We start from the raw sequence: 50,851 nt of genomic DNA on the forward strand, positions 1-50,851 counted from the left end.
GGGGACGGCACCACCACCAACCGCCTGGCGCCCGTGAAGGTGGCGAGCCTCAGCGGCATCATCGACATCGCCACGGGCTCCTATCACACGCTGGCGCTCAAGAGCGATGGCACCGTCTGGACCTGGGGCCAGAATACCTCGGGCCAACTGGGGGACGGCACCACCACCACCCGTCTGACGCCGGTGAAGGTGACGAGCCTCACCGCGGTGACCGGCATCGCCGGGGGGCTGGCCCACTCGGTGGCGTTGAGGAGTGACGGGACCGTCCGGGCCTGGGGCTCCAACAGCGATGGTCAGCTGGGAGATGGCACCACCACCAACCGTCTGACGCCAGTGACGGTGTCCGGCCTCACCGGTGTCACCGCCGTCACCACGGGCTATGAACATTCGCTGGCGCTGCGGAGCGACGGGACCGTCCGGGCCTGGGGCAACAACGGCTATGGCGCCCTGGGAGATGGCACCATCACCAACCGGCTGACGCCGGTGACGGTCTCGGGCCTCAGCGGCATTACCCACATCGCCGCGTTCCATCACTCGGTGGCGCTGAAGAGCGATGGAACGGTCCGCACCTGGGGCTGGAATGTCCATGGCCAGATCTGTGATGGGACGACCAACAACCGGTTGACGCCCTACCTGGTGCCGGGTGTCACCAGCGTCACCAGCGTCGATGCGGCCGGCGCTCACACGCTGGCGCTGAGGGGAGATGGCACCGCCAGGTCCTGTGGCTGGAACGCCTATGGCCAGGTGGGGGATGGGACGACCACCAACCGGTTGTCGCCGGCGTCGGTGGTGGGCCTCTGAGCCATCGGAACAAAGTCCTTTCAGGGGTTGGGTGAGTCCGCCTTCCGGGCGCGCTCTTCACGAACTTGTCCAACTGTCGGACAAGTCTGGCGAGACCGTGCCCGGAGGGCTCCCTCCTGCTTTCGAGCTGAGGACAGACCCCTGAACGGACTGACTTCGAAATGACGAGCGCGGCCAACGCACGGGGGGTGAGGGAGGCGGGCAAGCACTACCTGAGTCTCAGCCTGCCAGGCGGCGCGCGAAGAATGAGAGGATCTCATCCCGGGCGGCGCGGGTCGGTTCGCCCTCCGCATCGATGAGGTGTGCCGTCACCACGCTGTGCGGGCCACCGACGACGCGCTTGAAGAACGGCGGGGGCTCGGGATTCGCGGCCTCATCGGGGAGGACCTTCGCGACGAAACGGTCTCCGAGCGCGGCGGTGTAGGCCGCGAACCGTTGCGCCGTGCAGAAGCGATCTCCCGCGAACCGGTAGCCAAGAACCGTCAGGTCCTCGCGCTCGAGACGCTCCTTCACCTGCGCGAGCTCCTCGGGGGCGAGCTGGATTCCCCCTGGATTGTTCAGCGGCAGCGAGGGCTGGCAGAGCACCGGGGCGAGCATCGAGGGCTCGAGCATCATGCTGAGCGCGAAGTTGCCGGTGAAGCACATGCCAATGGCACCCACGCCCCGGCCACCGCACTGCTCGTGGGCGAGGCTCGCCAGCGCGCGCAGCCACCGCGTGACGGGGCTCGACTCATTCGCCGCGAACGCGCGGAACTCGGCGCTGACGCATGCGCGCTGGAGCACGGCCGCTCCCTCCTCCGCATCCGGGAAGGCGCCGTCGCGCCCGAAGAGCGATGGCATGTAGATGGTGAAGCCGGCGTCCCGGACCCAGCGGCTGAAGCGCGCGACGTGCGGGCTGATGCCTGGCATCTCCGCCATGACGATCACCGCCGGGCCGGTGCCGGCGACGTAGACCCCCTTGGTGTTTCCGAGCAGTGTGATGGAGCGGCGCTCGAAGTCGTCGAGCGGCTCATCCGCCATGGGTTGCTTGAGCATGAGAAGAGCATGGCGCCTCGCGTCCTCGCGCCCAAGTGGCAGGACTGACAATCTTCGGTCTAATCTTGCCAGATGTTGATCACACACCTGGCCTTCGACGGAGTCGCGGATGGTCCGATGGGCGTGGCCCTCGACATCGTGGGGACCGCGACGCGGGTGGTGCGAGCGGGGCTCGTGGCGCTGCCCAAGGGCCGCCAGGCACCGCGCCAGCGTGTGGTGTCGGTGGATGGCGAGCCTGTCCGCACGGCGGCGGGACGCACGCTCGCGGTGGATGGCGCTCTGGGCCTGCGCGGACTGGGAGCGGGTGATGTCCTGGTGCTGCCGGGGCTCGGGATGGCGACGGCGCCCGAGATCGCCGCTGGGCTCGAGCGCCCGGACATCGTGCGCGGAGCGGAGCTGGTGGCGCGTGCGGCCGCGAAGGGAGTGCTCGTCGCCGCGTCCTGCTCGGCGACTTTTGTTCTCGCGGCCTCGCGAGTGCTCGATGGCCGGCGGGCGACGACGACCTGGTGGCTGGGCCCGGTGTTCACCCAGCGCTTTCCGCGCGTGACCCTGTGCTCGGACCGCATGGTGGTCGAGTCGGGCGGCGTCTTCACCGCGGGCGCCGCGCTCGCGCATGCCGACCTCATGCTGGCGATCCTGGCCCACACCTCGAGCCCCTCGGTCGCGCACACGGTCGCCAGGTATCTCGTCCTCGACGAACGCCCGTCACAGGCGCGCTACATGGTGCTGGACCATCTCGGCAGCTCGGACCCGGTGATTCGTCAGCTCGAGTCCTTCGTCACTTCGAACCTCGAACGGCAGAGCAGCATCGACGAGATGGCTCGGGCCACGGCCACGTCGCCCCGTACGCTCGCGCGAAGGGTGGCGAAGGGGCTGGGGATGACGCCCCAACAGTTCGCACAGCGACTGCGGGTCGCCCAGGCGGTCCACCTGCTCGAGACGACGCAGCACCCCGTCGAGGAGGTGGCGGCGCGTGTCGGTTACGCCGACCCGGCCGCGTTCCGGCGCGTTTTCCGCCGAGAGACCGGGGAGACGCCGCGCGCGCGACGCACGCGCTCGATGCTCCGGGACTTCCGTGATGGTTGAGCACGCAGGGGGGCACTGTGTGATGCTGTACGTGTGTCCAGGCCTTGTGTAGGGGCCGTGTGATGTAGCCTGCGTCGGGTACCTGGCTGTTCCCCCTTGAGCCAAGGTGGTGCCGTGGGCATTTCAACGCGACTCACGTGGCTGTCCGCACTCCCGCGCCTGCTCGTGGTGGCTCTGCCCGTCCTCTGGGGCTGCAGCATCAATCATTACCAGCCGAGCCATTTTCAGTTCACCACCATTGTCAAGAAAACCAGAGCGGGACCGGGTGGCTGGCGGGCCGCGTGTATCCATGCGACCGTTATCAATAAATCGACCATGGAGCCCTATTTCTGTAACTTCGGCGTGGGAATGCCAATTGAGCACGGAGACGTCGGATTGATATCCGAGCGGCTTGCTCAGCGAATCTCCGCCGATTGTGCCAACCAAGCGTTGCAGGAAGTGCTCGCCGCTCCTGCCTCTCCGCTTCCTGGACTTGTCTGCACGCAGTTCAGGAACACGTTTCAAGAGATCCTGAATCGCGCCATACTTGGCGCCAAGGTGACGGTTTTGTGCGAAGAGGAAACAAATCCCATCCAAGTTGGCTTCTAGGCCCATGCCCATTTCGGCGGAAGAATTGCTGTCTATCGTCCAGCAGCACTGGCGTTCGGACCATGAATTTGACGATAAGCTGGAAAGGAGTCCTGAGCTGAAGAGGTTTCATGCCGTGTGGAAACAGGCACTCAAGAGGCACGAACAGTGGTGCGAGCTTATGGACGAGCTCAGAGCGGCGCTTCCGTACCTCAATATCGGGGATGCCACGGCCACCTGTGACTCCAGCTTCAAATGTATAGTGTATACGAACCGGGAGCCCGTGTCCTCGGACCCACAGGAAGGGGGGGCGCGATCGCGCCGCTGGACGGTTGTCGGCTGCCTGAGCGTCCTGGCGCCTGTCTATACTGTTTATGGCGTGCAGTACGACTACAAAGGTCGAGAGGTGCGTGGTGCTGCGAGGGTCTTCTTTGAGCCGCTTCCGGCTCAGATGCAGGCGCTCGCGCAAGTCGTTGCCAGAAAGATCGAATCCAGGTACGGGGCCGAGGCTCTTCCTCGCAAGATCGCCGAGACCCAAGTCCCACTGATCGTGCATCGGAAGGAGCCGCCCGAGACCACGCTCTTTCACGCGCTCTTCACACCCGAGCCTGAAAACCTGCCGCTCTAGCGCCGCTTCGAGGAGCCCCCGCCCGGGCTCTCCATGGCTCCCACTTTCCGACGGCCGCCCACCCCACGGGCGGGCGTGCGCATTGACGCCCCTCCTAAACCGGTGTTCAGTCTGAGGGAGAGAGCGCCATGGCCCCCCAGATTGCCCTCGATTTCGTCACGTCGTCCCAGAAGCCCGTGCATCCGGCCCTCGAGCCGTTCCACCCGGTGGTACAGCGGTGGTTCACCGAGCGGCTCGGCGAGCCCTCGCGCCCCCAGGTGGAGGGCTGGCCCCTCATCCAGGCGCAGCAGGATGTGCTGATCGCCGCCCCCACGGGCAGCGGCAAGACACTCACGGCCTTCCTGGCGGCCCTGGACCGGCTCTTCCGCCTCGCCCTGGAGGGGCGCCTGGAGGACCGGACGCAGGTGCTGTACGTGTCGCCGCTCAAGGCGCTGGGCAACGATGTGCAGAAGAACCTGCTGCAGCCGTTGGAGGAACTGGTGCAGCGGGCGCGGGCGGCGGGCTTCTCGCCGCAGGAGCTGCGGGTACAGGTGCGCACGGGGGACACCTCGGCGTCCGAGCGCGCGCAGATGGTGCGCCGGCCGCCGCACATCCTCATCACCACGCCGGAGTCCATCTACCTGTACCTGACGGCGGACCGGGCGAGGGCCACGCTGCGCTCGGTGCGGACGGTCATCGTGGATGAGATCCACGCGCTGGCGCGGGACAAGCGGGGCAGCCACTTCGCGCTGTCGCTGGAGCGGTTGAAGGCGCTCACGGAGGTGCGTCCGCAGCTCATCGGCCTGTCGGCGACGCAGAAGCCACTGGAGGCCATCGCCGGCTTCCTGACGGGGGAGCGGGCGGAGGAGTGCCGGTTGGTGCAGGTGGGGCACCAGCGGCCGTGGGACCTGCGGGTGGAGATACCGGACGCGGAGCTGGGCTCGCTGGCCACGAACGAGATGTGGGGCCAGGTGTATGACCGGCTGGTGCAGTTGTCGGGGGAGCACCGCACGACGCTCGTCTTCGTGAACACGCGGAAGATGGCGGAGCGGGTGGCGCACGACCTGGGCGAGCGGCTGGGGGAGGACAAGGTCGCGGCGCACCACGGCAGCATGTCGAGGGAGATGCGGCTGTCGGCGGAGGAGCGGCTGAAGGCAGGGCAGCTCTCGGTGATGGTGGCCACGGCGTCGCTCGAGCTGGGCATCGACGTGGGCAACGTGGACCTGGTGGTGCAACTGGGGACCACGCGCTCCATCTCGGTGCTGTTGCAGCGGGTGGGCCGAGCGGGCCACTACAAGGGAGGAATCTCGAAGGGCATCCTCATCGCGATGACGCGCGACGAGCTGATGGAGTGCGTCGGGCTGCTGAACGCGGTGCGCGAGGGGGACCTGGACGCGGTCCGGATTCCGGAGAAGCCGCTGGACGTGCTGGCGCAGCAGGTGGTGGCGGCGTGCGCGTGCGAGGAGTGGGACGAGCGGGCGTTGTACAGCCTGCTCCGCCGGGCGTACCCGTACCGGCACCTGACGTACGAGGAGTACGAGAAGGTGCTGGAGACGCTCTCGGAGGGCGTGTCGCTGAGGCGGGGGAGGGCGGGGGTGCACCTGCACCGGGACCGGGTGAACCAGCGGCTGAAGGCGCGGCGGGGCGTGCGGATCACGGCGCTCACGAATGGAGGAGCGATTCCGGACACGTTCACCTTCAACGTGGTGGCGGAGCCGGAGGGGAAGGTGGTGGGGACGCTGGACGAGGACTTCGCGGTGGAGTCGACGCCGGGGGACATCTTCCTGCTGGGGACGACGGCGTGGAGGATCCAGCGGGTGATGGGGGCGTCGGTGATGGTGGAGAACGCGCACGGGCAGCCGCCGACGGTGCCGTTCTGGCGAGGTGAGGCGCCGGGCCGCACGGACGAGCTGAGCGTGCACGTGGGGCGGCTGCGCGAGGAGCTGACGGCGCGGAAGGACGCGGCCCTGTTCCTGGAGAAGGAGCTGAGGGTACCGCCGCCGGCGGTGGACGCGCTCCTGGCGTACTTGAGGGCGGGTCAGCAGGTGTTGGGGGCGGTGCCGAGCCACACGACGATTGTCGCCGAGCGCTTCTTCGACGAGGCGGGAGGGATGCAGCTCATCCTCCACGCGCCGTTCGGGAGCCGGGTGAACCGGGCGTGGGGACTGGCGTTGCGCAAGCGCTTCTGCCGCACGTTCGACTTCGAGCTTCAGGCGGCGGCGACGGAGGATGGCCTGCTGTTGTCGCTGGGTGAGCAGCACTCGTTCCCATTGGAGGACATCTTCCAGTTCCTGAATCCGGAGAACGTGGAGGAGGTGCTGGTGCAGGCGGTGTTGCAGGTGCCGCTGTTCGGGACGCGCTTCCGGTGGAACGCGACGCGGGCGCTGTCACTGTCACGGTTCTCTGGGGGCAAGCGGGTGGCGCCGAACCTCCAGCGGGCGAGGAGCGAGGACCTGCTGGCGGCGGTGTTCCCGGCGCAGGTGGGGTGCCAGGACAACCATGGAGGAGCGGACGTCGAGCTGCCGGACCATCCGCTGGTGAAGCAGACGATGGAGGACTGCCTTCGCGAGGCGATGGATATCGAGGGCCTGCGCGAGGTGTTGAGGAGGATGAAGGACGGGCGCATCAAGCTGGTGGCGAAGGACGTGCCGGAGCCGAGCCTGTTCGCGCACCAGATGGTGAACAGCCAGCCGTACACGTTCCTGGACGACGCACCGGCGGAGGAGCGGCGGGTGCGCAACGTGGTGCTGAGGCGGACGCTGCCGGCGGAGGACGCGGCATCGTTCGGGGCGCTGGATGCGGACGCCATCGACCAGGTGGTGAGGGACGCGGCGCCGCCGATGCGGGACGAGGATGAACTGCACGACGCGCTGCTGCAACTGGTGTTGCTGCCGGAGAATGAGGTGCCGGGACGTTTCGTCTCGAGCCTGCTGGCGCAGCGGCGGGTGGCGTGGCTGGAGGTGGGAGGGAGGCGGTTCCTGGTGCCGGCGGAGCGGCAGAGCGCGATTCGAGCGCTCTTCCCCGAGGTGCCATTGCAACCGGAGCTACAGCCGTTGCCGGGAGACAAGCCGGTGGAGCGGGAAGCGGCGGTGCAGCAGGTGGTGCGAGGGTGGATGGAGTTGCTGGGACCGACGACTGCGGGAGAACTGGCGGAGCAGACAGCATTGGACGAGTCCGAGGTCTTCCTGTCGTTGCACCAGTTGGAGGCGACGGGAGGAATCCTGAGAGGCCGTTTCCGCCCCTTCATCCCCCATCACCAGGAACAACAGTCACAGTCCCAATCAGGGCCACACCTGCGGACACAACCCCTCTCCCCCCGGGAGAGGGACGGGGTGAGGGTATCGGAGACCCCGGGTTCCACCCCGGCCGTGGTGGAGTGGTGCGATCGGCGTCTCCTGCAGCGAATCCACCGGCTCACCGTGGGACGCCTGCGCAAGGAGATCGAACCGCTCAGCGCCCAGGACTTCATGCGCTTCCTCTTCCGGTGGCACCACTTGGAGGAGCTGGACGCGCTGCGAGGCTCAACGGGCCTCTCGAAAGCCATCACCCTGCTGCAGGGCTACGAAGCGCCCGCGTCGGCCTGGGAGCGCTACCTGCTGCCCGCGCGGATGAAGGGCTATCTGGGAGATCTGCTGGAGCGGGCCTGCTACTCGGGCGAAGTGGCCTGGGGTCGACTCACCCAGAAGGACGCGAAGCCCGTGCCCGGCCCGCGCCGGGGAGCCCCCGCCACGCCTCCCGAACCCGAGCCCACCCGCTCCCGAGCGGCGACACCGAACCGCAACGCGAGCCTGACCTTCGTGCGGCGAGAGGACCTGGACTGGATGCTCTCGGCGGCGAGGCCGAACGCGGTGCTGTCGGACGGGGGCGTGTGGGTGCCACCGGACCTGTCGGGGCCGGCGAAGGACGTGGTGGCGGTGCTGGAGCAGCGAGGCGCGTGCTTCTTCAACGACCTCTGCTCTCGCTCCCGGCGTCTGCCCGCGGAGGTGGAGGACGCGCTGTGGGAACTGGTGGCGCGAGGCCTCGTGACAGCGGACGCGGTGCAGAACCTGCGAGTGCTGCAGAGCCCGGCACAGCGCAAGCGGCAGAAGCTGTTGCAGCGAGGAGGCCCGGGCCGCTGGAGCCTGCTGGTGCCCTCGGAGCCGAAGGCCGAGGACGAAGTCCGGGAGTCACTGGCCCGGCTGTTCCTCCAGCGCTACGGCATCGTCTGGAGGGACCTGGTGATGCGTGAGTCACTGACGCCCTCGTGGCGCGAGCTGCTGTACGTGTACCGGCGGATGGAGGCGCGGGGAGAAATCCGCGGAGGGCGCTTCGTGGCGGGCTTCGTGGGAGAGCAGTTCGCGCTCCCGGAGGCGGTGGACGTGGCACGAGCGGTGCGTCGGCAGGCGCCCTCGGGAGTGAGGGTGCAGCTCTCGGCGGTGGACCCACTCAACCTCACGGGAGTGGTGACACCGGGTCCGCGAGTGCCGGCGACGGTGAGCAACGTCGTCACCTACGTGGACGGAGTGCCGCAGGGCTTCGACGCGCAGGGGGACGACGAGGACACCGAGGAGGAGTCCGGACCCGGCGAGACGGCCCAGGCCAACTGACTTCATTCGGAGGAACTGTTCGGGTCAGGGAGCAATCCCTCCCGTGCGGCCAGGCGTTTCGTGGTCTGTATTTCATCCTCGAGGTAGGTGTTTGGCTCGGGGAAGATTTGCTCCACCAGGACGCAGAGCCGAAGGGCCTTTTCCAGGGATTCTTTCGTCCGCTCGAGATTCCAATATCTGAGTTTGAAGAACCACGTATCCTCAAGCGTGGCCAATGCCTTCTGTTCTCCTTCTTCGTAGAGCTTCATCGCGCTCAGCGGGTCGTTCTGGAAGGTATCCAGGAAATTGCCCAGCTCCAGAACGACGGGAGCACTGCGGCCCGAACCCAGGATGGCCAGTTCGAGGAGGCGCTGGATTTCAGAGAATACCTCCTCCGGGCTTCTGCCGGGTTGGTCGATGACCTGTTGCAATCGGGCCAGATAGAGAAGGTTGGGGGTGAAGGCAGGACAGTCTTCCGCGAGCTCTCGGAGAAGTCTCAATTGCTCCGGGTTTCCTCGCTCGTGCTCACCGGCTTTTCTGGCCGTCTCGAATTTCTTGACCAGTTCCTCCACGCTGAGATGTGTCATGCGATTGCACCCCTACAGCTTCTCCATCAGCCGTTTTGGATTCTGAAGAATCTTGACCACACTGTTGAGCTGCGCCTTGGTCGCCAGGCTGAAGTCTTCCCGCTCCAGCATTTGTTTGACTTCGAAGAGCGTGTAGTCCTTGAGCTGTGAGGGGAAATCGCGTGCGCGCTGGAGCGTGGCGGGAAGCTGTCCCACCCGCGTATTCAGCAAGGAGATCCTGTCCAACATTCGCGCGGCCATGGGGGCCGCGATGAGCCCCGATGCCTTTGCCTCGGCAATCAAGGCTTGCGCCTCCGCGAACTGGCCGTTGTTGATGAGAGCCCAGATCCGAGCGGGAACCGTGTTGCAGCTCTCGTCTGCAGTGCCTGTGGCCAAGTGTGTATCTGGCTCCTGGCGAACCGCGCTGCTTTCATGACTGCATCCGCTCGCAAGAAGAATGGCTCCCATGAGGAGCATCAGGCAGGTTTTCATGCTTGGGCCTCCTTAGTGGGGTTTCTTGCCTTGCAGATGGGGGCGCACACATTCATGAGGTATGCGCTCCTCTCGGACGACAGTGTGCTACTTCGCACGCAGGCTTGGAGCAAGTTGTTCATAGGGCACGGTCTCGCCCTTGGGTTTCTCGTTGGCGAGCTTCGCGTGCGGGGCTCCCGGCGAGTCCAGCCAGAAGCTCGCCTCCTTATTTCACCGGGTTGAGTTTGGGCGGGCAGTTCTGCATGCTGGCGCGCTCCAGCCGGCCCAGCACGTCGTCCGTCTGCTCTGCCAGCGTGTCCATGGCCTGCTGCGGTGTCTTCTCGCCCTCGACAGTCAGGCTGATGTTCGCCACATTCAGGGATGTTCATTGGGGTAATGCTCCACATCTGGATCCAGGACGAACGCCAGGTGGTGAGTTCTATGAACTCAAGTTCAAGTACAATTCAGTCATGGTTGGTAGGCGGTTTCGAGCTTCGACATCCAGAACTCCGTCTATCGTCTCCAAGAACTCTACCAAGTCTTGTTCATCTGATTCGTGCAATGACTGCAAAACTCTAAGCCAGATCAGTCCAACCTTTCCTTGAAACGTAGTGTCCGGGAAGTCTAGGTTTGCAGCAGTGCTGAGCGCCTTGATTTCATTTGGATCTGCTATCTCTTTGGCGAGTTCGCGAGCGGCATGCTTTATGAGTGTCTGCCTTCGCTCCTGTTCCGGAGTGACGCTGCGAGGTAGTGAGAATCCCTGCAAACAAGCTTGGCATTGGAACTCACCTCCAGCATCAAAATCCCGAAGTAGGACGACGTGGCATTCTGGGCAGCGACGTACCTTCTTTTCTATGAAATCATTCAGAGGCAGATTCGCGGCCAGAAATGCTACGCAAGAATTTGAAAACGCATGAACCTCTGTCGGAAATCCTCGCCGCCCTGAGATGAGATTCCCAATTACGACACTGACGCCATACTTCTTCCAGTTGCCTACCTTTGTGATTACGGACTGTGCTTGCTGGGATCGAAACACATCGCTGTGGAGCGACTTGGAGGAGAAGGTGACCCTTTTGATGCTGGTCATTTCACGCAACGCGGTTTCACTGTCGACAAGTCGCTCGGAAACCTCTCGCGCGTAAATGCGTATGCCTCGAATAAGTGCCTCTCCTGATAGCTTGGAGAGAGGCAGATTACCCTGGCTGCTGAGTAGGACTTGTTGCTCCAAGATGTGTTTGCACAGGGTCAACATGGAGCGGGGCGTAGCCCCGGCAAAAACTGCAACAATCTCCTCTACGCTCATTCCATCCGGGAGCGGAAGTTCCTCAGAAAAGAGGTCGCCCAGGCGTGTCAGCTTCCCTTGTGAGAACGCCTGGATGCGCTTCTGCACCATTTCAATAAGTTGCTGGTGGCTCCATTCGAGTGTGTTTGTGAAGATCCTGTCGGGCCTTGCCTTTTCGCTGTAGTATTGATTGATCCTGTCCCAGAGAAAGAACTTGAACCCGAATGTTCGATCAGGGTAATCGAGAAGCGCTAGGTTTGAAACCAGGGGATGAATCAAATCATAGGTCGCCTTGGGATCTCGTTGTGTCCATGTGGTCTCATCAACGCGATCTACGAGAATGTAAACAGCTTCGTAGAAGCTGCTGGCCAATTGCATCAGGCGGTGAAAGTCCACTTCTGGATTGGCCGCCAAGTCCTGTGTGTGTGTTTTTATCTCAATAATGGTTTTGGCGATTGCTGAAGCAGTCTCAAGCTTTTCATTGGCTAGTTCAAGGACTCCTGCGATCAGTTTGATGAGCGGAAGTGCTTCAACAACCCTTTTGCCCACGTCTCTAGTCTGTTCCCATGGAGTCCTGATCTTTTGAATAGCTTCGAATACCTCACTCGGTGCTCGCCCTCCTACATAATGTGCGTAACAGTGCTGAAGAATTCTCCGCTCTGAGCTTGAGAGCCGCAGGTGGGGCATCGACTCTGATGAGAGCGTCTTGAGGATGTGCACCACTAATAAAAAATTCAAAGCACGAAAGTGTGTCTCTATGTCGTGCTGGTTCTGCTTTATCCCCAACCCTGAGAAGTCATCGTAGAAGATCGGTAGAACAGGCAGTCGCCCATCCTCCAATGATTGTAGCGAGCGTGCCCTCTCATCAATCGTGATTGCAAGCGCGGTTTTGCCGCCACCAGTAGGTCCCAAGATTATGCAGCTTGCGGGCTTGGAAGGATTGCCCCACACGGTCGCATAGTAGGGAGGGGGAACAAAATACCCTTCTAGAACATCGCGCTCATCACGGGCATTGATGCTTGCGAATGGATTGTTCCCCTTGGGAAAGCCTAGAAATTCTAGGTACTCTGGCAGGGTGACAGCGGGCATTGAGTTTCACCATTGAAGTTGGATAATTCCAGAAATTGGATGTGCGTCGATATAGAAGATGAAGAAATAAGCCCGTTAGTTGCGAGATTGCAAGTAAATGCGAATAGGTGGCCTGTTGCGGAGCACCCCAGTATCTGTAAATTAGGAACGACTCCAGCGAGACGGCAGTCACCAGTTGGAACTGCCGTCTACGCTGTGGGCAGCGCGCTACTTCGCGCGCCCTTCCTTCCAGGCCTGCAGGAGCTGCTCATAGGGCACGGTCTCGCCCTTGGGCTTCTCGTTGGCGAGCTTCGGGTGCGGAGCTCCCGGCGCGTCCAGCCAGAAGCTCGCCTCCTTCACCGGGTTGAGCTTGGGCGGGCAGTTCTGCATGCCCGCGCGCTCCAGCCGGCCCAGCACGTCGTCCATCTGCTCGGCCAGCGTGTCCATGGCCTGCTGCGGCGTCTTCTCGCCCTCGACGGCCAGGCTGATGTTCTGCCACCACAGCTGCGCCAGCTTCGGGTAGTCCGGCACGTTGGTGCCCGTGGGCGTCCACGCCACGCGCGCCGGGCTCCGGTAGAACTCCACCAGGCCGCCGTACCGGTCCGCCACCTTCGTCACGTGCTCGGAGCGCACGTCCGAGTCGCGCACCGGCGTCAGCCCCACCAGGAACTTCTTCAGCGACGTCGTCTTCGCCACCGTGAACTGCGCGTACAGCCACGCCGCCTTCCGCTTCTCCAGCGGGGTGCTCTTGAGCATCGTCCACGAGCCCGTGTCCTGGTAGCCGAGCTTCGTGCCCTCCTGCCAGTACGGGCCGTGCGGCGAGGGCGCCATGCGCCACTTCGGCGTGCCGTCCGCGTTCACCACCGGCAGCCCCGGCTTCGTCAGCGCCGCCGTGAAGCCCGTGTACCAGAAGATCTGCTGCGCCACGTTGCCCTGGCCGGGAACCGGGCCCGCCTCGGAGAACGTCATGCCGGCCGCCTGGGGCGGCGCGTACTTCTTCAGCCAGTCGATGTACTTCGTCAGCGCGTACACCGCGGCCGGGCCGTTCGTCTCGCCGCCGCGAGCCACCGAGGCGCCCGCCGGGTTGCAGCCCTCGACGCGGATTCCCCACTCGTCCACCGGCTTGCCGTTGGGCAGGCCCTTGTCTCCCACGCCCGCCATGGACAGCCATGCGTCCGTGAAGCGCCAGCCCAGGGACGGATCCTTCTTCCCGTAGTCCATGTGGCCGTACACCCGGACTCCGTCGATCTCCTTCACGTCGCGGCTGAAGAACTCGGCGATGTCCTCGTAGGCGGACCAGTTCACCGGCACGCCCAGCTCGTAGCCGTACTTCTTCTTGAAGCGCTCGCGGAGATCCGGCCGGCTGAACCAGTCCTGGCGGAACCAATACAGGTTGGCGAACTGCTGGTCCGGCAACTGGTACAGCTTCCCGTCCGGGCCGGTGACGAAGCTCTTGCCCATGAAGTCGTCGATGTCGAGCGTGGGCAGCGTCACGTCCTTGCCCTCGCCCGTCATGAAGTCCGACAGCGGCACCACGTGCCCGTAGCGCACGTGCGTGCCAATCAAATCGCTGTCGTTCACATACATGTCATAGATGCTGCGGCCCGACTGCATCTGGGTCTGCAGCTTCTCGATGACATCGCCTTCCTGGATGAGATCGTGTTTGACCTTGATGCCCGTAATCTCCTCGAAGGCCTTGGCCATCGTCTTGGCCTCGTAGACGTGGGTGTCGATCGTCTCCGAGACCACGTTGATGGTCTGCCCGCGGTAGGGGGCGGCGGCCTCGCGGAACCACTTCAGCTCCGCCAGCTGCTGCTCACGGGTGAGGGTGCTCGGCTGGAACTCCTGGTCCACCCACTTCTCGGCGGCCTTCTCCAGTACGGCCAGGTCCGCCTGCTGCTGCTGGGCGGTGGCGGCGGGCTTCGCACCTTCCTCTGGCTTCGACTCCTTCTTGCACCCGGCGATGGGGACTGCCACGGCCAGCGCCAGCACACACTTCAACGTGTTCTTCAACGGGTTACCCCCAGCGAGCAATGAAGAGCATGAACAGCAACGATAGAACCAAGGCGGTCGAGACAGAGGCATCCGTCAGCCCCACCCACGCCAGGTGGATGAAGGCGCTGCCCATGAGTCCCACGAAGAGGCGGTCTCCGCGGGTGGTGGCCATGGGCAGCAGCCCTCGGCGGGGCAGGGAAGGGGAGCGGATTCCCCAGACGGTATAGGCGGCGAGCAGCAGCACGATGACCACGAAGAAGCCGGCCGTCGGCGCGGTCCAGGCCATCCATTCCAGGTCCATGGGGGCTCACACCCTTCCCAGGGCGAAGCCCTTGGCGATGTAGTTGCGCACGAAGTAGATGACGACCGCGCCGGGCACGAGCGTCAGCACTCCGGCGGCGGCGAGCAGGCCCCAGTCCATGCCAGCGGCGCTCACCGTACGCGTCATGGTGGCGACGATGGGCTTGGCCTCCACGGCCGTCAGCGTGCGAGCCAGCAGCAGCTCCACCCAGCTGAACATGAAGCAGAAGAACGCCGTCACGCCCACCCCCGAGCGGATGAGCGGCAGGAAGATGCGCACGAAGAAGCGGGGGAAGCTGTACCCGTCGATGTACGCCGTCTCGTCGATCTCCCTCGGCACGCCGGACATGAAGCCCTCGAGAATCCACACGGCCAGGGGCACGGTGAAGAGCATGTGCGCCAGGGCCACGGCCCACGGCGTATCGAACAGACCGATGCTCGAGTAGAGCTGGAAGAAGGGGAGGAGGAACACGGCCGGGGGCGACATGCGGTTGCTCAGCAACCAGAAGAAGAGGTGCGAGTCGCCGAGGAAGCGGTAGCGCGAGAAGGCATAGGCCGCGGGCAGCGCCAGCAGCACGGAGAGCACGGTGTTGATGCCCACGTACGTGAGCGAGTTGATGTAGCCGTCGCTCCAGTCCGGGTCGGTGAAGATGGTGACGTAGTTGGCGAACGTGGGATTGCGCGGCCAGAGCGTGAAGCCGCCCAATATCTCCTCGTTCGTCTTCAGCGACATGCCCACCAGCCAGTAGATGGGAATGAAGCTGAGCAGCAGGTACAGGGGCACGGCGATGCGTTTCATCGCGCCTCCTTCGAGCCCGTGGTCGACGTCGAGGCTGTCATGGCCGTGTAGAAGATGTAGCTGAGCAGCAGGATGACGAGGAAGTAGACGAGCGAGAAGGCCGCGGCCGGGCCGAGGTCGAACTGGCCCACCGCGAGCCGCGTGAGGTACTGGCTCAGGAAGGTGGTGGCGTTGCCGGGTCCGCCGCCGGTGAGGACGAAGGGCTCGGTGTAGATCATGAAGCTGTCCATGAAGCGCAGCAGCACGGCGATGGTCAGCACGCCGCGCAGCCGGGGCAGTTGGATGAAGCGGAACGTGGCCCAGGCCGAGGCGCCGTCGATGCGGGCCGCCTGGTAGTAGGCCTCGGGGATGGCGCGCAGGCCCGCGTAGCAGAGCAGGGCCACCAGCGGCGTCCAATGCCACACGTCCATGAGCAGCACCGTGAGCCAGGCATCCAGCGCGTTGGACGTGTAGTTGTACTCGACGCCGAGCGCGTTGATGACCACGCCGAAGAGGCCGATGTCCCCGCGGGCGAAGATCTGCCAGATGGTGCCCACCACGTTGAAGGGGATGAGCAGGGGCAGGCCCAGCAGCACCAGGCACACGGAGGCGGCGCGGCCTTCCTTGGGCAGCACCAGCGCGAGCGCCACGCCCAGCGGAATCTCCAGGGCCAGCACCGCCAGCGAGAAGCCGAGCTGCCGCCGCAGGGCCCCGTGCAGCTCCGGGTCCCTCAGCACCTTGCGGAACCACTCCGTGCCCACGAAGACCCGTTGCTCCGGTCCCAGGATGTCCTGCACCGAGTAGTTCACCACCGTCATCAACGGGATGATGGCGCTGAAGGCGACGGCCACCAGCACCGGCAGCACCAGCAGCCAGGCGCGCTGATTCGTGGGCTTGTTCATGGAATGGCTCGGCCTCCGGCGTACAGCGTCGTCCAGCGCGGCGGCAGCTCCAGCCAACAGGCCTCGCCCGGCGAGAGCCGCTCCTCCTCGGGCAGCCGCACCTTCAGGGCCTGTGTCCCCAGCCGCGCCGTGGCCAGCTTGTGCCGCCCCAGGTCCTCCACCTGCGTCACCTCGACGCGCACCGAGGCCGGCGTGCCCTCGGGGACGCGCCGGAGGAACTCGGGACGGATGCCGAGCCGCGGCTCGCCCCCGGCCTCCCGCGCCCGTGCGCACACGCCCGCGTCCAGCGGCAGCCGCTGCCCCTCCACCACCACCGCGCCATCCTCCACCGTGCACGGCAGCAGGTTCATCCCCGGGCTGCCGATGAAGTAGCCGACGAAGGTGTCCGCCGGGCGCTCGAAGAGCTCCTGCGGCGTGCCCACCTGCACCACGCGCCCCTGGTTCATCACCACCACCCGGTCCGCCAGCGTCAGCGCCTCCACCTGGTCGTGCGTCACGTACACCAGCGTCATCTTCAGCTGCTCGTGCACCTGCTTCAGCTTGCGGCGCAGCAGCCACTTCACGTGCGGGTCGATGACCGTCAGGGGCTCGTCCAGGAGGATGGCCGCCACGTCCCGGCGCACCAGGCCCCGGCCCAGCGAAATCCGCTGGCGCATGTCCGCGGACAGCCCGCTGGCCCTCCTGCGCAGGTCCGGAGTGAGCTCCAGCAGCTCCGCCACCTCCTCCACCCGCGCCCGCGTCTCGGCGGCCCCCAACCCCCGGTTGCGCAGCGGGAAGGCCAGGTTCTCCGAGACGCTCATCGTGTCGTAGATGACCGGGAACTGGAACACCTGGGCGATGTTGCGCCGCTGCGGCGGGGCCGCGGTGACGTCCACTCCGTCGAAGAGCACCTGTCCCCGGCTGGGCTTCAGCAGGCCGGAGATGATGTTGAGCAGCGTCGTCTTCCCGCACCCCGAGGGCCCCAGCAGCGCGTAGGCGCCACCGTCCTCCCAGACGAGCTCCAGGGGGCGCAGCGCGTAGTCCTGCTCGGAGGCGGGCGCCGGCACGTAGGCGTGGGCGATGCCGCGGAGCTCAATCCTGGCCATGGGCGGGCGCCTCGGGAGAGAAGGGGGGCGCGGCCACCAGCCGGCCCTCGGGGCTGAACACGAACATCCGGGAGGGCGGGGCGAACAGCTCCACCGGCGCGCCGTACGGGTGCCGGTGCACGCCCTCCACCTGCGCGGTGAGCGCGAGCCCCGCGTGCGCCGCGTGCACGAGCGTCTCGGAGCCGCTCACCTCCTCCACCTCCACGTGCGCGGGGATGCGCACGTCTCCGGGTCCACCGGGCGACAGCCGCAGGTGGTGGGCGCGCACCCCCAGCCGGTAGCGTCCGGGCGCGAGCCCCCGCAGGTGCCCGGACAGCGGGACGGCCACCTCGGGCGACAGGCGCGCTCCCCCCTCCGGAGAGAGCTCCGCGTCCCACAGGTTCATCTGCGGGTCGCTGAAGATCTGGCCCACGCGCTCGGTGGCGGGGGACTGGTACACCTCCAGCGTCGGGCCCGTCTGCAGCAGGCGGCCCTCGTGGAGCACCGATGTCTTCCCGCCGAGCAGCAGCGCCTCGGTGGGCTCGGTGGTGGCGTACACCACGACGGCGGGCCGGTCGCGGAAGAGCTGGCGGATTTCCGTGCGCAGCTCCTCGCGCAGCTTGTAGTCCAGGTTGGCCAGGGGCTCGTCCAGCAGCAGCAGCGAGGCGTCCTTGGCCAGCGCGCGCGCCATGGCCGTGCGCTGCTGTTGTCCTCCGCTCAGCTCCGCGGGCAACCGCTGGAGGTAGGGCTCCAGGCGGAGCGCGGCGGCCGTCTCCCGTACGCGCCGGTCCAACTCCTGTCCGCGCAGTCTTCCCGCCAGCCGCAGCGGCGAGGCGATGTTCTCGTAGACGGTGAGCGAGGGATAGTTGACGAACTGCTGGTACACCATGGCCACGTCGCGGCGGCGCACGTCCACACGTGTCACGTCGGCCCCGTCCGCCCGCAGCGTGCCCCGGCCAGGCTTGTCCAGCCCGGCCATGAGGCGCAGCAGCGATGTCTTCCCCGCTCCCGTGCGGCCCAGCAGGATGTGGAAGGCGCCGGGTTCGAGCTTCAGGTTGATGTCCGCGAGGTGGGTGACCCCCTCCACCACGCGCGTGACGTTCTCCAGCTCGATGCCATGGCTCACCCGGTGTGTCCCCTCGATGCGCTACGCCGTGAGTGACCGCGGGCGCATCGTAGGAAGAATTCACGCCGGGTCCAGCTTCGGAATGAGGGCCCCGGCACTCTTCGTTAGGGTTGGCGGAAGCCCCCCATCCGTCCCCTGGGCAGCATCGCGAGCGGCGGAGAAGGCGTCTGAACAGCTCGCCTGCCTGCACGGCTGGCGGAAGTTTGACACTCGGACGAAATCTCGTTTCCCGGCCCTCGGACAACGGACATGCTCGGAAAAGCCTTGTTCTCCCCAGCGCCTCGTACACCAGAACCCCTCCCCCTGCTGCAGACCCTGAAGGCGGAGACCCGCCCGCACCATGAGCGCGCCGAGCGCGTGGTGCGCCTGATGTCTCCGGACCTCACCCCGGCTGGCTACCGGCGCCATCTGGAGGCGCTCTACGGCCTCTACGTGCCGTGGGAAGCCTCCCTCGCCGCCTGCCTGGAGGGCCGCTTCCCCGAGCTGCGCCTCGCCGAGCGGTGGAAGGTGCCCCTGCTGGAGGAGGACCTCCGGGCACTCGGCCATGACGGCGCCTCGCTGGCCCGCCTGCCCCTCCACCCGGGCCTGCCCTCCTCGTCCGGAGTACCCGAGGCACTCGGGACCCTGTACGTCCTGGAGGGCGCGACGCTCGGCGGGCAACTCATCCTGCGCCACCTCACCCGCCACTTCGAGGGCGCCTCCGTGGGAGGGTTCGCCTTCTTCCGGGCCTATGGTGAGGCCGTGGGGCCCATGTGGAAGGCCCTTGGCGAGGCCCTGCCGCGCGTCTGTCCGGAGCCGGCGCTCGCTCCCCGGGTGGTGCGCGGTGCCCAGGACACCTTCGAGGCCTTCGAGGCCTGGCTTCGGGAAGCCCATGTCGACGCGCCCTCCTGTCTCTGAAGCGGAGCTCTCGCAGTGCGAGCGCGAGCCCATCCACCTCCTGGGGGGCATCCAACCTCACGGCGCGCTGCTGGCCTTCTCGGAGCCGGACCTCACCCTGCGGCTGGTGAGCGCCAACACCGAGGCCCTGCTGGGGCGCCCGCCCGAGGCGCTCCTGGGCCAACCTCTGTCGGGGCTGTTTCCTCCCTCCTCGCTCGCCCTGCTCACCCGGGCCCTGGCCCAGCCCGCCTCCGGCCTGCTGCGCCTCGAGGCCGCGGGCCGCTTCTTCATCGGCGTTCCGCACCGCGGCGACGGGCTGGTGGTGCTGGACCTGGAGCCCACCGCGGAGGGCACCCACGAGGAGGAGGCGCTGGGGATGGTGGACCTGCTCCTCTCTCCGCTGGCCCGCGCCCAGGGCCCCAAGGGGCTGCTCCAGGCGGCGGCGGAGGCGGTGCGCGCGCTCACCCGCTTCGACCGGGTGATGGTGTACCGCTTCGACGCGGACTGGCATGGCGAGGTGCTGGCGGAGAGCCGCGACGAGTCCATGGACGGCTTCCTGGGCCTGCACTTCCCCGCGAGCGACATCCCCGCCCAGGCCCGCGCCCTCTACACGCGCCACACGCTGCGGCTCATCGCCGACGCGCGCGCCGAGCCCGTGCCGCTGCGGCCTCCCGTGCTGCCCTCCGAGGGCCGCCCGTTGGACCTGTCCGGCTCGACCCTGCGCAGCGTGTCCCCGGTGCACCTGGAGTACCTCGCCAACATGGGGGTGGGCGCCTCCATGTCCATCTCCCTGGTGCGCGAGGGCCGTCTCTGGGGCCTCATCGCGTGCCACCACCGCACGCCCCTGCTGGTGCCGCTCGCCACGCGCCGCGCCTGTGATGTGCTGGCCCGGCTGCTGTCGCTGCAGCTCGCCGCCGAGGAGCGCGCCAGCGTGTCCGCCGAGCTCGCCCGCCGCGCCCACTTCCAGACGCAGTTGGTGGAGCGGCTCTCCGAGCAGGCGGCGACGCTGCCCACGGCCCTGTCCCAGCATGCGGAACTCCTGCTCGGCCTCACCGGCGCGGGTGGGGTGGCCCTGCTGCTCGGCGAGGCCCCGGTGCTCGTGGGCCAGACGCCCTCCGCCGAGGACGTGCGGGAGCTGGCCCTCTGGCTCGCCGGACAGCACTCCGACGGGAGCTTCCACACGGAGCGGCTCGCGCGGCACCACCCGCCGGCCGCCGAGTACGCGGACGTGGCCAGCGGGCTGCTCGCGGTGCGCCTGGACGAGACCTCGCCCCGCTTCATCCTCTGGTTCCGCCCGGAGGTGGCGCGCACCGTCACCTGGGCCGGCAATCCCCAGAAGCCCGTGGTGCCCGGGCCCGGTGCCAGCCGCCTCCACCCGCGCGCCTCCTTCGCCGCCTGGCAGGAGACGGTGCGCGGGGCGAGCCTCTCCTGGACGCCCGAGGACGTGGCCGCCGCGGTGGGTTTCCGCTCGGCCCTGGTGGGCGTGCTGCTGCGCCATGCCGCCGCGCTCGCCCGCTCCAACGCGGAGCTGGATGCCTTCGGCGGCACCGTGGCGCATGATCTCAAGGAGCCGCTGCGGGGCATTCAGCAGTACGTGGGCTTCCTCCTCGAGGACCATGGCGAGCAGCTCGGCGAGGAAGGGCGGCGGCAGCTCGAGGAGGTGCGCTGGCTGGCCGCACGCACCCAGGGGCAGATGGATGCCCTCTTCGAGTACAGCCGCGCGGGGCGGGTGGAGCTGGCCTGGGGCGAGGTGGACATGCATGAGCTGGTGGACGACGTGCTGCTCACCGTGTCCGCCCGGCTCCAGGAGAACCAGCTGGAGGTGCGTGTCCCCCGGCGCCTGCCCCGGGTGGAGTGTGACGGGGTGCGCGTCCAGCAGGTCTGGGCCAACCTCCTCACCAATTCCGCCAAGTACCACCAGTCCGGCGGCTCACGCTGGGTGGAGCTGGGCTACCACGGTCCGGGCGAGCCCCTGTCCCACCCGGCGCGGCGGCGGGCGGAGGAGTACGTCTTCTATGTACGGGACAACGGCATCGGCATCGCCGAGCGTTTCCACGAGGACATCTTCGAGATGTTCCGCCGGCTGCACCCGGCCCACTCCTACGGGGGCGGGAGCGGGGCGGGTCTCGCCATCGCACGCCGGCTCGTCGAGCTGCATGGGGGCGAGCTGTGGGTGGAGTCCTCGCCCGGCCAGGGCTCGACCTTCTTCTTCACGCTGGGAGAGAGGCCCCGGTAATGGAACGGCCCCTGCTGCTGGTGGAGGACAGTGAGCCAGACGCGGAAGCGTTGTTGCGCGTGGCCCGCAAGCTGCCGCTGTCCGTGCCCGACTACCTCTTCCAGCGGGGGGCGTACGTGGGGGCTCCCCGGCCGGTGATGGTGCTGCTGGACCTGAACCTGCCGGGCATCGGTGGCCAGGAGGTGCTCGCCCTGCTAAAGGCCGACCCGATGTTGCGCACCCTGCCCATCATCATCTTCTCCAATTCCACCGAGGCGCGGGACGTGAGCTCGGCATATTCCGGAGGCGCCAACAGCTATCTCTTCAAGCCGGGTGATGCCGTCGGGTTACAGGAGGCCGCGCGCGCGCTGGAGTGCTTCTGGTTCAACGCCGCGCGGCTTCCCGGACTGGAGGAGCCCACGGGATGAGCCTGCGTGTGCTGCTCATCGACGACAGCCTCGCGGATCAGCGGGCGCTGCGGCGGGCGCTCGAGAAGGATACGGAGACGCGGTGGGAGGTGGAGCAGGCCAGCTCCGCCGAGGAGGCCCTGGTACGACTGAGCCACCCCCCGGTGCCCGATGCCCTGGTGCTGGACTTCCACCTGCCGGGGATGGACGGGGTGTCGCTGCTGCGCGAGCTGCGCGAGCGGTGCAAGGAGCGCACGCCGGCGGTGGTGGTGTACACCGGCAGCGGCAGCGAGGCCGTGGCGGTGGAGGCGATGAAGGCCGGGGCCCACGACTACCTCCTCAAGGAGACCTTCACCCCGGATCGGCTGCGCCACAGCCTGCACGCCGCGGTGGAGAAGGTGCGGCTGACGCACGAGCTGGAGGATCGCCGCCGTCAGGCCGAGCACGCCGAGCGGGTGGCGCGCGAGGCCCTCGCGGTGCGGGACGAGTTCTTCGCCATCGCCACGCATGACCTGAAGGGGCCGCTGCAGAGCATCCTGCTGAGTACGCAGCTGCTGCGCCGTCAGCTGACGCCGGAGGCGCAGACGGCGGGGGTGAAGATGCGGCTGGAGCAGATATTGAGGGGCACCCAGCGCATGGGGGAGCTGATCGACCACTTCCTGGAGGTGACGAGGGGAGGGGAGAAGCCGTTGAAGCGCGAGCCGGTGGATTTGTTCGCGCTGGTGCGGGTGAAGGTGAGGGAGCTGGGGCCGTTGGTGGCCACGCACCCGGTGCACCTGCACGTGGAGGGCACGGACTTCCAGGGCAAGTGGGACGAGGCGAGCCTGGAGCGGGTGTTGGACAACCTGCTGGGCAACGCCGTGAAGTACAGCCCGCGAGGGGGCTCCATCGACGTGTGGCTGACGGAGGAGACGCCGGGGCCGGACGGCTGGGTGCGGATGAAGGTGCAGGACCAGGGGATGGGGATACCGGCGGCGGACCTGCCCCACATCTTCGAGCGCTTCCGCCGGGGCCGGAACGTGGCCCCGGTGATTTCCGGCAGTGGGGTGGGACTGGCGAGCGCGCACCGGCTGGTGGAGTTGCACGGCGGAACGCTCACGGTGGAGAGCGAGGAGGGCAAGGGCTCCACCTTCACCGTGCGCCTGCCGCGAGCGATGAGCGTGCAAGAGTCCCAGGTGGAGCAGTCGGCCTGAGGCTTCAGGGCCCGATGGAGGTGGGGGGACCTTGCTGGAGGGCCTCTCCTTTTCGCGGGCCGCTCCAGGGCACGGCCTTCGAACTGGGCCAGTAGCGAGCCCGCCCGCGCGTGAAGCACGCGCTCACCTCGAGCGCGGACTCGGGAGGGTCATCAGGTGCTCCTGAATGACTTGCTCGAGGCCCCGCACCTCGTCATCGGTGAGGGCGCTGAAGTACCTGGCCCTCTTGCCTGCCGACAAGCGGCCTCCATTCTGGAGACAGAATTGAATGAAGCGATTGCGCGCCGTGTCCGGCATCTCGACAAGGCTGTCCAGCTTCTCGCGGGCAGTGCGGTAGCGGACGAGGAAGTCCAATTCGTCGCGAAACTCCGTGCGCAGGGTCTCCTCGATCCAGCGGAAGAGGTCCTCCGCCATGCGCGTGAAGTCGACATAGCGATAGAAGCCGCTTGTCCTTCCTTTCACTGAAAGGCGGCCCTCCTCGTCGACGGTGTAGTCCACCAGGTTCATCAGCGGCTTGGAGAAGGACTCGAGGCAGGCGTCGTACTCCTGCCGCTTCTGCAACATGACCGCGGAGATGGGGAAGATGAGACCCTTGGGGGTGAAGCCCTCCCTGGAGAGGATGTAGTGGATGAGCAGCCGGTGGAGTCGGCCGTTGCCATCTTCGAAGGGGTGGATGAAGACGAAACCAAAGGAAATGGCAGCCGCGTGAACGACGGGCTCTGGCTGGGACGCCATCATTCGCTCCATCGAGGAGAGCAGTCCTCTCATCAGTCGGGGCACCATCTTGGGACGCGGTGGAACGAAGTGGACGCGCTGCCGCAGTCCCATTCCCACGGATTCGCCCACGTAGTTCTGTTCGGTGCGGTAACCCTGCTCCGCGAAACGCTCCTCCACGATGACGTTCTGCATTTGCACCAGCGCGGCTTTGTCCAGTGAGTTCCGGTCGGGAAGCTCACGCAGGAGGGAGACGAACCTCGCGGCGCGCTTCTGGCTGGGCTTCTCCCGCTCGATGTCGAAGGAGGAGCGGGTCTCCTTCGTGTAGAGGTAGTCGACTGCCCGGCGGAGGGTCTCCTCGTCGTAGGACGCCACGATCCGGGCGGCTTCCTTCTCGAGCCGCTTCGCCTCGGACTCCCGGAGAGCCGGGGTCCGACGCACCATGGGACAGAAGTTCACGTTTCCCAGGAGGTTGTCGCGCACCCGGTGCCGCCGGCTGTTCACGGGGGCCGCGGTGTAGTAGCGCTTGGGCTCCAGCAGCTCGACGTAGTTGCCCCGGTTCAGGTCCTCGAGGGGCAGTTGGCGCTTCGTCAGGAACTCGTAAAGAAACCAGAGTCGGCGGGTGTTCTTCCCAGTGGGCCGCGCCTCGATATGGCGGCACAACTCGGTCTCGAAGGATTGTTGCTTCACCGCGCGGAACAACGCGGCGAGCACCTCCAGGGAAACGCCTTCGTGCTTCAGCGCGAACTCCAGATGGTCGCAGAGCGTGGGGCCTGGATGGTAGGCATTCGGGTAGGTAACGAACTCGCGCCCCTCCTTGCTCTGCACCTGCTTGCCCGCGACCGCCGCGCAGCACGAGAGTTGATGCGGAGGCAGGACCGCGAGGTTGTAATCCGCGATGGCTTTCGCGTACCCGATGGGGATGACCACGAGCGGAAACATTCCCGTTCCTTCCTCTAACGGGTGCGTAAGAAACCTACATCATCCGTGCTCGGGTGCAAGTCACGCATGGGGGGAAGCTCGATAGGGAACGACCTATAGCGCATGGATGCGTTAGGGCTTTGTAGGAATCGTTAGGAAACGGCCTTGAAGCCCCGAAATCGTTATGGCGCGCATGCTTGGAGCGGGAGCAGTGAGGCATGGCCCGACGGATTTCCGAGGACTTACGTCGGCGAGCCTGCCCCCATGTAACCGGGGCAAGCCCAGCCGGGTGGACTGGTGAGCGCGCACCGGCTGGTGGAGTTGCACGGAGGACCGCTCACGGTGGAGAGCGAGTGCTCCTGCTTCACCGTGCGCCTGCTGAGAGGAATGCGCGTGCGAGAGTCCCAGGTGGAGCAGTCGGCCTGAGGCTTCAGGGGCCGATGGAGGTAGGGGGAGGAATCGCGGCGCCCACTCCGATGTAGCACTTGCCCTGGTATTCGGCTGCGCCCTCGGTACAGGGTGGGCGTTTGGCGATTTCCATCCAGCACCCACTGCGGATCTCCACTTCGCCACGCTTTGGATTGCACGGAGGCTTCTTCTGGCCCGCCACGGGTTTGTCGGGCATGGGGAAGCCCTCAATCCCAGTTCCGGGCTCGTCACTCGTGCGACTGAGGACCAGCTCCTCCACCGTGGGGTTCACCTCCAGGGCGTGCACTTCCTGAAGCGGGCGCTCGGTGGGTCGTGGCCAGAGGAACACCGCGAGCGCGAGCAGCGTGGCCAGTGCCAGACCTACCTTGGGTGAGCCGAGTCGGCCCGCCGGACGCGGACGAGACTCCTTCGGGCCTCCCGTCAGGTGGGCTTGCACCTCGGGCCGGGTGTCGATGCGCATGAACGTCGCGGCCCACCGCTCGAGCATCCACGTCAGTTGCCGGGGTTGTCCGTTCGCGGGAGCGTGCTCTACATCCAGCGCGAGATAGGGTGGGGTGACGTTGGCGGTGGCGCGCACCTGCCAGCTCTCCTCCGCTCGCAGATCTCCTTTGGGTCCAGGCATGAGCACCAGGGCGGGGTTCCCCGTCTCGGTATTGCGCGCCTCGTACAGGCGCCCCAGCCCACCGCCGATGGCGCGATGACGCTGGGTGACGCGATATGGCCCCAACGCTCCTCCGCTCCAGGGTTTGTCTTCCTCTTTCATTCGAGCCTCCCGAGCTTGGTTTCCTAGCACGGCGGCGCGAGGATGACCATACAGGTCTTCATCGCGCACCTCGCGCATACCACGTTCAAAGTAGGGTCGCGAGGGGCGCCTGCGGTGCCCTCGTGACGCGTGCCGCGGCAGGGAGGGACAGTTTGCCAAGAGGTGGCCCCATGCTCCCCCTGCAACGCTGGTTGCCGCCGGACCAGGCCGCCACCTATCTGCGCCCCTACAGCGAATTCCGGACCCTGGGCTCCCGGATTGGCATGGACGTGGATCCCCAGGTCCTCGCTTACGGTTCCGACAGGAGTGGGGCCGGGGTGTTCACGGGCGGGCGTGTCCCGTCACTGGCCCTGGAAAACCCCAGGGGTTCGACCTTCGTCGAAGGTGATCTCCTCGTCGACGGGTGGCTCGAGAACATGGGCGGACTCGTCTTCGTCCGCGGCAATCTCGTCGCGCAGACGCTCTACACGAGCGGCTACCTCGTCGTCCTCGGAGAGCTCCGCGTGCGCCGTCTGTTCGGAGAGGACGAGCCGTATGGCACGTACATCTTCGGCGACGCTTACGTCGAGAGCGCTGTCTTCTCCCACAACCACCTGTTCGACGTGTGGGGACGGGCGGAGCTGGGCGCGGTGGTCCATGACGAGTCCGACGGGCACGAGGCCCTGCGGCAGCGGCTCGTCACCTGGGGCATGAGTCCCGGCTCCAGGAGGGAGGACATCCAGGATGACGTCCGAGCCAGCCTCCGCGCGTTCGCCGAGCGCTGGGGTCCGCTCCCCGAGGAGTGGGCCTCGCGCCGGTACACCCTGAAACCAGAGGAGAAGAAGCTCGCCGGCGAGCGGGACGCCCTCGTGAAGGCCCTCGAATAGCCCCGGCCGGGCCGACGCACTTCACGTCATGACGCGCTCGCCTGCTCGCCGCCCTCTCCTCGACCCGTGCCCGGGGCTGTGACACAACGGGGGCGTTGATGCCCCCGCTGCTCCGCCCCGTCGTCCTGTCGCTCCTCGTGGCGCTCCTCCCCGGCTGTCGCGCCGAGCGGCCGCCCCCGGGCATCACCGTGCTCATCGAGTCCCCACCCGAGAGCCTGGACGACCGGTTCACGCTCTCGGCCATGGGCCAGCGCCTCGCCCAGCTCATCACCCCGGGCCTCATCACCCTGGATGACACCAGCACGCCCGTGCCGGACCTGGCCGAGTCCTTCCGCGAGCTGTCTCCCACCCTCGTGGAGCTCACCCTGCGTCCGGGGCTCACCTTCCATGATGGCAGCGCCCTCACCACCGAGGACGTGAAGGCCACCTACGACAGCATGGGGGACCCGGCCATCGCCAGCCCCCGGGCGGAGCGGTACGCGGCCGTCGAGCGGGTGGAAGTGGTGGACGCGCGCACGGTGCGCTTCCACCTGCGCCGGCCCTATGCGCCCCTGCTCTCCGAGCTGTCCCTGGGCATCCTCCCCGCCGAGCGCGCCTCGGCCGCCGGCAAGGAAGTCCAGGGCCGGGCCCCCATCGGCGCGGGCCCCTTCCGCTTCGCGTCCCAGCCGGACGAGGACCACCTCACGCTGGTGCCCTTCGCGGGCCACTACCGCGGCGCGCCCGCCATCCCCCGTCTGCATTTCCGCGTGGTGCGCGACGAGACGACGCGCGTGCTGGAACTGCTCAAGGGACGCGCGGACCTCGTCCTCAACGCGCTGTCCCCGGCCGTGCTCCCCGCGCTGGAGCGCGAGCCCTCGCTGCGCGTCCTCACCCAGGAGGGCACCGGCTTCGCCTACCTGGGCCTCAACCTGCGCCACGGGCCGCTCGCGGACGCGCGGGTGCGCCGGGCCCTGTGCCACCTCGTCGATGTGGAGCCGCTCGTCACGTACAAGTTCCACGGGCTGGCGGTGCCCGCCAACGGCATGCTGCCGCGTACTCACTGGGCCTGGGCTCCCGTCTCCGGCTGCCGGTACGACCCGAAGGAGGCCGCCCGGCTCCTGGACGAGGCCGGCTACCCGGACCCGGATGGCCCTGGCGGTACGCCCCGCCTCTCCTTCCAGCTCAAGACGAGCACGGACCGCTTCCGCCGCTCCGTGGCGCTCGTCCTCCAGGAGCAGCTCGCGCGCGGCGGAGTGGCCGTGGAGGTGCGCTCGCTCGAGTTCGGCACCTTCTTCAACGACATCCGCCGGGGCAACTTCGAGCTCTTCACCCTCAAGTGGGCCTCCGTCATCGAGCCGGACCTGATGCGCAGCGCGTACCACTCGGGCAACGTGCCCACGGAGGCCAACCACTGGGGCGGCTTCAACCGGGGCGCGCTGCGGGACGGAGCGCTCGATGCCCTCCTCGACGAGGCCAGCCGCGTCTCCACCCCCGAGCGCCAGGCGCTCTATTTCCAGGCCCAGGAGCGATTGGACGTGCTGGTGCCCGTGGTGCCCCTGTGGCACGAGAGCTCCGTGGCGGTCGTCTCCCGCCGGCTCCAGGACTTCGCGCCGAGTGCCCACGGCCGATTCACTCCGCTGGCACTGGCGAGGATGGTGGAGCCATGAAGCGGCTCGCCTCGGCGGCCGTGGCCCTGTTCGGCGCGCTGCTGCTCGTCTCGCTCTTCCTGCACCTGGTGCCGGGAGATCCCATCGACGTGATGCTGGGCGAGGAGTCCACCCTGGTGGATAGAGAGGCCCTGCGCCGCGCCGTGGGCATGGACCAGCCCGTGCACCTCCAGTTGTGGAACTTCACCCGGGACTTCGTCACCGGGGAGTTGCGCACCTCGGTGCCTCCCTTCCAGAAGAAGGTGATGCCCTCCATCGGCGCGGCCCTGCCCCTCACGCTGCTGCTCGCGCTGGCGGCCATGGCCGTGGCCCTGGTGCTGGCCCTGCCCCTCGGAGTGGCCGCCGCGGCACGCCGGGGCACGGCGGTGGATACGGCCGCCATGAGCGCGGCGGTGGCCGGCGTGGCCTTGCCGCGTTTCTGGCTCGGGCCGGTGCTCATCATCCTCTTCTCGCTGAAGCTGGACTGGCTGCCCGTGTCCGGCGCCGAGTCGTGGCGGCACCTCGTCCTGCCCGCCTTCACCCTGGGCACCGCGCTCTCCGCCTTCCTCGCGCGCATGACCCGCGCCGCCATGCTGGAGGCCCTGCGCGAGGACTACGTCACCGTCGCCCGCGCCAAGGGGCTCTCTCCCCGGGCCGTGCTGTGGCGCCACGCCTTCCGCAACGCCCTGCTGCCCATCCTCACCGTGCTGGGGCTCGAGTTCGGCGCCCTGCTCGGCGGCGCCATCGTCACCGAGAAGGTCTTCGCCTGGCCCGGCATGGGCACCCTGCTCCTGAGCGCCATCGAGAAGCGCGACTACAACACCGTGCGCGCCACCGTGCTTGTCTTCACCTGCTGCTACGTGCTCGTCAACACGCTCACCGATGTGGCCTATGCGCTCGTCGACCCGCGCGTGCGGAGGCGCGCATGAGGCTCCGTCTTCGCTCCGTGGGGGGGCGCTTCGGTCTCGCCGTGGCGGGGCTGCTCGTCCTCGTCGCGTTGCTCGCGCCTCTCCTCAGCCCTCACGCGCCGGAGGCCATGGACCTCGCCACCGAGCTCTCGCCTCCGCGTCCCGGCCACCCGCTGGGTACGGGGGAGAACGGCATCGATCTGCTCACGCATGTGCTGTACGGGGCTCGTGTCTCGCTCGTCGTCGCCGCGTTCGCCGTGGCGCTCTCGGCGCTGGTGGGCACCGTGCTCGGTGGCCTCGCGGGATTCATGGGCGGGCTCGTGGACGAGGCGCTCATGCGGCTCACCGACGTGCTGCTCGCCTTCCCCGGCATGCTCCTGGCCATCTTCATCACGGCCGTGCTGGGGCCCTCGCTCACCCACGTCATCTTCGCGCTCAGCTTCACCGGATGGACGGGCTACGCGCGGCTGGCGCGCGGGCAGGTGCTCACCTTGCGCGAGCGGGACTACGTGCAGGCCGCGCGGGCGCTCGGTGCTGGCAACGCGCGCATCCTCTTCCACCACCTGCTGCCCAACGCGGCGGGGCCCCTCGTCGTCCAGGCTACTTCCGCGCTGCCCGGCGCCATTCTCGCCGAGGCCTCGCTCAGTTTCCTCGGGCTGGGTGCGCCTCCCGGGACGCCCTCGTGGGGGGCGCTGGTGGACCAGGGCACGCAGTACCTCCTCGTCGCACCCCACGTGGCCCTCTTCCCCGGGCTCGCGCTGGCCCTCACCGTGCTCGGCTTCCACCTGCTCGGCGATGCCGTGCGTGATGCGCTGGACCCCAAACACCTGGAGCGTTAGCGCTTCGAACCTTTCTGGTGCTCGCGGGCTGGTACAGTTGCGAGCCATGACAGACACCGGACTCGATCCCGCCACGCTCCCGCTGCAGACGGCCGCTCCGGATGCGAGCGTGTATCCCTTCACCCAGACGTTCCCGACGACACTCGCTCCCGAGGTTCTCTGGGCCGAGTTCACGCGCGCGCTGACGAACTCACCGGACGCCGTGCTCTGGGCCAACGACGTGTCCTTCATCCGCGCGCTGAGGCCTCCGCTCGCCGCGGGCGCGGTGCTTGCCGAGCGTCTGGCGGTCGGCGGCCCGGAGCTGCACTACCGCCTGATGCGCTTCGAGCCCCCGCGGCTCCTCGAGTACGCTTCCCTGCGAGGCCACCCCCTGGCGTGCAGTGCCGTCGTGACCGTCGAGCGCACCGCGAGCGGAAGCACGCTGGCCTGGCGGGGCGAGTACCGCGGCTCGGAGCCGCAGCTCGCCAATCTGAAGCGCCTCCACGCGGTCTTCTTCGGGGAGTTCGCCCGCCGGGTCCGCCAACTGGAGGCCACGGCCACCACGGCGGGTTGAGCCTCGGTGGTGCCGGGCCGTCCGGAGACGAGCAGGAGCCGCGGAAGTAGCGCATCATGCCCGCATGAGCGACCGAGCCCGCCCGCCCGAATCCATCACCACCATCTATACCCTGGTGCGTGGTAGGGATTGGCGGGCGGCCGAGGCCGTGGGCGAGTATCGCGGCAGCGCCGACGATACGCGTGATGGCTTCCTGCATTTCTCCACCGCCGCGCAGGTGCGAGCCAGTGCCGCCAGACACCGCGCTGGCGAGCCGGACCTGCTCCTGATCGAGGTGGACGTCGCCGCGCTCGGAGACGTCCTGCGCTGGGAACCGGCGTCCAGCCGTTCCCGACCCGGTCTGTTTCCCCATCTCTACGGCCCGCTTCCCCTCGGGGCCGTGCGGAGCGTCACGAAGTTGCCGTTGAGCCCGGACGGGACGCACGCCTTCCCGGCCGGGTTTCCGTGATACATCCCCTCACGCCGCGAGGTCTGCGCGCCAGCGCTCGACGGTCCCGGGATGGGTTCCTGTCTCCTGCTTCCTGCTGGCGACGGCGGCCCTCGGGGGACAGTCGCATTTCTTGGGCAGGGGGCCGGGGTTGCCCGGATTCCGTCAGGCGGCGTTGGCGTCCGCGGCGCGCACGCGGGTGAGCCTGGAGGCGGCGGGGCAGGTGAGGACGGTGGTGTTGGGGGCCGGGGAGCTGGTGGTGGGACTGGCGCCCACGGCGGTGGCATCCAGGGCCCTGGGGCCAGGCGGTGGTCTGTCACCCGAGCGCGATCCTCAAGCCCAGGAAGGTCATGAGGGCTCACCACCCCAGGCCTTGCTCGAGTCACAGTCCAGGCATATCCAGAAGATAGACAATATCATCCGTGATCATGCCAGGCCGGGTGATTTCGAGGGGGTCGCCAGGGAGCTTGCTGGCCAGAAGATTCCCAAGCCCGGTGGGGGCTTCTGGGATCATCGGCGTGAGATGCTCCAGTCCATCAGGGATCTCAAGTTGATGAAGAGCCCGGATTCCGAACTGCGGTATGCGGCCGTCTGGGCCCTGGGCCTTCACTGGGGGCACCCGCGCACGCTCCCCATGCTCCGGGCCATGCTGGAGGGGGGCGAGATGGATCTGGAGGTACAGATCCTCGCCGCCCGCTCCATCGGTTCCATGGTCGAGCGGTGCGGCCATCCGGATGCGCGGTCCTTCAAGACGCTGGCGCGCGTCGCGTTGGACGAAGGCGCGGCCGCTGAGCTCAGGGGCGTTGCGTACACCAGCCTCCATGCCGCGGCCGGGTTGCTGCCCGCGGTAGAGGAAGCGTCTCTTCCAGAGGACATCCGCCAACTGCGGGTGGATTGGGAGTGGCTGCGTGCACTGGCCGACTGAAAAAGCCCGGGCCGCTCAGTGCACCGCGGGCAGGCTGCCGCGCAGCATGAAGAAGATGACCACGCCCGTCACGGACACGTAAAGCCAGATGGGCGCCAGCCACCGCGTCACCTTCCGGTGTTTGTCGAAGGCCTTGCGCCACGCGAAGTAGAAGGACAGCAGCGCGCCCGGCACCACGAAGATGGACAGCAGCACGTGGCTGGCCAGGATGCTCAGGTACACCGTCCTCATCACCCCGCCCCCCGCGTAGCGCGTGTCCCCGTGCACGAAGTGGTAGGCCAGGTAACAGACGAGAAACAATCCCGAGGCCGCGAAGGCGGACACCATCAGGTACTGGTGCACCCGCCTCGCCTTGCGGCGGATGGCCACCCAGCCCGCCGTCAGGAACGCCGCCGCCAGCGCGTTCAGGCTCGCGTTCACCGCCGGCAGGAAGCGCAGATCCACCCCCTCCACCGCGCCTCCTCGGCGGATGAGAAGAAGATACGCGAGGAATGAGAGCGCGGCGGTGGAGACCACCGCCGTGAAGACGTAGAAACCGCGGTCACTCACCGGGGCCTGTGGAGCGGACGTAGCGTCAGACATGGCGTAGCTTTCTGTCCTGACTGTGCCCCGCATGCAACTGCTGGCGCCTGCTTCTCCGTTACATCAGCAAGCGTATAGCTATTAACGGGAATTCCTGGCATAAGGGCACGTGCAGTTCCCCCGCTGCGCCCCCCTCCGGAGGTCCCCGTGCGGCTCGCACGAAGCTTCCTCGCCCCCCTGGCGACCGCTGTACTCATGGCTTCTCTCCCCGCGCTCGCGGAAGAACCGGTGTGTGCCCCGGTCTCGAAGGTTCCGCTCGAGCGCCATCTGCGCCAACTCTCGCTGGATCTGCTCGGCCGGCCGCCCACGTACGAGGAGTACCAGGCGGCCAAGGCCAAGGGGCAGGTGACGGTGGAGGACGTGCGCGCCCTCATGGAAAAGGAGGAGTTCTACGCCCGCATCCGCGCCTACCACCGCGCGCTCATGTGGAGCAACGTGAGCTCCAGCGTCTACAACAACGGCAACTCGCGCCTGTCGGGCGCGGGCTCGGTCACGGACGCCATGTCCCTGCGCGGCAACAGCAGCCGCCCGCTGCGTGGCGCCAACGGCCAGACGTGTGACAACGCCATTGCCCAGGACGTGTGCACCGCCCGGCAGGATCCGCATGTGGATCCGCCGCTGCCCACCACGGCCGCGGCGTGCGCCAGGGAGCGCTACGACGAGCAGGGCGTCCCCATGCCGGTGAGCTGGGACTACGACACCAACTTCTACACCTGCACCCGGCTGGACCTGGGCGCGGACGGCAAGCCCATCTCCGGCTTGACCTGCGAGTCGCTCATCAATAGCAAGCCCGAGCTCGCGCCGTACCGCTACTTCTGCGACATGCGGCTGGTGGGCACCGCCCTGGTGCCGCACAAGTGCACGCCCAGGACGGCCACGCTCGCCGAGGTCGTGGACCCGGCCGACAGCAACCGCGTGGTGGCCTACGCGGACGCCAGCAGCCGGCTCGACCGCTGCTCGATGAAGCTCGACCTGAAGCGCACCAATGGCCTGGAGATCAAGGGCTCCTACGTGCCGCAGCGCGGCTGCGTCCATCGCGAGGGCTTCGTCAACCGGCCCGCGCCCTTCTGGAACGCGGGCGGCGCGAGCGTGAAGGTGTGTGCCATCGAGGCCCAGGAGCGCCTGGCCAACCCGTGGACGATGGAGCCGTGCACCACCGCGCGCTTCAACGGTGACCGCAGCTGTGGCTGTGGCGAGGGCATGGGCCGCTGCGAGGCGCCCAACGGCTCCACGCACACGGCCCGCATCGAGGCCATCAACGACGAGCCCGAGCTCATCGCCGAGTCGGTGGTGCGCCGCGACGAGCCCTACTTCAACATCCTCACCACGCGCCGCTCCTTCCTCAACGGCCCCCTGTCCGAGATGTACCGGGACACCCAGCAGGCCGTGGGCGTGTTCAGCGTGACGCCGCCGGCCGAGCCCGAGGCGCTGCCCAACCTGCCCTTCGCGCAGGCGGACACCTGGAAGGAGTACGTGCGTGACAGCTCGCACTCGGGTGTGCTCACCACGCCCGCGTTCCTCTACCGCTTCCCCACCCAGCGCGCGCGCGTCAACCACTTCTACGCGGCCTTCCTGTGCAAGTCCTTCGCGCCGCCGGACAACGCCCGCCAGCCGGCCGCCGAGGACGCGTGCAACCGGGAGAACAACCTGGCCAAGCGCTGTGGCTGCAACTACTGCCACGCCACCATCGAGCCCACCGGCGCCCACTGGGGCCGCTACGCCGAGCGCGCCGCGCTCTTCCTCAAGCCGGAGCAGTTCCCCCGCTATGACCCCAAGTGCCGCGACTGCGCGATCGCGGGCAACACCTCGTGCGGTGGCGAGTGCGGCCAGTACGTGATGCAGGCGTACGACGGAGATGGCGCCAACTCGCTGGGCCTGCTCAAGACGTACCTCTACCGGACCGCGGACGAGGAGAACAACATCGAGAGCGGCCCGGCCCTGCTGGTGCAGCGCATGCTGCAGACGGGGGACCTGGAGCGCTGCGCGGTGCGCCGCGTCTGGCAGGAGTTCCTCGGCCGGCCCATGTCGGCGGAGGAGCAGCGCATGTATCTCCAGCCGCTCGCGGATGACTTCGCGCGGGACGGCCACCGCTTCAAGGCGCTCATCGAGCGCGTGGTGATGTCCGATGCCTACCGGAGGATCGACTGATGCGCCGCCTGCTCTTGTTCGCACTGCTCGCGCTCGGCGCCGCCGGGTGTGGTGAGAAGACTCCCGCCGCTCCGCCCCCGGTGGACGGCCAGCTCGAGCCCGTGGGCAACCCGCACGGGGACATGGGCACGCCGCTGCCGGACCCCGAGCTGCAGGATGGCCGGGTGGGCCGCTCGCCGCGCCGGCTCACCGTGACCCAGCTCGCCCGCTCCATCGAGGTGGCCGTGGGCCGCCCGTGGGCGGGCCTCGAGGGGGGCCTGGCCACCACCCTGGGCCGCGCCGACTACGCGCTCGTCAACCAGGAGAGCACCGAGCCCAACCTCGTCTTCGCCAAGTTCCTCGAGGACGGGGCGCGCGAGGTGTGCATGGCCCAGGCGGCCGCCGAGAAGAGCCAGGCCTCGCCCGAGGCGCGCGTGCTCAGCCGCACGATTCCCGGCCCGCTCACGGACTTGCGCAAGCTCTCCGACGCCCAGGTGCGCGAGCTGCTCGTGTACCTGTCCACCCGCTTCTGGGGCTCGCCGCTGCAGGGCGACGAGCTGACGCGCTGGGCCACCTTCTTCACGAAGGCGGCGGCGCGCGCCGAGGCCATCACCAACGGCCGTGACCAGGCGCTGGCCGCGGTGTGCATCGCGTTGATGACGGACTCGCGCTTCCTCACCTACTGACGGCTCCGGGGAGATAGCTCCATGAAGAAGAACGACCCGATTCCTACCTCGCGCCGCACCCTCCTGAAGGCCGGCGCCGGCTTCCTGGGCGCCAGCCTCCTGGGGGGCCTGCCCTTCCGCTCCTTCGCGCAGGCCGCCGCGCTCAAGCCCGCGGACCGCTGCTTCGTCTTCGTCTACTTCTCGGGCGGGTGGGACCAGCTCCTCGCCTTCGACCCGAGGGACCCGGACGTCTTCACGCCCGAGCGCGTGGCGGAGACGCGCATCCTCCCGGGCTACAACCTCTTCACGGATGGGACGGCCCCGTTCCCCATCACGCCCGCCGGTTCCAACATCACCTTCGGTCCGGCGGTGGCCAACCTGACCAAGCACTATGGCCGCATGGCGGTGGTGCGTGGCGTCAACATGACCACGCTCGCGCATGAAGAGGGCATGCGCTACTTCATCACCGGCAAGCGCCCCATCGGCGCCGCGGCGCGTGGCTCGTCCACGGCCACGGAGGTCGTCGGGCAGATGGTGCCCACCGTCCCCATTCCGTCCATCGCGTACGGCGTCGAGTCCTACAACGACCGCTACCCCGGCAGCGCCAACGCGCTGCGGGTGAGCCGCTCGAAGGACCTCGTGGACACGCTGTCGCCGAGCACCCGGAAGCTGGACAGCCAGATCGAGACCGAGCTGCTGGCGCTGGGGGGAGAGCCCGTCACGTGTGACGAGGCGGCCCTGAGCGCGGGCGGGGTGGGGGACACCTACCACACGAGCCGGGATCAGGTGCTGCAGGTGCTGAAGGGCGGGCTCAGCGAGAAGTTCAACTTCGCGGTGAAGAACACCGAGAACAACGCGGTCCGCGCCTTCTACGGGCTGCCGGACGCGGGGCCGTACGACAGCGCGGCGGGGCGCGCGGCGCTGGTGGCCACGGCGCTGAAGCTGGGCATCAGCCAGTGCGTGTCCATCAACCTGGTGGGCGGCCTGGACACGCACTTCGGCACGCAGACGACGCACCTGGGCAACCTGCGCACGGGCTTCAACGCGCTGTCGCTGCTGGTGGATGATCTGGCGCGCACCCCGCACCCGTCCGGCGGCGACTTCATGGACCACACCACCATCCTGGTGTTCTCCGAGTTCGCCCGCACCCCGCTCATCAACGCCACCAACGGCCGGGATCACCACCTGACGAACAGCTGCCTGCTGATGGGCGCTGGCGTGAAGCACAACATGGTGTTCGGCCACAGCGGTGACATCGGCATGGCGGCGGGCCTGGTGGACCTGAAGACGGGCGCCAAGGACTCGAACAACGGAGAGAGCATCCTCCCGGATCACATCATCGCGACGGTGCTGGCGTCCGCCGGTCTGGACTACAGCATCACGCGTGTGGAACCCCTCAAGCCGCTGCTGGCGACGTGATGAAGACCCGAGCCTCGTACCGTATCGGCCCCCTGATGCTCGCGGCCCTGCTGTCCGGCTGCGAGCCCGCGCCATCCCTCCCGCGGGACCACCCGAGTCCCCAGCCCTTCACGCCGGTGCAGGTGCGGACGGAGGTGGATGTGGCGCCAGCGCCCGGGTTCGCGGACCAGACGGGCGGCGGCATCTTCGCGACGGCGGACGGCGCTGTCATCCGCCTGCGGCTGGACGGGACGAGGGCGGCGCTGGAGAGCCACCCGGGCAACACGGTGACGCCGGGCCGGGCCCGCGCCGTCTTCCGGATGGGGGCGGGCTCGGCGCTGGTGGAGGCGGACAATGGCCTCTTCATGGCGCAGTCGGGCTGGCTCATCGCCCCGCCCTGGCGCGAGGTGCCAGGCACGGGGCTGGTGGCCACGGCGGCCACGCCGGATGGCGCGGTGTGGCTCGGACATGCCTCGGGGCTGTACCGGTTGCAGGGCGGCGCGCTGTCCGCGCTCAAGGTGAATGGCCAGGCGCTGGACGGCATCACCGCGCTGGCCTCGGCGCCCGCGGAGGATGGGGCGCAGGGCCTGTGGTTCCTCCGCCAGGAGACGCTGAGCGTCGCCGTGCGCACCGCCCCGGGCACGTGGCAGGTGCGTCAGGTCTCCTCGCTGCCGCTGCAGGAGGGCGAGCGCGTGGTGGGGCTGGCGGGGCTGGGTGCCTCGGAGAAGGGCAAGGGCGAGGCGTGGGTGCTGACGTCGTCGCGGCTGCTGCGGCTCGCGGCGGACGGGTGGCGGCAGGTGGCGCTCGCGCGCAAGCCGGAGCAGGTGCTGGGGGCGGGGCGCTTCATCTGGGTGAACATGGACGGCAAGCTGCTCGCCCATGACGCGGAGACGGGCACGTGGGGCGAGGCCTCGGGCGTGGACACGCGCGAGTTCCGCTTCCTGGCGGCCGACGAGAGCGGGTGTGCCTGGGTGCAACTCGGCGCCGAGACGGTGGCGCTCAGCAAGGGCCCGGTGCCGCGGGTGCTCGGACTGCTCGAGGGCTCGCAGGTGGTGGAGGACTCGCTGGTGGTGAGCGCGCGGCTGGTGCCGGGCGTGGCGCCGCTGAGCTTCACCTACGAGGTGGCGGGCGTGGAGGTGCCGGTGCGTGGCCCCGCCTACAGCCTCGGCGGCACGGAGGCGGATGGCACGCCCAAGGCCTATTCCTTCGTGGGCCTGGAGCCGGGGTTGCACTCGCTCTCCGCCGTGGCGCGCTACGCGGATGGCACCGAGGCCCGGCGCGTGGTGAGCTTCGACTACCAGCCCCTGTCCACCGTGGCGCTCGGCTGGGACAAGGACATCCGCCCCATCCACGAGGCCCGGTGCGCGAAGTGCCATGACACCGGCCCGGCGCGGCCCCTGGGCACCTATACGCTCTGGAAGGACAACGCGGAGAGCATCATCGCGGCCGTGAAGGATCAGCGCATGCCCGCGGATGGCCCGTTGGATCCGCAGCTCATCTCCCTCATCCAGCGCTGGGCGGCTACCGGCGCGAATCCCTGAGGCGCTTCATCATGAACCGAGTCTCCCGCGCGTCGCTCGTGCTCGCCCTCCTGTCGGCCGCGTGCCAGCCGGAGGTGGAGCCCCCCGAGCCTCCCCCGGCGGTGGACCCCTGCGCGGGCCTGCCGCCCCTTGCGCTCTCCGCGAGCCCCACCCGCACGCGGGTGAAGGAGCCCGTCACGCTCACGGCCACGGGAGGCAGCGGCCACTACCGCTACCTCGTCGAGCCCGGTGGCTCCTCGGGAGAGATGCGCGGCTCGCGCTTCGTCGCCGGGTCCACGCCGTCCACGGACACGCTGGTGGTGGAGGATCTGCGCTGCCCTGGAGACGCGAGCACGCAGGTGGAGGTGGTGGCGGCCTTCGACGTGGCGCCCGCGCGGGCCACGCTGAAGCCGGGCACGTCCTTCCAGGTGCAGGTGACGGGGCAGATGGGCGAGCCCGTCTTCTCCCTGGACCGGAGCGACGTGAACAGCACGGTGACGCCCTCGGGCCTGTACACGGCGGGCACGGGCACGGGCGTGGACCTGGTGCGCGTGCGCGACAGCCGCACGGGTGACGAGGCCGTGCTCCAGTTCGAGATCCGCGCGGACGCGGTGCTGCGCGGAGCGCCGGCGCTGTTGGCGGTGCCCGCGGGCTCCTCGGTGCAACTGGAGACGGTGGGCGGAAGTGATCGCATCGTCTGGACGAAGGTGTCCGGCCCGGGCTCCGTGGTGGGTGGACGCTTCGTGGCCGAGCCGGGCGCGAAGGGCGCGGCGGTGCTGGAGGCGGCGGACCCGTTCACGAACCAGAAGGCCTCGGTGTCGGTGCGCGTGCTGGACGAGTTGACGCGCGACACGCAGCCGCACGGGCAGGTCACCGACACGGCCGCGGTGGTGACGGCGGACTTCGACGGGGACGGGGTACCGGACGTGGCGGTGGGCCGGCCGGAGAGCGATCTCTCCCGGCCCCAGGGCGGCGCGGTGTTCATCTTCAAGGGGAGCCTCTCGGGCATCCCCGAGCAGCCCACGTGGGTGCTCACCGGCGAGACGGACACGGCCCGGTTCGGCGACGGACTGGCCGCGGGCGACATCGACAAGGACGGGAAGGCGGAGCTGGTGGTGTCCTCGCCGGGCGCGGACGTCACCATCGACGGCTCGGGCGCGGTGTACCTGTACCGTTTCGGCACCAGCGGGCCGGAGCGCATCCGCACGCCCCTCGCCGGGGTGGGCCGGGGCGCCTTCGGCACGGGCGTGGCGCTCGCGGACGTGGACGGGGACGGGGACCTGGACCTGCTGGCGGGCTCGCCGAACGGTGACCTGGCGTCCAGCGGCAGCCTCGTCAATCGCGGCGTGGTGGACATCTTCCAGCTCACCCCGGGCCAGCCCGTGCCGGATCTCCCCACCCTCCGTCTGGGCGGCACCGATCAGAGCGTGAGCGGCACCATCGAGCAGCGCTCCCGGACGAACATGGGCCAGGCGGTGGTGGTGGCGGACCTCAACGGGGACGGGCGGGCGGACATCGCCGCGCTGGGCAAGACGTCGCGCTACCGGGCGGATGGCACGTCCGCGGGCGTGATTCAGCCGGCGGTGTCCGTGTTCTTCGGCCGGGCCGAGGGCAATCGCTTCCGTGCCACGCCGGACGCCTACCTGCTGCCCACGAACGCCTCGGATGGCAACGAGGGCACCTGGCGCCTGGGCACCATTCCGGCCGAGGGGTCGCGGCCGCCGCTGGTGGTGGTGCTGCTGGACCGCGCGGACTCGCCGGACCTCCGGAGCACCGGCGGACTGGGGGCGATGACGGACGCGGGTGGGGCTTTTCTCTTCGACGTGAGCACGTACGCCCCCACGGGCGATCCCTCGACCACGCCGCCGCGGCAGTTGCTCGCCGACGCGTATGCCCGTTTCTACGGGGACGCGGCCTCCATCGTGGCGGGACGCGGCTGGGCCGCGGCGGACGTGGATGGCGAGCCCGGCCTGGAGTTTCTGCTGGGCGCGCCCTACGCGACCGTTGGCACGGGCGCCACCTCACTGCGCTATGGCGGCAAGGTGCTGGTGTACCCGCTGAAGGGGCTGGCCAGGGGCACCGCCCTCAACAAGCCGGTCACCTTCCTGCCGGGCGTGGCGAAGTCGGACGCCTTCGGGGTGGCCATCGCGCCCTGGGCGCTGCCGGACAACCCGGGGCTGGTGGTGTTCGCGGGCCGGGCCTCCGCGCCGGACGGCCGCGCCTTCACCGGACGGGTGGATGGCTTCATGAAGGAGGGTGACACGCTCGCGGCGTGGAAGCGCACGAGCTTCCTGGTGCCGGCGAAGCCGAGCGTGGAGCGCTTCGGTGAGTCGGTGGCGGTGGCGCGTGTCTCGGCCTCGGCAGGGGCCAACGTGGTGGCGCTGGTGGGCTCTCCGGGCTTCCACGGCCCGGGCATCAACGGGGATGGCAACGACCTGTCGGCGGGCCGGGCGTGGACGTTCGGCGCGGCGGGCGGCGCGGGCTCGCTCGCGGCCGAGGGGACGAACTCGCCGCTGTACAACGGGCGCAACGTGGGCACGGACGTGGCCTTCTCCGACTTCAACGGAGATGGGCGGCCGGACCTGGTGCTGGGCGCGCCGGCCTTCACCGTGCCCCGGGCCTCCTCGAACGTCTCGGAGCTGGGCAACGCGTACCATACGGTACGCACCGCGTGTCTCCCCACGGGCTCCTCCGATCTGCAGTCGGGCGGCGTGCTGGTGTCGCTGGCCCAGCCGGACGGCACCTACCAGGCGGCGTACCGGCTGTGGGGGATTGGCAACATCACGGAGAACTGCAGTGGCACCTGCGCGCGCAACGGCATCGGGCGCGGGGTGGTGGGCGGCTTCGACTTCAACGGTGACGGCCTGCAGGACATCGGCGCGCTGCGCAACAACGGCTTCGAGCTCTTCCTGGGACGTGCGCCGGATGACACCACGCTGGCGAAGCGGACCATGGGGTGTGACCCCGTCTACTCCTCGCCCTACTTCGCGCAGGCGACCTCGGTGCCCGTGGCGCTGGGGGATTTGAACGGAGACGGTTGCCACGAGGTGGCGTGGCGCTACGCGGATACCAGCACGCGCTCGGGCGTGGCGGTGCTGTTCGGCTTCGACAAGGGCGGGAGCCGGTGTGGCGGACGCACCACGGCGAAGCTGGTGCGGCTGGCGGCGGACCCGGAAGTGGGGATGAACTTCATGGGGTTGGGCCTGTCGATTGCCCGCGTGGGCCGCGTGCTGGGCAATACGGGCGCGGACTACCTGGCGGTGAGCGCGACGAACGTGCCCTTCAACGGCGTGACGCAGCCGGCGGTGCTGCTCTTCGACACGGCGAAGCTGAAGGACGCGTGGCTGGGCACGTCGGGCAAGGACCTGGTGGGCGCGCTCGAGCCTCCCTTGCAGACCCAGGTGGTGGCGCACCGCTCGCGGGCGGTGGGTTTCGGCACGGTGCTGGCCGGTGGGGTGGACCTGACGGGTGACGGGGTGCCGGAGCTGGTGGTGAGCGCACCGGGCGCGTCGGTGGCCTCGGATGGTGGCGGCGCGGTGTTCGTGTACGCGGGCGGGCCGAACCTCTCCGGCACGCTCACGCCCATGCTGACGCTGACGGGAGACGTGGCGGAGCGCTCGGGCTTCGGCACCGACCTGGCGCTGATCGCCGGGAGTGGCAGCTCTCCGCCCACGCTCGTCGTCGGCGCGCCGCTCAGCTACCGCACGGGGACGCAGAACGGCACGGCCTTCCTGGTGCCGCTCGGCTTCTAGGCGCGGCCTCAGTGCGTCATGGCGGTGGAGGGCTCGGAGATTCCCTCGAGCACGCGGCCGGCGAGCCGCTGGTCCTCCATCTCCATGGCGAGGTCCCCCAGGGAGACGATGCCGATGAGCCGCTCGCGCTCGTCCACGACGAGCAGGCGGCGCACCTGGAGCTCCCTCATCTGATGGGCGACGTCCTCCACGTCGTCGTCCACGGAGCACGTCTGCACGTTGCGCGTCATCACGTCGGCGACGGAGGCCGTGCGCGGGTTGAAACCCAGGGCCAGTCCTCGCACGACGATGTCCCGGTCGGTGAGGATGCCCACGACGCGCTCTCCGTCCACGACGGGCAGGGAGCCCACGTTGAGCAGGCGCATCATCTCGGCGGCGGCCACCAAGGTCGTCCCCGGGTGGGCGGCGACGGCGTCCGGAGTCATCACGTCACGAATCTTCATGGGACGCACCTCATGCGTGTGGATGCTTCGCTGGGGAGGGTGTGTCCGCTCCGGCGTGGCCGCCGCGCATTCCGCATTCCCTGTCCGCGGCTGGACGCCCGCCCCCCGGGCGGAGGGGCCTCATGGCGCCTCGGGCGTGCGCATCGTTGAGCACATGGGGAGCGAAGTCATCGGCTGGTTCAGCTCGTTCGTGCTCGTGCTGACCATCGCCAATCAGGTCTACAAACAGTGGAGTTCCGGCACCAGCGAGGGGGTGTCCAGGTGGCTCTTCGTGGGGCAGCTCACCGCCTCCACGGGCTTCACCCTCTACAGTGTGCTGGTGGACAACTGGGTCTTCGTGGTGACCAACGCGTTGATGTTGCTGAGCGCGCTGGTGGGGCTCGCCATCGTGCTGAAGCACCGGCGCGCGGAGCGGCGGAAGTCCCGGCGGGGCCCGGTGCCCACGGGCATGAGCCCCGCGAGGGCCTGAGCCGGGCCGCTCGACGAAACCGAGGGCCCTCAGGCTCCTACCCGCGGGAGGGGCAGGGGGCCGGGCGTGAGGTGTTCGGCGTGGGATTCAGCGAGGCGTTCAGCTCACCGGCTGCGGAGACATCTGGCGGGTGAGCTCCTCGGGCGACTTCAGCGGGGAGGGGTGGCCGCCGTGCTGGACGCGCTGCTGCTCGTCGATGGGCGCGGAGAACGTCTTGGCGAGCTTGTTGTAGGTCCCCAGGATGAGGAGGGTGGGTGCCCACTGGCCGACGAAGTTCGCCCAGGTCTTGCGTCCGCTGATCATCAGCAAGGCGCTGGCGGCCATGCACCCGATGGCGACGCCGAGGAAGCCGATGGAGGGAATGCGCCGCGTCTGCATCTCGACATGGGTGGTGACCGTGTCCTCGTTCTTCATGTCCGGTGCCTCCGGTGGTGAGAGGTGTGAGGCAAAGGTGCGCACGAGGGAGGGGGGAGGGGGAGGAGCCTCCCTGCCTGCTGTCCGGGCGGGCGCCGGGGCGGTGGGGTTGGCCGTGCGGGCGGGTCCGAGCAGATTGCTGGGACTCTGACGCGAGGGGCGGGGAGGAGGACGGCATGGGACGCAAGTCCGAGGTGGAGAAGCTGCGCAGCCTGGCGCAGATGGACGTGGACGCGGTGGGGGCGTACGACGCGGCGATCGCGCGGGTGAAGGAGCCGATGGTGCGCGAGCGGCTGAACGACTTCCGGGTGGACCACGTGCGGCATGTGCAGGAGCTCAACGCGTTCATCCGCCAGTTCGGGGGGGAGCCGGTGGAGTTGAGGCCGGACCTGAAGGGCGCGGCGATGAAGGGCCTGACGGCGATGACGAGCATGATGGGGACGGAGGCGGCGCTGGTGGCGATGCTCGGCAACGAGGAGTTCACCAACCGGGCCTACGAGCTGGCGCTGAGCTTCGAGTGGAGCCCCGAGGTGCGCGCGCTCATCCAGAAGAACCGGCGGGACGAGGAGCGGCACATCACGTGGGTGAAGGACGCGGTGCGCCAACGCCCCTGGGTGGTGGCGGACGAAGGCGCCGAGGCGCAGGCCTAGAAACTCCCCTCTCCTCTGGGAGAGGGCCAGGGGGAGGGTCTACATTCGGAGACCCCATCCCGCGCGGAGCGCGGAATTCCGAGCCCTGGAGGCCCCACCGTGAGTGACACCCTGCCCGAGCTGCGCGAGACGTTGAGGGAGCTGGTCGCGCTGGACACGACGTCCACGCGTCCCAACGCGCCGCTGGTGGACCAGGCGGGAGCGCGGCTGGAGGCGGCGGGTTTCCAGGTGGAGCGGGTGGGTTACCGGGACGGGGCGGGGGTGGAGAAGGTGAACCTCGTCGCCGTGAAGGGAGGCGGCGGCGAGGAGCGGGCGGCGCTGGCGCTGGTGGGGCACACGGACTGCGTGCCGTACGACGCGGAGTGGACGGACGCGCTGCGGCTGACGGAGCGGGACGGGAGGCTGTACGGCCGGGGGGCGTGTGACACGAAGGGCTTCATCTCCTGCGCGCTGTACGCGGCCACGCACTTCCCGGGGAAGCTGAAGGCGCCGTTGATGGTGTTGCTGACGGCGGACGAGGAGCTTGGCTGCGAGGGGGCCAAGCACCTGGTGGCGCTGGGCAAGGGGCGGGCGAGGCACGCCATCGTGGGGGAGCCCACGTCGTTGGTGCCGGTGCGGGCGCACAAGGGGTACTGCCTGGCGGAGGTGGAGGTGCGGGGGCGCGAGGGGCACAGCGCGTACCCGGACGCGGGGGCGTCCGCCATCTTCCGGGCGGGGCGCTTCCTGCAGAAGCTGGAGACGCTGGCGCGCACACGGCTGCGCGAGGAGCGGGACGAGTCCTTCGAGCCGCCCTTCACCACGGTGAACGTGGGGCTCATCAGCGGAGGCAAGGCGCCCAACGTCATCTCCGGGGCGTGCCGCTTCACGGTGGAGTGGCGCCCCATTCCCCGGCAGCCGAAGGAGCGGGTGTTGGAGCTGCTGGAGTCCATCCGGCACGAGCTGGTGCGGGACGAGCCCGGCTACGAGGCGCGCATCCAACTGTTGCGGACGGATCCGGCGGTGGACACGCGGGCGGACGCGGAGGTGGTGCGGGTGCTGGCGGAGCTGTCCGGCAACGCGCCCATCACGGTGCCCTTCGGCACGGAGGCCCCGCAGCTCACGGAGCTGGGCGCCCAGGCGGTGGTGTTCGGCCCGGGGGACATCCGCGTGGCGCACCAGACGGGTGAGTACGTCCCCATGGAGGACCTGGTGCGGTGCGAGGCCTATCTGACCCGGGCCATCGCCCACTTCTGCGGCGCGTCCGCGGCGCGGCGGTAACGGGAATCCCCTATTGAATCGAGAGGGTCAGGGCGCACCCGGTCACCTGGAGAGGGGGACTCGCCGGACTTGTTCGCTTTCCCGTGTTGGGTGCTACAGTCCTGAAAGGTAGGCCACGGGGAGGGGCCGCCAGATGCAATTCGTCCCTTTCGAAGAGGGTATCGAGGTCAAGGGACAGGCGGTGAAGGCGGTTGTGGACGGCTTCAGCAATTTCGCGGTGCTCGGGAGCGCCTACCTGCTGGACGAGGGCATTGGCACGCCCAATGCCCGGGGCCAGGCGAACCTGGATCTGGCGGGCTGGTACTCGCAGCGCTCCTGGTTGTTGTGCTTCCAGCAGATCGGCAAGCAGCTGGGGGACGGGCTGTTGACGCAGATCGGCATGGCCATCCCGCGCAGCGTGGGGTTGCCGGAGAGCGTCCGCGACATCTACAGCGCCCTCAAGGGCGTGGACGTGGCGTACCACCTGAACCACCGCAAGAACGGCCGGCTCATGCTCGACCTGGAGACCGGGCGGATGGAGGAGGGGATTGGCCACTACGGCTACGAGCCGGTGCCAGGACAGCGGAAGATCATCAGCCTGTGCGAGACGCCGTACCCCTGCGCGTTCGATATCGGCGTGCTCACGGCCGTGGCCCAGCTCTACGAATCCAGAGCCCGCGTGGTGCATGACGAGACGAAGCCGTGCCGCAAGTGGCGGGGCGATCGCTGCACCTACGTCATCACCTGGTGAAGGGCTTCCCAGCTGGCCTGGGAGGCAGGGGAGGGTGTCCCTCCCTCCCTCGCACCTGATAGCCTGAAGACCGCAGACAGAACGGATCCCATGGCAGCGCTCAATACCCTCGGAACCACGGGCCGCGTCCTCCTGGTGGATGACAGCCCCATCGCACTCGAAGCCATCGGCTCACGGCTGATGGAGAGCGGGCTGGACGTGGTGATGACCACCTCTCCCCGCGAGTCCCTCGGGCTCGCGACCGAGGGCCCCCAACCGTTCGATCTCCTCATCCTCGACGTGATGATGCCGGAGATGAACGGCCACGAGCTGACGCGCCGCCTGCGCGGCCACACGCGCACCAGCAACACGCCCATCCTCCTGCTCACCTCGCTGGACTCCACGGATGACCGGGTGAATGGCCTGGTCGCGGGCGCCGACGACTTCTTCACGAAGACGGCGCCGGACGCGGAGATGCTGGCCCGGGTGCGCTCGTTCATCTCGCTGGGGAAGATGCGCGCCCAGCTGCAGGCGCAGCACGAGGCCATGGCCCGCGTCATGCGCGAGCCGGACGCGCCCACCCCTCCCCAGGCGCGGGTGGAGATCATCCACCACATGCCCGTGGTGAGCGAGCGGCTCGCGCGGGCCCTGCGCGGCACGCCCGTGGGCGGCGAGTTCCAGCTCACCCAGCGCGCGCCCTCGCAGCGCCTGGGCACCTCGGACGCGGATCTGCTCGTCGTCAGCTACGCGGTGGCGCTCGAGGGGGAGCAGCCGCTGCTCAAGCGTTTCGGCTTCGACGAGGAGGCGCCCGCCATGCTCGTGGTGGACGAGACGGAGTCCACCTCGCGGCGCGTGATGGCGTTCGACGCCGGCGCGGACGACTACCTCACGTTGCAGACGCCCATGGCCGAGCTGGCCGCCCGTCTGGCCAGTGCCCTGCGCCGCCAGCGCCGCCAGCGTCAGCTGCGCACCTCGCGCGACCGCGCCATGCTGGTGGCGGTGACGGACCCGCTCACCGGGCTGTACAACCGCGCCTACTTCCACGAGGCCCTGGGCGTCGAGTTCCGCCGCGCCCAGCGCTACAAGCACCCGATGACGCTGGTGCTGTTGGATCTGGATCACTTCAAGCAGGTGAACGACAACCTCGGCCACACCGCGGGGGACCAGGCACTGCGCGAGGTGTCGCTGCGGCTGCGGCAGACGGCGCGCTCGACGGACGTGGTGGCCCGGCACGGAGGCGAGGAGTTCGCGATGATCCTCCCCGAGACGGACCTGGAGCACGGGCTGATCGCCGCCGAGCGCTTCCGGGCCGCGGTGGACGGGGCCACGGTGCATGGGGCCCGAGGAGGCAGCCGCGCGCTGACCATCAGCGCCGGAGTGGGCTGCTACCCCGCGCACGCCACCTCCATGTCCGAGCTGATCGAACTCACCGACGCGGCGCTCTACAGCGCCAAGCGCCAGGGCCGCAACCGGGTGTGCCCGGTGACGGTGGGCACGGCGGAGCCCGCGCAGGCCCCGGCGCCCGTTGCCCACTCCCCCAGCAGCGTCCTGGAGCGGCTGCGCCGGCTCGTGGCGGAGGACGTGGAAGGTCCGCTCACGGCCACGCGCACGGCCGCCCGCATGTTGCACGAGGCCTCCGCCCCCGGAGACGCGCTGCACATCCTCACCACGCAGCTGCGCAGCTCCTCCGACGAGGTCCGGCAGGAGTTGATGCGGGTGATGGACGATCTCTCCCGGGCCATCCTCGACGCCGGCCGGGCGGGTGCTCCACGCGAGCACAAGTGAAGCCCTCCCCTTGAATCCATCCCCTCTCCCCTCGGGAGAGGGACGGGGTGAGGGTGTCCGAGCCCGTTCTCCAGCCCGTGGCCCCTGATGTGTGCAGGGGGTTCACAGCACCCCTTGGAAGGGTGTAGTTGGTGCTCCAACTGATTGGAAGGAGAACGGGACATGAGGAAGAGGCTGTTGGCACCCCTGTGCGCCTTCGTGCTCGCCACGGGGTGTGTGCCGCAAGGCAAGTACGACGCGGCGATGCAGAGGGCCCAGACACTCGACGAGCAGTTGCAGGAAGAGAAGGGAGCCCGGGCGGCGGCGGACGCGAAGGTGCGTCAGTTGGAGGAGCAGGTGAAGGGGCTGGAGGAGAAGGCGGCGGGGCTGGCGCAGGAGAAGGAGGCGCTGAGCAATCGGCTGAACACGGCGGAGACGCGGCTGACCGCGGGGGCCGCCGAGCGCCGGGCCCTGGAGCAGAAGAACGCCGAGCTCACCGCGCTCAACGAGGAGCTGGCCAGATCCAGGCGCAAGCTGGCCGAGGCGAAGGAGGCGCTGGAGAAGCGGAGCGCCGAGTACGAGAGCCTCGCCAAGAGCCTGGAGAAGGAGATCTCCGAGGGGAAGATCGAACTGTCGGAGCTCCGGGGCCGGATGACGGTGAACATGAAGGACAAGATTTTGTTCGCCTCGGGCTCGTCGCGGGTGGGCAAGGAGGGGCAGGATGCGCTGGCGAAGATCGCCGAGGCGCTCAAGGGGGTGCAGGGGAAGATCATCCGGGTGGAGGGGCACACGGACGACGTGCCCACGGATCCGAAGGGGCCGTTCCCGTCGAACTGGGAGCTGAGCCTGGCGCGGTCGATGGCGGTGGTGCGCTCGCTGCAGGACGCGGGGGTGGACCCCACGGTGCTGTCGGCGGCGGGTTATGGCCCGTACCAGCCCATCGCGCCCAATGACACGCCGGAGAACCGCAGCCTCAACCGGCGCATCGAGATCGTCCTGGCGCCCGGAGTGGCCACGGGCGGCCGCTGAGCCGCGCCCTCATGGCGTTCCCGGCCTGGCTCCGCGCCGGAAGCATTCTCAAGATGAGGCATGTCGATGCTTCCTGCCGTTTTCCGCTTCCGGGAAGACAGCCTGCCTGGGCTTCGGGTCGGACGCCTCTTCGTGGGGCTGCTACTGCTGGGCCTCGCCTCTTGTGCCGCGACGCAGGAGGCGAGGAGTGGCTCCCTCTCTCCGCACTGCTCGCCGAGGCCTGACTGTCCGGAGGTTCGGAGTGGGCGCATGGGCAGTGTTTCCCGAGAGCCTCTGGGGCCCATCGAGCCTGCTCTATTGGACGTGGACTACTTCCAAGGCGTGTTGGTTACGGGCGGGAGTGCCACCGCGGAAGCTTCCGGAGAACAATCGCAGCCTGTCGCCAGAACAAGCCGCGGGTTTGCTGTCCTGGTTGCTGACAGCCGAGGTCGGGCTGCGTGACTTCGGTCCCTGGCGTATGGCCGCGCACCTGTTGTGGGAGGTGGTTGAAGGCGGAGCCCCTGTCTCACGCGAGGTGCAGCACGAGCGCATGCGGCGTTTCGCTCCGTTGCTGGTCTTGCGACCCGATGGCTATCTGGCGAAAGCGACGACGGGCCAGGCCGTCCAACACCGCCGCGAACAGCAGGATTCTCGTGCGCACCGTCATCGCTCTGGCCTTTCGGTTGGGACCCCCGGGCGACCCCAATGCCCGACACCCGGGCCGCCCATACTCCAACCCCGCCATTCGAACCAGACCGGAATTATCCGCAAATGCGGTATTTGTCGACAAGCCACCAGCGTGACAAACCGGTGAACACGAGTGCCCCCTATGCTGGAGGCATGCACTTGGCGAAGAGCGTCCTGGGACTCTGGTTGTTGGTGGTGCTCACGAGTGGGCCGAGTGCCGCGAGCACGCCCACGCTCCTGGCACAAACTGCCTGCCTGAACACGGTGGACTGCTGCATCAAGCGGTGGCCACAGAGCGCGGCGGAGAGTTGTGGCGCCACCCCCGCGCGGATCGCCGAAGTCCTCAACGGCGCGAAGGCGCTCCACGAGGCCACCACGAGCGCGGAGGTGACGCTCAAGGAGGAAGCCGCGGAGAATGAGAGCGCCGAGGTAGAAGGTGCCTCCGAAGACGCGAAGTCGGGCGAGCCCCCCAATTGCATGGGCCAGGAGCACCACATCATCTCCCGGCCCATCGCCAGGGAGTTGGAAAAGCATCGAACCCTTCGCGGGCTGTACAGACCTCGAGACGAGCGATTCAAACTCCGGGCGAAGGACAAGGAGTCCCACTGCGGCTACCAACAATGGCACCGCGATGTGGACGCGGAGGTCATCAGGTGGCTGCAACAAGAAATCAAGGCAACACCGAGCCAATTCTGGAAGTTCCTCCGCGAGCTCTACAGTCGTCCGGAGATGAGGAGGAGGTTTCCGGGTGGTTTCCCCGAGGGGCTCTGAAATGACGCTGTCCCAGCACTTCTTCGAGCTCGAAGAGGATACGTGGGGAACGCATGACACCCAGTTCTGGGGGCTCGAGCCGGACAACAGCGGGGAGGGCCCTGATTGCCCGCGATGCGGCGAGCCCATCGGCCCGCTGGCGTGGCTGCCCCCCCACCGCGTCAGGTTGGAACTGTATGGACAGGGGCTCGGCGACTTCGTCCGGGGACCTGGAGGTGGCAACAGCTTTCTCATTTCCGAGCGCTTCGCCGAGGCCTTCCGGACGGAAGGGCTGACCGGGCTGCTCGGCTTCCATCCCGCCGAGGTGCTGCGGGTCCAAAGAAAGCGCAAGGGCCCCAAGCCCGGTGCCGTCCCTCGCTACTTCGCCGTCACTCCCTGCTACAGCCGCGCCGCCGTGGATGAGGCACACAGCCGCATCCGCCGCGTCGAGCCCGTGACCTGTCCGGAGTGCCGCTACAGCGGGCTGGACTCCATCCACGGCTACACCCTGGAGCCGGGCACCTGGTCCGGCGAGGACGTGTTCCGCCCCCGGGGCCTGCCGGGCAGCATCGTCGTCTCCGAGCGCTTCGCCGAACTCGTCCAGCGCCATGGGCTGACGAACATGAAGCTCATTCCCACCGAGGAGTTCGTCTGGGATCCGCTCCGCCTGGGGCCGCCTCCTGCCCCCGCCCCCTGTGTTTGACTACGGATACCAGTTGAATGTTCCGGTCAAGATTGTTCTACCAGGGATGGAGGAGCAACCGTGCCCCAGCTCTATTCGG

The 50,851-nt window shown here is 68.3% G+C and carries 46 protein-coding genes and 1 pseudogene; 31 read left to right on the top strand and 16 right to left on the bottom strand.

Annotated elements, in window-relative coordinates:
* Positions 1-801, top strand: an 801-nt coding sequence (locus Q664_RS32710; RefSeq protein WP_043404587.1) for an RCC1 domain-containing protein, incomplete at its 5' end; no start/stop codon positions are given.
* Positions 802-1,020: 219 nt separating this feature from the next.
* Here the strand turns inward: Q664_RS32710 and Q664_RS32715 are convergent.
* Entirely contained in the window at positions 1,021-1,836 is an 816-nt protein-coding gene (locus tag Q664_RS32715) for a dienelactone hydrolase family protein (RefSeq protein ID WP_043404500.1), read from the bottom strand.
* A gap of 72 nt (positions 1,837-1,908) precedes the next feature.
* Between Q664_RS32715 and Q664_RS32720 the strand changes: the two genes are divergently transcribed.
* The 4 genes from Q664_RS32720 (at position 1,909) to Q664_RS32730 (ending at position 8,682) form a co-directional block, all read left to right on the top strand.
* Positions 1,909-2,922, top strand: coding sequence for a GlxA family transcriptional regulator (locus Q664_RS32720; RefSeq protein ID WP_084610518.1), 1,014 nt, complete (start codon positions 1,909-1,911; stop codon positions 2,920-2,922).
* A gap of 114 nt (positions 2,923-3,036) precedes the next feature.
* Positions 3,037-3,510, top strand: coding sequence for a hypothetical protein (locus tag Q664_RS58195; protein WP_152622467.1), 474 nt, complete (start codon positions 3,037-3,039; stop codon positions 3,508-3,510).
* Between the two features lie 4 nt (positions 3,511-3,514).
* Complete coding sequence (locus Q664_RS32725; RefSeq protein WP_043404502.1) at positions 3,515-4,117, top strand: hypothetical protein; 603 nt, start codon at positions 3,515-3,517, stop codon at positions 4,115-4,117.
* 128 nt (positions 4,118-4,245) lie between these two features.
* Positions 4,246-8,682 carry a DEAD/DEAH box helicase gene (locus Q664_RS32730; RefSeq protein ID WP_043404504.1) on the top strand — a complete coding sequence of 1,479 codons (4,437 nt, stop codon included), beginning with the start codon at positions 4,246-4,248 and terminating at the stop codon, positions 8,680-8,682.
* A gap of 2 nt (positions 8,683-8,684) precedes the next feature.
* On the opposite strand, the gene Q664_RS32735 is transcribed toward Q664_RS32730, so the two are convergent.
* The 9 genes from Q664_RS32735 to Q664_RS32770 all read right to left on the bottom strand — a co-directional run bounded on the left by Q664_RS32735 (position 8,685) and on the right by Q664_RS32770 (position 18,213).
* Positions 8,685-9,248, bottom strand: coding sequence for a hypothetical protein (locus tag Q664_RS32735; protein WP_043404507.1), 564 nt, complete (start codon positions 9,246-9,248; stop codon positions 8,685-8,687).
* A 12-nt stretch (positions 9,249-9,260) separates the two neighbouring features.
* On the bottom strand, positions 9,261-9,719 hold the full coding sequence (locus Q664_RS32740; protein ID WP_043404510.1) for a hypothetical protein: 459 nt from the start codon (positions 9,717-9,719) through the stop codon (positions 9,261-9,263).
* A 418-nt stretch (positions 9,720-10,137) separates the two neighbouring features.
* Entirely contained in the window at positions 10,138-12,069 is a 1,932-nt protein-coding gene (locus Q664_RS58205) for a P-loop ATPase, Sll1717 family (protein ID WP_152622468.1), read from the bottom strand.
* 207 nt (positions 12,070-12,276) lie between these two features.
* Complete coding sequence (locus Q664_RS32745; RefSeq protein ID WP_043404513.1) at positions 12,277-14,061, bottom strand: ABC transporter substrate-binding protein; 1,785 nt, start codon at positions 14,059-14,061, stop codon at positions 12,277-12,279.
* A gap of 4 nt (positions 14,062-14,065) precedes the next feature.
* Positions 14,066-14,344: a DUF2160 domain-containing protein gene (locus Q664_RS32750; RefSeq protein WP_200883799.1), complete on the bottom strand. Its 279-nt coding sequence runs from the start codon at positions 14,342-14,344 to the stop codon at positions 14,066-14,068.
* Positions 14,345-14,350: 6 nt separating this feature from the next.
* On the bottom strand, positions 14,351-15,142 hold the full coding sequence (locus Q664_RS32755; RefSeq protein ID WP_043404516.1) for a carbohydrate ABC transporter permease: 792 nt from the start codon (positions 15,140-15,142) through the stop codon (positions 14,351-14,353).
* Positions 15,139-16,023: a carbohydrate ABC transporter permease gene (locus Q664_RS32760; RefSeq protein ID WP_043404519.1), complete on the bottom strand. Its 885-nt coding sequence runs from the start codon at positions 16,021-16,023 to the stop codon at positions 15,139-15,141. Before Q664_RS32760 ends, Q664_RS32755 begins: the two co-directional genes overlap by 4 nt.
* Positions 16,020-17,108 carry an ABC transporter ATP-binding protein gene (locus Q664_RS32765; RefSeq protein ID WP_043404522.1) on the bottom strand — a complete coding sequence of 363 codons (1,089 nt, stop codon included), beginning with the start codon at positions 17,106-17,108 and terminating at the stop codon, positions 16,020-16,022. Before Q664_RS32765 ends, Q664_RS32760 begins: the two co-directional genes overlap by 4 nt.
* Positions 17,095-18,213, bottom strand: a complete 1,119-nt coding sequence (locus Q664_RS32770) for an ABC transporter ATP-binding protein (RefSeq protein WP_084610519.1) — start codon at positions 18,211-18,213, stop codon at positions 17,095-17,097. Before Q664_RS32770 ends, Q664_RS32765 begins: the two co-directional genes overlap by 14 nt.
* A 249-nt stretch (positions 18,214-18,462) precedes the next feature.
* Between Q664_RS32770 and Q664_RS32775 the strand changes: the two genes are divergently transcribed.
* The 4 genes from Q664_RS32775 to Q664_RS32790 are packed head-to-tail and all read left to right on the top strand — an operon-like array spanning position 18,463 to position 22,904.
* On the top strand, positions 18,463-19,110 hold the full coding sequence (locus Q664_RS32775) for a biliverdin-producing heme oxygenase (protein WP_075207570.1): 648 nt from the start codon (positions 18,463-18,465) through the stop codon (positions 19,108-19,110).
* Positions 19,085-21,325, top strand: coding sequence for an ATP-binding protein (locus Q664_RS32780; protein WP_043404523.1), 2,241 nt, complete (start codon positions 19,085-19,087; stop codon positions 21,323-21,325). Before Q664_RS32775 ends, Q664_RS32780 begins: the two co-directional genes overlap by 26 nt.
* Positions 21,325-21,732 (top strand): response regulator, encoded by a 408-nt coding sequence (locus Q664_RS32785; RefSeq protein ID WP_043404526.1) that lies wholly within the window; start codon positions 21,325-21,327, stop codon positions 21,730-21,732. Before Q664_RS32780 ends, Q664_RS32785 begins: the two co-directional genes overlap by 1 nt.
* Positions 21,729-22,904, top strand: a complete 1,176-nt coding sequence (locus Q664_RS32790) for a hybrid sensor histidine kinase/response regulator (RefSeq protein WP_043404529.1) — start codon at positions 21,729-21,731, stop codon at positions 22,902-22,904. Before Q664_RS32785 ends, Q664_RS32790 begins: the two co-directional genes overlap by 4 nt.
* Before the next feature lie 123 nt (positions 22,905-23,027).
* Here the strand turns inward: Q664_RS32790 and Q664_RS32795 are convergent, their stop codons facing one another.
* Positions 23,028-24,560 carry a Fic family protein gene (locus Q664_RS32795; protein ID WP_043404532.1) on the bottom strand — a complete coding sequence of 511 codons (1,533 nt, stop codon included), beginning with the start codon at positions 24,558-24,560 and terminating at the stop codon, positions 23,028-23,030.
* 276 nt (positions 24,561-24,836) lie between these two features.
* On the opposite strand from Q664_RS32795, the gene Q664_RS62320 reads away from it, so the two are divergent.
* On the top strand, positions 24,837-24,965 hold the full coding sequence (locus Q664_RS62320) for a hypothetical protein (protein WP_268811425.1): 129 nt from the start codon (positions 24,837-24,839) through the stop codon (positions 24,963-24,965).
* Positions 24,966-24,969: 4 nt separating this feature from the next.
* Here the strand turns inward: Q664_RS62320 and Q664_RS52975 are convergent, their stop codons facing one another.
* The gene (locus tag Q664_RS52975; protein ID WP_052518964.1) at positions 24,970-25,731 is read right to left on the bottom strand and encodes a hypothetical protein; all 762 of its coding nucleotides are present in this window, start codon (positions 25,729-25,731) and stop codon (positions 24,970-24,972) included.
* Between the two features lie 170 nt (positions 25,732-25,901).
* Between Q664_RS52975 and Q664_RS32805 the strand changes: the two genes are divergently transcribed.
* From Q664_RS32805 to Q664_RS63230, 8 genes and pseudogenes are all read left to right on the top strand, one after another.
* Positions 25,902-26,597: a hypothetical protein gene (locus Q664_RS32805; RefSeq protein WP_043404536.1), complete on the top strand. Its 696-nt coding sequence runs from the start codon at positions 25,902-25,904 to the stop codon at positions 26,595-26,597.
* 98 nt (positions 26,598-26,695) lie between these two features.
* Entirely contained in the window at positions 26,696-28,243 is a 1,548-nt protein-coding gene (locus tag Q664_RS32810; protein WP_052518965.1) for an ABC transporter substrate-binding protein, read from the top strand.
* A complete protein-coding gene (locus Q664_RS32815; RefSeq protein ID WP_043404539.1) occupies positions 28,240-29,151 on the top strand; it encodes an ABC transporter permease in 912 nt (303 codons plus the stop codon). Before Q664_RS32810 ends, Q664_RS32815 begins: the two co-directional genes overlap by 4 nt.
* Entirely contained in the window at positions 29,148-29,969 is an 822-nt protein-coding gene (locus Q664_RS32820) for an ABC transporter permease (protein WP_043404541.1), read from the top strand. The genes Q664_RS32815 and Q664_RS32820 overlap by 4 nt, the downstream gene beginning before the upstream one ends.
* 46 nt (positions 29,970-30,015) lie before the next feature.
* Complete coding sequence (locus Q664_RS32825; protein ID WP_043404544.1) at positions 30,016-30,522, top strand: SRPBCC family protein; 507 nt, start codon at positions 30,016-30,018, stop codon at positions 30,520-30,522.
* A gap of 64 nt (positions 30,523-30,586) precedes the next feature.
* A complete protein-coding gene (locus tag Q664_RS32830; protein ID WP_043404547.1) occupies positions 30,587-30,970 on the top strand; it encodes a DUF952 domain-containing protein in 384 nt (127 codons plus the stop codon).
* A gap of 73 nt (positions 30,971-31,043) precedes the next feature.
* Positions 31,044-31,499 (top strand): annotated as a pseudogene (locus Q664_RS63225) (AHH domain-containing protein); the annotation flags it as partial.
* A 3-nt stretch (positions 31,500-31,502) separates the two neighbouring features.
* Positions 31,503-31,874: a HEAT repeat domain-containing protein gene (locus tag Q664_RS63230; RefSeq protein ID WP_481955000.1), complete on the top strand. Its 372-nt coding sequence runs from the start codon at positions 31,503-31,505 to the stop codon at positions 31,872-31,874.
* Positions 31,875-31,889: 15 nt separating this feature from the next.
* Here the strand turns inward: Q664_RS63230 and Q664_RS32840 are convergent, their stop codons facing one another.
* The gene (locus tag Q664_RS32840) at positions 31,890-32,456 is read right to left on the bottom strand and encodes a DUF420 domain-containing protein (RefSeq protein ID WP_043404553.1); all 567 of its coding nucleotides are present in this window, start codon (positions 32,454-32,456) and stop codon (positions 31,890-31,892) included.
* Positions 32,457-32,651: 195 nt separating this feature from the next.
* Between Q664_RS32840 and Q664_RS32845 the strand changes: the two genes are divergently transcribed.
* Genes Q664_RS32845 through Q664_RS32865 form a run of 5 tightly spaced genes read left to right on the top strand, consistent with a single transcriptional unit; the run spans position 32,652 to position 41,918 of the window.
* The gene (locus Q664_RS32845; protein ID WP_052518966.1) at positions 32,652-34,604 is read left to right on the top strand and encodes a DUF1585 domain-containing protein; all 1,953 of its coding nucleotides are present in this window, start codon (positions 32,652-32,654) and stop codon (positions 34,602-34,604) included.
* Positions 34,604-35,269 (top strand): hypothetical protein, encoded by a 666-nt coding sequence (locus Q664_RS32850; RefSeq protein WP_043404559.1) that lies wholly within the window; start codon positions 34,604-34,606, stop codon positions 35,267-35,269. The genes Q664_RS32845 and Q664_RS32850 overlap by 1 nt, the downstream gene beginning before the upstream one ends.
* A 21-nt stretch (positions 35,270-35,290) precedes the next feature.
* Complete coding sequence (locus tag Q664_RS32855; protein ID WP_043404562.1) at positions 35,291-36,667, top strand: DUF1501 domain-containing protein; 1,377 nt, start codon at positions 35,291-35,293, stop codon at positions 36,665-36,667.
* On the top strand, positions 36,667-38,187 hold the full coding sequence (locus Q664_RS32860) for a lipoprotein (RefSeq protein ID WP_043404565.1): 1,521 nt from the start codon (positions 36,667-36,669) through the stop codon (positions 38,185-38,187). Before Q664_RS32855 ends, Q664_RS32860 begins: the two co-directional genes overlap by 1 nt.
* Before the next feature lie 11 nt (positions 38,188-38,198).
* On the top strand, positions 38,199-41,918 hold the full coding sequence (locus Q664_RS32865; protein WP_043404568.1) for an FG-GAP-like repeat-containing protein: 3,720 nt from the start codon (positions 38,199-38,201) through the stop codon (positions 41,916-41,918).
* A gap of 8 nt (positions 41,919-41,926) precedes the next feature.
* Here the strand turns inward: Q664_RS32865 and Q664_RS32870 are convergent, their stop codons facing one another.
* Positions 41,927-42,361 (bottom strand): CBS domain-containing protein, encoded by a 435-nt coding sequence (locus tag Q664_RS32870; protein ID WP_043404571.1) that lies wholly within the window; start codon positions 42,359-42,361, stop codon positions 41,927-41,929.
* Between the two features lie 154 nt (positions 42,362-42,515).
* Here Q664_RS32870 and Q664_RS32875 point away from each other — a divergent pair, with 154 nt between their 5' ends.
* Positions 42,516-42,830, top strand: a complete 315-nt coding sequence (locus Q664_RS32875) for a PQ-loop repeat-containing protein (protein WP_043404605.1) — start codon at positions 42,516-42,518, stop codon at positions 42,828-42,830.
* Positions 42,831-42,929: 99 nt separating this feature from the next.
* Here Q664_RS32875 and Q664_RS32880 read toward each other — a convergent pair whose 3' ends face one another.
* The gene (locus Q664_RS32880; protein WP_043404573.1) at positions 42,930-43,244 is read right to left on the bottom strand and encodes a hypothetical protein; all 315 of its coding nucleotides are present in this window, start codon (positions 43,242-43,244) and stop codon (positions 42,930-42,932) included.
* A 176-nt stretch (positions 43,245-43,420) separates the two neighbouring features.
* Here Q664_RS32880 and Q664_RS32885 point away from each other — a divergent pair, with 176 nt between their 5' ends.
* The 5 genes from Q664_RS32885 to Q664_RS32905 all read left to right on the top strand — a co-directional run bounded on the left by Q664_RS32885 (position 43,421) and on the right by Q664_RS32905 (position 48,653).
* On the top strand, positions 43,421-43,894 hold the full coding sequence (locus Q664_RS32885) for a ferritin-like domain-containing protein (protein WP_043404576.1): 474 nt from the start codon (positions 43,421-43,423) through the stop codon (positions 43,892-43,894).
* A gap of 99 nt (positions 43,895-43,993) precedes the next feature.
* Positions 43,994-45,151, top strand: a complete 1,158-nt coding sequence (gene argE / locus Q664_RS32890) for an acetylornithine deacetylase (RefSeq protein WP_043404578.1) — start codon at positions 43,994-43,996, stop codon at positions 45,149-45,151.
* A gap of 133 nt (positions 45,152-45,284) precedes the next feature.
* Complete coding sequence (locus Q664_RS32895) at positions 45,285-45,881, top strand: hypothetical protein (RefSeq protein ID WP_043404580.1); 597 nt, start codon at positions 45,285-45,287, stop codon at positions 45,879-45,881.
* Positions 45,882-45,971: 90 nt separating this feature from the next.
* On the top strand, positions 45,972-47,645 hold the full coding sequence (locus tag Q664_RS62735) for a diguanylate cyclase (protein WP_043404582.1): 1,674 nt from the start codon (positions 45,972-45,974) through the stop codon (positions 47,643-47,645).
* 162 nt (positions 47,646-47,807) lie between these two features.
* On the top strand, positions 47,808-48,653 hold the full coding sequence (locus tag Q664_RS32905; RefSeq protein ID WP_043404584.1) for an OmpA/MotB family protein: 846 nt from the start codon (positions 47,808-47,810) through the stop codon (positions 48,651-48,653).
* A gap of 505 nt (positions 48,654-49,158) precedes the next feature.
* Here Q664_RS32905 and Q664_RS59460 read toward each other — a convergent pair.
* The gene (locus Q664_RS59460) at positions 49,159-49,299 is read right to left on the bottom strand and encodes a hypothetical protein (protein ID WP_160174551.1); all 141 of its coding nucleotides are present in this window, start codon (positions 49,297-49,299) and stop codon (positions 49,159-49,161) included.
* A 179-nt stretch (positions 49,300-49,478) separates the two neighbouring features.
* Here Q664_RS59460 and Q664_RS52980 point away from each other — a divergent pair, with 179 nt between their 5' ends.
* Both Q664_RS52980 and Q664_RS61415 read left to right on the top strand, forming a co-directional pair.
* The gene (locus Q664_RS52980; protein WP_152622469.1) at positions 49,479-50,090 is read left to right on the top strand and encodes a Wall-associated protein precursor; all 612 of its coding nucleotides are present in this window, start codon (positions 49,479-49,481) and stop codon (positions 50,088-50,090) included.
* A gap of 1 nt (position 50,091) precedes the next feature.
* Complete coding sequence (locus tag Q664_RS61415; RefSeq protein ID WP_235216969.1) at positions 50,092-50,772, top strand: imm11 family protein; 681 nt, start codon at positions 50,092-50,094, stop codon at positions 50,770-50,772.
* Positions 50,773-50,851 lie beyond the last annotated feature (79 nt).

Source organism: Archangium violaceum Cb vi76, assembly GCF_000733295.1.
GTDB classification, from domain to species: Bacteria; Myxococcota; Myxococcia; order Myxococcales; family Myxococcaceae; genus Archangium; species Archangium violaceum.

Coding starts and splice junctions, on each gene's coding strand:
- Q664_RS32865 (WP_043404568.1), top strand. CDS start 38,199: ATGAACCGAGTCTCCCGCGCGTCGCTCGTGCTCGCCCTCCTGTCGGCC.
- Q664_RS32855 (WP_043404562.1), top strand. CDS start 35,291: ATGAAGAAGAACGACCCGATTCCTACCTCGCGCCGCACCCTCCTGAAG.
- Q664_RS32810 (WP_052518965.1), top strand. CDS start 26,696: ATGCCCCCGCTGCTCCGCCCCGTCGTCCTGTCGCTCCTCGTGGCGCTC.
- Q664_RS32750 (WP_200883799.1), bottom strand. CDS start 14,344: ATGGACCTGGAATGGATGGCCTGGACCGCGCCGACGGCCGGCTTCTTC.
- Q664_RS32830 (WP_043404547.1), top strand. CDS start 30,587: ATGAGCGACCGAGCCCGCCCGCCCGAATCCATCACCACCATCTATACC.
- Q664_RS32875 (WP_043404605.1), top strand. CDS start 42,516: ATGGGGAGCGAAGTCATCGGCTGGTTCAGCTCGTTCGTGCTCGTGCTG.
- Q664_RS58205 (WP_152622468.1), bottom strand. CDS start 12,069: ATGCCCGCTGTCACCCTGCCAGAGTACCTAGAATTTCTAGGCTTTCCC.
- Q664_RS52975 (WP_052518964.1), bottom strand. CDS start 25,731: ATGAAAGAGGAAGACAAACCCTGGAGCGGAGGAGCGTTGGGGCCATAT.
- Q664_RS32755 (WP_043404516.1), bottom strand. CDS start 15,142: ATGAAACGCATCGCCGTGCCCCTGTACCTGCTGCTCAGCTTCATTCCC.
- Q664_RS32775 (WP_075207570.1), top strand. CDS start 18,463: ATGCTCGGAAAAGCCTTGTTCTCCCCAGCGCCTCGTACACCAGAACCC.
- Q664_RS32765 (WP_043404522.1), bottom strand. CDS start 17,108: ATGGCCAGGATTGAGCTCCGCGGCATCGCCCACGCCTACGTGCCGGCG.
- Q664_RS32880 (WP_043404573.1), bottom strand. CDS start 43,244: ATGAAGAACGAGGACACGGTCACCACCCATGTCGAGATGCAGACGCGG.
- Q664_RS32730 (WP_043404504.1), top strand. CDS start 4,246: ATGGCCCCCCAGATTGCCCTCGATTTCGTCACGTCGTCCCAGAAGCCC.
- Q664_RS32840 (WP_043404553.1), bottom strand. CDS start 32,456: ATGTCTGACGCTACGTCCGCTCCACAGGCCCCGGTGAGTGACCGCGGT.
- Q664_RS32895 (WP_043404580.1), top strand. CDS start 45,285: ATGCAATTCGTCCCTTTCGAAGAGGGTATCGAGGTCAAGGGACAGGCG.
- Q664_RS32815 (WP_043404539.1), top strand. CDS start 28,240: ATGAAGCGGCTCGCCTCGGCGGCCGTGGCCCTGTTCGGCGCGCTGCTG.
- Q664_RS32870 (WP_043404571.1), bottom strand. CDS start 42,361: ATGAAGATTCGTGACGTGATGACTCCGGACGCCGTCGCCGCCCACCCG.
- Q664_RS32720 (WP_084610518.1), top strand. CDS start 1,909: ATGTTGATCACACACCTGGCCTTCGACGGAGTCGCGGATGGTCCGATG.
- Q664_RS32905 (WP_043404584.1), top strand. CDS start 47,808: ATGAGGAAGAGGCTGTTGGCACCCCTGTGCGCCTTCGTGCTCGCCACG.
- Q664_RS32785 (WP_043404526.1), top strand. CDS start 21,325: ATGGAACGGCCCCTGCTGCTGGTGGAGGACAGTGAGCCAGACGCGGAA.
- Q664_RS32845 (WP_052518966.1), top strand. CDS start 32,652: ATGGCTTCTCTCCCCGCGCTCGCGGAAGAACCGGTGTGTGCCCCGGTC.
- Q664_RS32825 (WP_043404544.1), top strand. CDS start 30,016: ATGACAGACACCGGACTCGATCCCGCCACGCTCCCGCTGCAGACGGCC.
- Q664_RS32850 (WP_043404559.1), top strand. CDS start 34,604: ATGCGCCGCCTGCTCTTGTTCGCACTGCTCGCGCTCGGCGCCGCCGGG.
- Q664_RS32740 (WP_043404510.1), bottom strand. CDS start 9,719: ATGAAAACCTGCCTGATGCTCCTCATGGGAGCCATTCTTCTTGCGAGC.
- Q664_RS32715 (WP_043404500.1), bottom strand. CDS start 1,836: ATGCTCAAGCAACCCATGGCGGATGAGCCGCTCGACGACTTCGAGCGC.
- Q664_RS32790 (WP_043404529.1), top strand. CDS start 21,729: ATGAGCCTGCGTGTGCTGCTCATCGACGACAGCCTCGCGGATCAGCGG.
- Q664_RS62735 (WP_043404582.1), top strand. CDS start 45,972: ATGGCAGCGCTCAATACCCTCGGAACCACGGGCCGCGTCCTCCTGGTG.
- Q664_RS59460 (WP_160174551.1), bottom strand. CDS start 49,299: ATGACGGTGCGCACGAGAATCCTGCTGTTCGCGGCGGTGTTGGACGGC.
- Q664_RS32860 (WP_043404565.1), top strand. CDS start 36,667: ATGAAGACCCGAGCCTCGTACCGTATCGGCCCCCTGATGCTCGCGGCC.
- Q664_RS32795 (WP_043404532.1), bottom strand. CDS start 24,560: ATGTTTCCGCTCGTGGTCATCCCCATCGGGTACGCGAAAGCCATCGCG.
- Q664_RS32735 (WP_043404507.1), bottom strand. CDS start 9,248: ATGACACATCTCAGCGTGGAGGAACTGGTCAAGAAATTCGAGACGGCC.
- Q664_RS32805 (WP_043404536.1), top strand. CDS start 25,902: ATGCTCCCCCTGCAACGCTGGTTGCCGCCGGACCAGGCCGCCACCTAT.
- Q664_RS63230 (WP_481955000.1), top strand. CDS start 31,503: ATGAAGAGCCCGGATTCCGAACTGCGGTATGCGGCCGTCTGGGCCCTG.
- Q664_RS32760 (WP_043404519.1), bottom strand. CDS start 16,023: ATGAACAAGCCCACGAATCAGCGCGCCTGGCTGCTGGTGCTGCCGGTG.
- Q664_RS32725 (WP_043404502.1), top strand. CDS start 3,515: ATGCCCATTTCGGCGGAAGAATTGCTGTCTATCGTCCAGCAGCACTGG.
- Q664_RS32885 (WP_043404576.1), top strand. CDS start 43,421: ATGGGACGCAAGTCCGAGGTGGAGAAGCTGCGCAGCCTGGCGCAGATG.
- Q664_RS32780 (WP_043404523.1), top strand. CDS start 19,085: ATGTCGACGCGCCCTCCTGTCTCTGAAGCGGAGCTCTCGCAGTGCGAG.
- Q664_RS61415 (WP_235216969.1), top strand. CDS start 50,092: ATGACGCTGTCCCAGCACTTCTTCGAGCTCGAAGAGGATACGTGGGGA.
- Q664_RS32820 (WP_043404541.1), top strand. CDS start 29,148: ATGAGGCTCCGTCTTCGCTCCGTGGGGGGGCGCTTCGGTCTCGCCGTG.